Below are 57,671 nucleotides of genomic sequence, written 5' to 3'. Positions count from 1 at the left end.
TTTCCGGATGTTTATATTCTAATTGGCGAACGCACAGAGAGACAGTTTTGTCATCACCGCGATCGCCGTGACGAGTCGAAGCGATCGAATAAAGTCTGAGTTTATGGGGCTTGCCATTTTCATCTTCCCCAGGAGGGATAATCCCAATACTTTGACCTTCCAAATACCACAAATCCCCTCCCGAAAGGTCAAAGGTGAGGTGACGCACCGTCCCAATCCCACCTTCGCGAACTAACTCATAATTTTCAATGCACTTACCAACAAAAGGATTTTTAGGACGGTAAATATTTACCGGAACGTCTTTTTTTGCTTTCGCTTGAGTCATGGGCTTACTTTTCTGTTCTTGCTTTTGATTTTCAGCTTGAGTAACTTCGTTTGCCACTGGACTATCAGCGCTTAAAGGCTTAATACTGACGATTTTGCCACCCAATCGAGTAATACGTCGCATTTCTTCATTCATGCGATTATAAGGCACTGTCATAAATACACTGCCACTACGACGAATTTGGTAGTTCAAGTTGTCAGTTTGTTCGCTTTGACGCAAACCTACAACTTCGTAAACAAATAAGCGGCTTTGAAATTCTGTATTTTTTGCAGAACCCGTCAGCGTGCTAGCACTGTACACTGTATCAATATCTCCCAACTTAATTTAAAACTGCTACCATCTGCCCTCTGCTAATCAATCGCTTTGCTCGCTTTGGTGGTTAGCGATTTGGTGAGAGAGTAGCTAGGTGCATTATTTAGCCTAGCATTGCGAAGCTACCCTACTCACTACAGTTGGGAAGATATTGAAAAAAAATAGTCTAGGGTTACTCTGCTGAGGATAGTGTGAGATAGCTAAATAAACTGTCAAGAATGAATCAATTTAATTTTTTCTTTAAAAAATGCACCGACTACCTTAGCATAAATACTGGGCGAGATGATTCCAAATTCTACGATCGCCTTGTTCGAGGAATTCGGTTCTGGTAAAATCCACTAATAGTATTTAGGATTAAATACCTACTCAAGAACGCATAACGTATTCCTCAAGAACAGTTAGGCGCGTAGGCTGTACTTTGTTGCTGCTTCGCACTCGTAGCAGGGCAAAGACAAATTACCCTACCTATCGGTTGTTGGGTTTAGCTTGAATAATATTGAGAATATCGGTTTTACGTTAGAGGGAAGCTATGACGATGCAGTCAGACCGCGTGGTTGTAATAGGTGTTGCCGGAGACTCAGGATGCGGTAAGTCAACATTTTTGAAAAGATTGGCGGATTTGTTCGGTGAAGAGTTTATGACGGTTATCTGTCTGGATGACTATCATAGTCTCGACCGTAAAGGCAGAAAAAAAGCTGGGGTGACGGCGCTGAACCCAAAGGCAAATAATTTTGATTTGATGTACGAACAAATCAAAGCGCTCAAAGGAGGTAAAGCGATTGACAAACCGATTTACAATCACGAAACTGGAGAAATCGATCCTCCCGAAAGAATTGAGCCAAATAAGGTGATTGTGATCGAAGGTCTTCATCCGTTATATGATGAGCGGGTGCGATCGCTGGTAGATTTCGGTGTTTATCTCGATATCAGCGATGAAGTGAAAATTAATTGGAAAATTCAGCGCGATATGGCAGAACGCGGTCACTCTTATGAAGATGTGATTGCTTCGATTAATGCCAGACGACCAGATTTTAATGCCTACATTGAGCCACAAAAAGAATACGCTGATGTAGTTATTCAGGTACTGCCCACTCAATTAATTGAAGATAAAGAGTGTAAGTATCTTCGCGTGCGCTTGCTACAAAAGGATCATGTGGTTAACTTTGAGCCAGTATATTTGTTTGATGAAGGTTCGACGATTGACTGGAGACCTTGTGGACGTAAGTTAACTTGTGCTTTCCCAGGAATCAAACTTTTCTATGGTCCTGATAGCTACTACGGACATGATGTCTCGGTTTTGGAAGTAGATGGTCAGTTCGACAACCTGGAAGAACTAATTTATATTGAAAGCCATCTCAGCAATACTGGAGCTAAACACTACGGTGAAATGACTGAGTTGTTGCTCAAGCACAAGGATTATCCAGGCTCAAATAATGGTTCCGGTTTGTTCCAAGTGCTTGTTGGGATGAAAATGAGAGAAACTTACGAAAAATTAATTGCTGCGGAAGAAAAGGTTCCTGCGAAGGTATAGTTACTGAAAAATTTGGGTTATTAGCCCCGTCCTATAAGGACGGCTTGATGCTAAACTCAGTGAGTAAGTACCTTCGGGCAGACGGGAAAAATGCTCGTCGAGGGTAAAGAGATCGGGGTTGATACTATGTGTATCGGCTAGACTCTCCCAATGAAGCGAGAATCCACTCGCCTTTAGGCAGGGGAGTTGTCAATCTCGGTAGATACAGGCGATCGCTGTTTGCGCCGCTAGGTTTTGCCTAATCGCCTTTTCTGAGGCTTCGCTGAGGCACCTATTTTTCCACTGAAGGCATTGTTAGGTTTTTGGTTGAGTTGTTTCCAGCTAAAATCTTGGCGATGCCTTCTGTTTGTTTTCCGGGGCGATTTCTGGAGCTAAAATTGGCACAAAAACCAGACCAACGATAAAATACTCTTAAAGTACCCTAGCCTTTGCTATGAAAGTCTGGATTGTTAGTTTCTTTCTCTTGTTCGGATTAGCTGAACTGTATCAGTGGGCGAAAGATATTACCTTACCGCTACCAGTGTTTATCTTGGCTGGGGCTTTTTTGGCGATCGCTTCTAACTATGAAAAAGGGATTTGTTCTTTTCTTGGGCAAGAATCTCCCGATGATTTAACTAACTCATTACCACAAAATAATAATTTTGTCAACAGTTTAGAAGGAAATAATAGTTATCCTCAGTTGAGTGAAAGCTCTACATCTCAAGCGAAGCGCTCAATTTCCTTTAAAATCAACAGGACTAGGGATTAGGGACTGGGGACTGGGGATTGGGAGACAAGGGAGATAAACCGATCGCTGTTAATTGGTCGTTGGTCACTGCTAACGGCTAACTGCTAACGGCTAACTGCTAACGGCTAACTGCTAACTGCTAACTGCTAACTGTTCACTGCTAACTGTTAACTGAAAACCCCCAACTAGCGCCCCATATTGCGTTTCATTTGTTCTAACTCTTCATCCATTTCCCAGCGTTGAAACTGAGCTTCGAGGGGATCGGCAACTTGACGGTAACTGTTGGTGGTAGTATATCCTTGGTTCCAACCAGAAGTTTCCCAGGTAGAAGCATTCGCAGCAGTTTGAGCAGCTTGGGCTTCAGCCGCCTTAGTTTTCACTTCTTGCTGTCGTTGCTGAATTTGACGCACCAATTCCTTAGCTTGAACAATACGCTTTTTTAAGCCTTCCATTTGTCCCCAACGTTGATTTCCTTGGCGTAGGAGAGCAGCTTCTCGTTCTTGTGCAGCTTGAGCCAAATCGAGTCTACCAGCAGCTTTGGCTTTGTCAATGCGAGCGTGCCAAATTTGGATATCTTTAGCGATCGCCAAAATTTCCTCTTGCAAACTTTTTTCTTGCTTCTGTAAATCAATAATCAAGCGCAAGGTGTCTTTTTCTTGTTCTTTGAGTTGTTCCTCTAGGGCTTGTAGCTCTAAATGAGGATTATTACGCAAAAATTCCTCTAGTCTAGTTTCCAGAAACCGACTTAAATCATCAAATATTCCCATCGTTAATTGTTATTTAATTGTTATTTGCTACTAGCCACTAGGATATCTCAGAACTTTTGTCCGACATAAATCGAGCGTACCTCACCATTACGGCGAATAATTGCTTTTTGGTTAGCGACTTCTACCAAAATCCAGCCACTAGAACCGATCGCCTCACCGACGCGAAAACGTTGGGTGATGCCATTAATGTTAAATAAAGCCGCCGAGCGAGATCCTAATTCTAACAATCCGACTAAGGTATGTTGCGGCAATGCGGCAACAGTTTCTTCTGGTGTAGTTTCTACCTCAGTTGGTGATGTTGCTGAAGTTTGAGGAGAAGGAGAAGGTTGAGGAGAAGGCGATGGTGCTGTGGCTTGTACCGAAGGCGAGGGTTGAGGAGAAGGCGATGGCGCTGTGGCTTGTACCGAAGGCGAAGGTTGAGGAGAAGGCGATGGCGCTGCTGCTTGCACCGAAGGCGAAGGTTGAGGAGAAGGCGATGGCGCTGCTTGGGTTAGTGGTGGCGGAGGTGCAGGTTGCACCGCCGAAGGAGCCGGAGCGGGTGCAGGAGCCACCTCAGTTTGGGGAGGTACGACTACTACCGAAGGAGTTTGTGTCGGTGGATAGACAGGGATGTAAACTCTTTCGAGAACCGTAGGAGCGCCATTAGCACCAGGAGCCAGATTAGCTGCCGAGGGAACAGAAGTTTCTCCCGCAGAAGCAATTTTCTGTTGTTGCTCTGTTTTGCGATCGATAACTTCCAGCGATCGCAGCATATATTGAATAAACTGGGCATCTCCTGAAGAAAGAGAATCTGATGGTGTAGCTGTCGTTCCCACTTTATTAGCTAAAAATTGTGGTAATTTTAGCTTTTCTTGAGTGACTAACCAGAACACCACTGCTACTAATGATGCACAAGCAATACCAAAGAGAATTTTGTCTAGATATTTATTTGTTTTGGCTTTGCTAGTTTTGGTTTTCGACTTCCTCGCCGGAGAAGTTTCCGTAATTTCTTGAGGAGTAGATACTGCTGGAGATGGTTCTACCAACTGTCCGGATTGTCCGGGTGTAGAGGTAGGAACAAGCTTAGGTACAGAAACAGGCTGTAGAGAAACATATTCTGGTTTTGCTGGTTCTGTGGGCAACTTTGCACCGCGTACTAACATTTTTTCCAGATCCAAGAACAGATCGTCCATGAGTCGATCTGCTTCACTTTCTGCTGACCAAGGTTGGACGGGAACAGAGGTTCTTGACTGCTGTTGTGTCTGGGGGTTTTTGCTGGAGGTTTCCTGAGACATTAATCGCTTCGCTTATTGGCTACATCCCTATTTAAGATACGCCCTGGTTGCGCTTCAATGCTAACTAAAATTTAGGCTTGTTAGGAGTCGTTTGACCAGGGAAACATCCCAATTCTACAAATTTACAGGAATCTAGGGTAGTTGGAAATTTTTTCTGGGATTCGATCCTGTTTTGTCAAAAAAGTGCAAAATTTCGCTAGTATTTGTGCTGTGTTAGCTTAATTGGTCAAGCCACCATGTTGCAAATTGAAAAACAGGTTGCGATCGCGGCTGCTCGTTCGGCTGCTGCTCTTTGCGAGCAAGTTCGCGCTCAACAAGACGAGCAAACTATCCAAAAAACAGACCGCTCTCCGGTCACTATAGCCGACTTTGGTTGTCAAGCAGCGATCTGTCAAGCTTTGCAAACAAATTTTCCTGATGACCCGGTAGTAGCGGAAGAAGATGCGGCGATGTTAAAGCAGCAGTCGAATCACTCTCGCTGGCTGCAAATAACTGAATATGTCAAAACTCTGATTCCTGCTGCTACACCAGAGGATGTGGCTGTCTGGATCGATCGCGGTAATGGTCAAGTTGCTCGTCGTTACTGGACTTTAGACCCCATTGATGGTACGAAAGGATTTATTCGCGGCGATCGGTATGCGATCGCTTTAGCCTTGATTGAGGACGGTGAGGTTAGATTAGGTGTTCTTGCTTGTCCGAGTTTACCTTTCAATCCCGAACAACCAACTCAAGATCGAGGCGTTTTATTCGTTGCTGTCCGAGGTGAAGGGACAGAGATGATTTCCCTGAATAGCGATCGGTCGATTTCGATACGAGTAAATCAATGGCAAGATGGGGAAAAATTACGTTTAATTGAAAGTGTTGAATCAGCCCACAGCGATCGCTCGAAACATCACGCGCTTGCCGCTCAACTCGGGATTACTCAAACTTTTTTACAAATGGATTCTCAGGCTAAATATGGTGCAGTAGCGCGAGGACAAGCTGATTTATATTTGCGTATTCCGCGACCCGAAAAAATTTCGCGACGAGAAAATATTTGGGATCATGCGGCGGGCGCGATCGTAGTTACTGAAGCTGGGGGAAAAGTCACCGACCTTGACGGTAAAAATTTAGACTTTTCTTTAGGAGCGAAATTAAGTAATAATCGCGGAATTGTTGCTAGCAATGGCGCAATTCATAATCAAGTTTTAGGTATCTTAGCAAAAATGCAAACTTAACTTTTTTTTGTTTTTCTAACTCTTGAAAAGCAAACTTCATTCTCGAGATAGAAGTTCAGCAAGATCGAAAATATTTAAAAGAATATAAGTGGTAAATTAACTAAAAAATGAGAAGCTTTCACTCGCCACTTGAAAATTGGATTGAGCAGGCAACAGAATCAAACAAATAACCTTAAGTTATGAATTTTTTGCAAAACTTTAATCTCCCGCTCCGGTTTTGGATTGCTGCCTCAGTTGCTTTTATCAATTCAGTTACTTTTACTATTATTATTCCCATCATTTATCCCTATGCAAGAACATTTGGCTTAAATGATTTTCAGGCAAGTTTGTTAGTCAGTGTTTTCCCGATCTCTAAATTTATTGCTACACCAGTTTTAGGCAAACTATCTGACTATTTTGGGCGCAAACCAGTATTAGTAGTTAGTCTCCTCGGAACCGTAATTGCTAATATCATTGCTGCTTTCACTTCTTGGGCTTGGCTATTGTTTGTCGCCCGCATTTTTGATGGTTTGACAGGTGGAAATATATCCATCGCTCGCGCTGTAATTAGCGATACTACTAGTAAGGAAGAACGAGCCAAAGCTTTTGGCATTTTTGGCGCTTGTTTTCGCTTAGGTGTTGTTGCAGGTCCAACCTTAAGTTACATAGCTCAAAATTTACCCACAGTTCCTGGAGTTTCTTCTTTAGGAATGAGTTTTTTAGTAGCATCAGGTATTGCCTCAATCGCTACTTCTTTAGTTTTATTTTTCTTACCAGAAACCGCTCCTCCCGCCAAACAAGAAAACAATAACTTTTCTTTAAATTGGCGCGATTTGGGTTTTGGTCAACTGCTTAAATTTAATTTAACTCGGCAATTTGGCGATCTATTTTTGATAACTTTTTTAATTGGTTTTACCTTTACAATTTTCGCCTTCGCCTTTCAACCATTTTTGCTTAATGTTCTTAACCAAAAAGAACAAACTATCGCAATTTTATTTGCTCTAATTGGCTTATTTGGTGTAATCACTGAAATTTTCTTCTTAGAACCTCTCAATCAAAAATTTAAAATTATCTATATTCTTGGCGTAGCTTTGCTAGCACGAGGCATAGTTTTTCTCCTCATGCCAACTTTTCCAGAAATTGTCATCTTTTTTATTTTAGCTGCCTTCTTAGGAGTAACTAATGCTTTCCCGAGACCTCTAGTTACATCAATTTTGTCAACAAAAACAAAAGAGGCAGAACAAGGAGAAATTTTAGGAGTTAATACCTCTTATTTTAGTATTTCTCAAGCTTTAGGTCCCGCTACAGCCGGACTATTAGTAGATTATTTTGGCTATCGATCTTCTTTCTGGGTAACTGGCGTAATTACAATCCTAGCAGGATTTTTTGCTTTTACTATTAACCCGGAAAAAGGTTCAAAAAATTAAATAATTAAAGTTGGTTTCTGAGCAGTCATATTCTTCTTTTTTGCGGTTACTAACGGTTTAAGAGCAAAAGTTGTTAACTTTTTTCTTGCTAGTATTAAGAGGAATTTTAATAATAAATTTAGTTTCTTTTTCTAGTTCCGAAACACACGTTAAAATTCCTCGATGCTCGTTGTTAATAATTTGATAAGAAATTGCTAAACCTAATCCAGTTCCATAACCTACAGGTTTAGTTGTATAAAATGGATCGTAAATTTTTTGGCAAACGTCCGGACTAATACCAATACCATTATCAGTAATCTCAATTTGTACCCACGTATTTTCAACTACGTTGGTACTAATTTCAATTCGTGGAGAAAAATTTGCTTCTAACGAATTATACTCTGTATTGGCTTTCATTTTTCTTTGCTTTTCTTCTAACGCATCGATGGCATTACTAAAAATATTCATCAATACCTGATTGATTTTACTTGCATAACACTCAACTAATGGTAATTCGCCATAATTTTTAATGATTTCAATTGCTGAACAATGAGAGTTTTCTTTAATTCGATGCTGCAAAAGCATTAATGTACTGTCAATTCCCTCATGAATTTCTATTTCTTTCTTTTCTGATTCATCTAAACGAGAAAAAGTGCGTAAAGATTTAATAATTCCTCTAATTCTTTCCGAGCCAATTTTGATAGAATTAACAATTTTGCCAACGTCCTTGGCAATAAAATCTAGTTCTATTTCTTCAATTTTTTCGGCAATTTCAGCAACAGGTTGAGGATAATGTTTTTGATATAGTTCAATTAATTCTAAAAAATTTTTGGTATATTCGTTAATTGGTGGAATATTGGCATAAATAAAATTGATAGGATTGTTGATTTCGTGGGCAATACCTGCTACCATCTGCCCTAGAGATGTCATTTTTTCACTCTGCACTAATTGAGCTTCTGCTTGTTGGAGTTCTTGGAGCGTAATCGCCAGTTCTTCAGCTTTTTGCTGAAGTCTGTATTCCGATTGACGTAAAGCTTCTTCTGCTAAGGAGCGTTCTTTATTTTCCTGTTGCAAGAGTTTATTTGCTCTTTCTAATTCTGCCGTTCTTTGTTGTACTCTTTCTTCTAATTCTGAGGTTAGTTGACTCAATTTTTCCTGAATTTGTTTTCGCTCTTTAATTTCGTTTTCCAGAGCTAAATTTGCCCTTTTTAGTTGTTCGGGACTGGGAATTGCTAAAACTTTAGGAATCAATTCTACAACCACCCAAGCAGTACAAAGTGAAACAACTGCTGTGACTGCTTTGAGATAACCTGAAAGCCAATAATTAGGATGCCAAAGCGTCCAAATTTCCATGACGTGAGTAATTCCACAACAAATAATAAAAGAACTAAAGAGCATAAATACCCAATCAAAAGGTATGTCTTGGCGCTTCTTGACAATGTAAATTAACTCAAGAGGTATCAAAAAATAAGCTAAACTAATTAAAGCATCTGAGCTAGTATGTAGACCTACAAGTCCGGTTTTCCACAAATAGCAATGACCGTGAGGTATAAAATAATTTACTAAAAAAGAATTAATCATTCCTATTTTTTCCGATCTTAAATAAGTGTGTTAAGAAGTTTTAAGCGATTTTAATTATTTTTACGATAATTAAAATCGCGACAATCAATCGCTATTTTAAGCTTAATTTCACTAGTTATTCAACTATCAATAGACTGAAATATGGTAACAAAGCCGATACTTTGAGTTAAATATCTTTACCAAAAAGTAATTTTTTCTGTTTAGTTGGGTTAATCTTGGAAAATTTGTATTCTGTTAGACAGCATCATTTGACTTTTCTATTCAGATTGCTGCTGAAAAATTTACTCAAATCTCAGGAAGCTTATGGTTAGTAAAATCAGTGATTTGTCAACGAAGAAGTAAGCTATTAGTAAAATTCAAAAAGTTTATTTCAATAAAAATAAATTGCTAAGTTAGATATATAGCAGCGAATAATAAATAGCGATCGCGATAATCGCCCTCCAGAATTTTAATTACTAATATTTGTGTTTAAATGACAAACACTTTATCAATTATTTATAGCTTTTTTATAGTTAATTTTTGGTAAATAAAACAGATTGTATTTCACTTTATTAATACTTAAATCAAGTGGAATTCTTTGAGGGCAGGATAAAAGTTTTTGTTTTCGTGGGAAGGGCGAGAAAGTTTAATTAAAGCGAAGCGTTGGAGGGGAGTTAAATTTGCCCATTGTTGGGGGGCGATCGCTACTCCGAATTCTTGTGCTTTAATTTGGGTATCAGTGGGTACTGTCTCCCCATCTAACCAGGGAGGATGTTCGGCAATCGCTAGTTCTTTGGCTTCGCTACCTGTATATCTTGTGACTAAATTTTGTAAATATTCTCGATATCCTCTGGCTTCTGATTCAGTCTGACAAGGGATTTCGACTAATGTCCGTCGTTCTTCTTCGCTGAATTGATGCCAATGGTTTAGCTTCAGTTTCACGCCACAAGTATCTAGTTTATAACGCACTTGCATGGGAATGCAGCGCAGAGAATCGACAAAATCGGCTTCAAAGTCAAAAAATTTACTCATGTTTCATTCCTGCAATGTCTCAGTTTTAGCAATCTATTGGCGATCGCCTTTAGGCAAAATCTTAAGAAAATATGTAAACTCTTTTACATTTAGTTAAAACTTTCTGTAACATTCGCTACATTTGCTTAAATTTAAAATAGGGACTGGAAATCTGGGACATCAGAAGTCAAACCTCAATCCCAAGCAAAATTAGTAAATATTAGGAAGATAACGATGAACGCGCACGAACTTACTAGCGAAATAAAATTTAATTCTTCTTATTCGGAAGCAATCCGAATCCAAAAAAGAGTCTCGACAGTTTTCTTAGTAGTTTTAAGTTCATTGATTTTTGGTTCTTTACCTCTTATTGCTATTTTGCTAGCAGGAGAAAACCTAACTCAAAATTCAGCAAGACCTAGTCAAACTAATGTTTGGCAAGTTTTGGGCGAAAGAACTTAAAAATATTTTAGCAGGTAATTTTCCAACTAAATTAACTTCTTTAAGTCAGTAACTAACAAACTCAAAACCTAGCCAAAATTTAATTTAAAATTACCAATCGGATAACTATAGATCGAGCCGATTAACTTTCGCTTGCGCCCACAACTAAAGAAAGTAACTTATTAACTGGAGTTAACTTTTCCTCGGCGGGAAGAGAATCTAACTCTGCTGTAACAGGTACAATCTGTACTGCACAAGCCTTCAATTCGGGTTGCTTAGAATAGGGACAAGATTCAGGGTGAGTCAAAGCATTAGCTTCAGCATCCTGCGCCCAAAGTTCGCCCCAGTGCATCGGGACAAAAACTGTACCCGGAGCGATCGCTTTAGTTACTTTAACAGGTAAACGACTCAGACCGCGACGCGATCGCACTTCCACCAAACAACCATCTTCAACACCCAACTTACTCGCATCGCGAGGATGAACCTCTAAAAACGGATTTGGGTGCATCTTCGTAATTTTCTCAATTCTACCCGTGCGAGTTTGGGTGTGCCAGTGACCATAAAGTCGTCCCGTTGTCAAGACAAAAGGATAATCAGAATCGGGTGGTTCTGCCAATCCCCGCGAGTGGAAAGCCCCAAATCGCGCCCGTCCATCAGCAGTCTTAAACCGCCAATCAGTATACAAACGCTTACTTTCCGTTGTCGGTTCGGAACCTTCTGGAAAGGGCCACTGTTGCGGACCATATTTCGCCAAGAACTCGTGGCTAAGTCCAGTCATATCGCACAATTGTCCCCGCGTCAATTGCACAAACTCAGCATAAACATCAGCCGAACTAGCAAAAGCAAACTCTTCAGTAAAACCTAAGCGACGACCAACTTCCGCCAAAACTTCCCAATCTGCCCTCGCTTCACCTGGGGGTTGGTGAAAAGCTGGACACAAGGTAACTCGACGTTCAGAATTAGTCATAATTCCCGTCTTCTCACTCCACTGCTTCGCAGGTAGCAAAACATGAGCATAAGCAGCCGTTTCCGTGGGATAATAAGCTTCCTGATACACCGTAAAAGGCGACTTGAGCAAAGCTGCTTTGGTACGATTGATATCGGGCATACTCACCGCCGGATTAGTCGCTGCAACCCAGAGAAATTGGACATCTCCAGTTTCCAAACCAGTAATCATTTCCCAAGCATTAAGTCCATTTTCGCTCGGAATGCGACCCGAAGGTAAACCCCAAAACCGTTCAACTTCAGCGCGATGTTGAGGATTTTTCACCTGACGATAGCCTGGTAACAAATTAGCCAATCCCCCGGCTTCTCTACCACCCATTGCATTTGGTTGACCTGTGAGAGAAAAAGGTCCACACCCAGGTTTACCAATTTGAGCAGTCATCAAATGCAGATTAATTAACGTGCGTACCTTCGCCGTTCCTTCACTCGACTGATTCAAGCCCATCGACCACAGAGAGAGAACTTTATCAGCCTCAGCCCAATAACGAGCCGCTTTTTCCAAATCATCCAAACGAATACCGCAACGACGAGCAACCAGTTCCGGTGGATAATGTTGAATGATCTCAGCATAAGCAGGAAAATCCTTCGTACACTCATCAATAAAATAAGTGTCAATTGCACCCCAACGCATGAGCAAATGAGCGATACCGTTAAAAAGGTCGATATCCGTACCTGGTTTAATAGCTAAATGCAAATCCGCTTTTGCCGCCGTATCCGTGCGTCGGGGATCGACGACAACCATTTTTACCTTACGATTCTTTTTGTGATACTTAGCCAAGCGATTAAAAATAATCGGGTGACACTCAGCCGTATTTGTCCCAATCAGAAACGCACAATCAGTTTCTTCGAGGTCATCGTAGCAACAAGGAGGACCATCAGAACCGAAACTTTGAATATAACCCGCTACGGCTGAAGACATACATAAGCGAGAATTAGCATCAAAGTTATTTGTACCGAGACAACCTTTGAGCAATTTCTGAGCAACGTAGTAATCTTCAGTTTGAAATTGACCGGAACCGTACATACAAATTGCTGACGGACCGTAAGTAAAGCGAACAGTTTGCAAATGATTGACGATTCTATCTAAAGCTTCATCCCAACTAACGCGGCGAAATGGCTCATCTAAAGAATCGCGCATCATCGGATATTTCAGGCGGCTTTTGTCGAGAGATTCGCTAACAGTCGCACCCTTAACACAAACCATACCTTTACTAGAGGGATGAGCGCGATCGCCTCTCACTTGCCAAATTGGATTTCCTTGACTATCTCGATTGGTAGCTTTTCCTGGTTGGGCTGGAGGAGAAACTTCCAACCCGCAGCCGACACCACAGTAAGGACAAAGTGTTTTCGTAGAATCAGTCATGGCGATCGCACCTCTTATAATTCTGCTTTGATGGGGACTGGTGACTGGGGATTGGGGATTGGTGACTGGGGATTGGGTTCAGTTATCAGTGAACACTTAGCAGTTTATACTCTAATTCCCCCTTGTCTTCCTTGTCCCCCTTGTCCCCCTTGTCTCCGTTAGTAGGTTTGCTCGTCTGCAAGAGTTGGTACTGGTGGTACTGGCAATTCTGGTTCATCACCTTCATGATGTTCGGCGAAGGAATTTTTCGGTTCTTTGAGGAAAAACCAGCAGAGGAAAGTAATAATCAAAGCCGTAATTCCGAGAACTTGGAAAAAGACGCGGTTGCCAACATCACCTTCAGGTAACAAACTATAAATTGTGAGGTAAGCTACTGCACCGACGTTTCCATAAGCACCAACGTTACCAGCAACTTGACCAGTGACGCGCCGCTTAATTAGAGGAACGATCGCAAAGGTTGAACCTTCACCTGCTTGGACAAAGAACGAACAAGCCATTGTCAGTAATACCGCACCAGGTAGCCACCAACCACCTGTCACTGTACCCATCAGCAAATAGCCAATCCCCATGCAGCCTGTTAAAACAGTCATTGTCCATTTCCGGCTACCTAAAGTGTCGGAAATTAAACCACCACCAGGACGAGACATCAAGTTCATAAAAGCGTAGCTAGCAGCAATCATTCCGGCGGCTGGTTTGCTTAAGCCAAAGGTTAATTCAAAGAATGCTGGTAGCATCGAAACTACGGCTAATTCTGAACCAAAATTAACTAAATAAGTTAGCTCTAACATGGCAACTTGGGAGAACTTGTAGCGGTCTTCAGGAGGATAACGCTTTTTACCCATTAAGAGGTCTTTGTTGACGTCCCAGCACTTATAAGCTTGGAATAAGTACAAACCGAGCAATGCTAACAAAGTGATAGTTAGTCCGGTAGTATCGAAGAATCCAATTTTCGCTAAACGCCAAGCGAGAACAGCGAGAATACCAACTAGAGGTACATTCATCAGCATCAAAAACCAGAAGTCTTTTACAGTCGTAACTTCTAAACCGCCTTGACGGTTGGGTCTTTGATAAACTTTGCCTGGAGGAGTATCTTCGACACTAAAGTAGTAAAGCGCACCATAAACAGCCGCGACGATACCTGTTAGCGCGATCGCCATCCGCCAATTCAGTAGATTTCCTGAACCGAAAGTTAGAAATAAGGCGATCGAGGGTAAGGTAAATGCTGCTGCTGCGGAACCAAAGTTACCCCAACCACCATAAATTCCTTCAGCTAAACCAATTTCTTTGGGGGGAAACCACTCAGCAACCATGCGGATACCAATTACAAAACCCGCACCCACTATACTTAACGCCAAGCGACTAATTACTAATTGGCTGAAATTTTGGGCGGCGGCAAAGGCAAGACAAGGAATTGCCGCATACATTAGTAGTAATGAATAAGTTAGTTTCGGTCCGAAACGGTCTAACAGCATCCCAATAATAATCCGGGCTGGTACTGTTAAAGCCACATTACAAATAGCAATTGTTTTGATTTGCTCTGGTGCTAATCCTAAGTCTTCCTGAATTGCTGTGGCGAATGGGGCAAAGTTAAACCACACTACAAACGAGAGAAAGAATGCAAACCAGGTCATGTGTAAGATTTTATATCTATCGCGAAATGACCATAATTCTTTGAGCATCTGTTACCTTCCTTGATTCTTTAAACGCTTCCAAACGAACTGATAGATTATTTAATCTGTCTAATTACTGATTTTGGGCTGACTAGTTGGAAAATTTTCTTTGATGTTTAGTTAACTTCTATCGATTAGATTATTTGCTTTGATTAATTTTCAATTTGTCAATTTAAGTTTAAACGAGGATTTTTTCCAGGTTAGTTAGCTTTTGCCAATTACTCGGTATTTTTTGTAACAAACAAAAGCCTTTAACCAAATAAATCTTCCTCTCGATAGACTTAACTTTTCATCTTGCTATCAGGGTTACATTTACTTTTTTGAAAAATCGTATATTTAGTTACAATTTTTTCAATTTAATCCGTAATTTGCATAAATATTATTCTGCTGACGCATCGTAATTCTACTTACAAAAAAATAACGACTAAAAAATTTTCTAGTCGTAAAATTTCCAGCTTTTCTGAATTCAGCAAGCTGGAATTTGTAATTAAAATGATTTGCACGAGACAGCTTGAATCTAAGAGCAAGGTCAACTAATGGTACTTGCTAGCTACGCTCAATCAATTCTTGCCAATTAATAATTGCCAAATTTCGCTCTAAGTTTGCCGAGATTTAGCACCAAAATTTTCAATGAGCAAATGGCGCAAAACTGGTAAAAGATCCTCACAGACAATACCTTTTTGCACGCAAGTTCCCAGTGCAGCATCTTTACCAACTTTGCCACCCATATAAATATCTACACCTTCAACAGTTTTACCATCTTTACGCACTTTAGTTCCCATTAAACCGATATCGGCAACTTGTGGTTGACCGCAAGAATTGGGACAACCAGTCCAGTGAATGCGAACTTTTTGAGTTATTTCTAACTCTTCTTCCAAAATACGAACTATTTCTAAGGCGCGATTTTTCGTTTCGATCAAAGCAAAATTACAAAATTGAGCGCCAGTACAAGAAATTAGCGATCGCGCTAGCGGTTTCGGTGCGATGGAAAACTTATTTAATAAAGGTTCGGCTAAAAAGTCATTCAAACGAGAGTCGGGAATATGGGGAATAATGACATTTTGCTCGACTGTCAAGCGAATTTCGCCATTACCATATACTTCCGCCATTCGCGCTAAATCAAACATATCTTGCGCGTACAATCTACCGACGGGAACGTGCAAACCTACATAATTTAATCCTGGTTGCTTTTGCTGGTAAACACCCAAACAATCTCGTTTTTCCCAGTCAATTTTGTCTTCTGGGGCTGCACTTTGTAACTTTCTTCCCAACTGCTTCTCGACTTCAGCACGGAATTTTTCAATTCCCCACTCGTCAATTAACCACATCATCCGAGCTTTTTGTCGATTTGCTCGCGAACCATTGTCGCGATAAACTTCTAAAATGGCGCGGCAAAGATCGACTACTTCGCGATTTGGTGGAACCCAAACCTTAAGAGGAATTGCTGCATCGCAACGTTTAGCAGAAAAGAAACCACCAACTAGGACGTTAAAACCTAATTCTCCATCTTTATCGGCGGGAACGAAAGCAATATCGTTAATTTCAGCGTGAACGGAATTGTCTCGACCGCCTTCAATGGCAATGTTAAATTTACGTGGTAAGTTAGTAAATTCGTAGTTACCTTGACTATTTCCAGTAATCATATCCTGGACTTGTTGCACTAAATCGCGAGTGTCAATCAATTCGTCAGCATCAATTCCCGCGACAGGAGATCCGGTAATGTTACGCACATTGTCCATTCCTGACTGTACGCTGGTTAAACCAACTTCGGCAAATCGAGAGAAAATATCGGGAATGTCTTCTAAACGAATTCCTCGCAGTTGCAGGTTTTGTCTGGTGGTGATGTCAGCGTTACCATCTTCGCCATAACGTTGTACTATTTCGGCTAATACTTGCATTTGAGTGCTGCTAAGGATACCGTTAGGAGTCCGCATTCTCAGCATAAATTTGCCTGGAGTTACAGGACGATAAAATACTCCTACCCACTTGAGACGATGCTCTAAATCGTCTTTATCCATTGCTTCCCAACCGATTTTGGCAAAATAATCTAATCGATCTTTGACTGCTAAACCATCTTTTTCGGCTTTAAGTTTTTCAAATTTATTCAGCTTTTGGTTTTTTGTGGGTGGTGTAATTGCCTGTGTCACAGAATTTCCTCCTAATTTTGAGCTTTTTGATGCTTTTTCCCGTTTGCTGAGGGTAAAAATTTGGCTTGAATAAATAAATTTTTGATATGCGTGAAATTATGTTATGCAGCTAAATCGGGTAATGGCTGCGCTGACGCGTGGGTACGAATGGCGTTCTTGGCTTTCTTGTTTACTATTTATTGCGGAAATATCTGGGGTTTTTGTAACTTTTGTTACAATTTTTTCGCTAGGTTGCAGTTAGCACATTATAATTATGTAGTTTTAACATAATAACCGAGCTTCCTCACAAAAAGTGACCCTGTAGAATCTTGCTGTTAAGCAAACAAGCTTCTAGAGAAAGTTTGCTTTGAGAAAGAAAACTCGACAATTGCTATTGCAATCGAGATTTACTTCTTTTAAAATCATCTTTTAGACTTGTCCTTGGGAAAAGGTAGGCGCGATTTGGTGGCGATCGCTGGTTAGAAGATTCAATAACCCCCACCTGCTTTCTGCGAGGTGGGGGTATCCACAAGAATTTTTTGGTGAATCGATCTTGTTTGAGTGGATTCATTGTTTAGTTAAAATTTTGGTTTTCTTAATTTCTTTTCGTTGGTATTTTCTTAGATTGAGTTGACTTATAATTAGCGATTATCCGTTTTTTGAATATATTTAATGCGCGGAAAGCATAAAGTGAGAAAGCTAGCGTAAATAATGCTATTTAGCGAATAATCTAGAGAGGACAAAGAAGATAAGCAAAAGTAAAGATATTAAGTTCGTAATTTTTTGATAATTATCTAGAGAAATAATTGGTTATTGGTTAAAGATTGGTTTAAAATATTACTCATATAAATAAGAGAATAAACTCGAAATTAACTAAATATTGAAAATAAAAAATGCCCAAAAGAAAAGACCAAGAAAAATGCTTAGTCTGAACCAAAAGTAGAGCGATTAAAATTAATAGCTATGTCTCAAATACTCAAGCAAGCTAGAACAGCCGCAGAACAAGAAAATTGGTTAGAAGTGTGTAACTATTTACGACGGCTACCACTAGGGAAAAAAGAAAACTCGACCGCAGAACTTTCCGAGTTAGCGATCGCGGATGCGATTGAGTTGGCGATACAAGTTTTGCATCAAGGAGACTTTCAGCAAAGATGGGATGTAGCTAAACTGCTGCCTAAATTAGGTCAAGGTGTAGTTGCACCTTTATTAACAATTCTCGAAGACGAACAAGAAGATTCTGAAGTTCGTTGGTTTGCAGGTCGAACTTTAGGAGAATATGAGGATCCGGCGGTGGTATTATCTTTAGTGAAACTGCTACAAAATCCCGATACTGATGAAGAATTAGCAACAATGGCAGCCCAAGCTTTAGGAAATTTGGGTACTTCAGCAATTGAAGAATTAAGTAAATTATTATTACCAAAACTTGCCATCGATGCGCCTCTAGTCGAAGAACAAACTAGACTGTTAGCAGTGCAAGCATTAGCGCAAATTCGCCGTTCGGAAGCGATCGAACCTTTACTACAAGTGGTTGGCGATCGCCACCCAGAAATACGCACTGCCGCAATTGAAGCTTTGAGTAGTTTTCACGATCGCCGCATTACTTTAATCCTCATTAAAGCACTTCAAGATCCAGCCAAAGCCGTCAGAAAAGAAGCAGCAATCGGGCTTAGTTTTCGGACTGCGGATTTAGCAGAATTTGATTTAGTTAATCAGATCAAACCCTTGCTAAATGACTTATCAATCGAAGTTTGTCGTCAAGCAGCGATCGCCCTCGGACGTTTTGGTACCGATGAAGCTGCTGATGCTTTATTTCGCGTCCTCAAGTCAGCCGCAACGCCTTTAGTGTTGAAAATAGACCTTGTTCGTGCTTTAGCTTGGGCAGAAACCACCGCTAGTTTAGAATATTTACAAGAAGGACTGCGTTGGTCAGCACCAGAAGTATGTCGGCAAATTATTACACTGTTAGGGCGAGTAAAATCACCCACGCTGAAAGCAAAGGCTACTCAAATTTTAATTGAGTTTCTTTATTCTGGACAAAATGCTACCTTTGAAGCGACAATCAAACAAGCGATCGCTACTTCTTTAGGACAACTCGGAGAACCCCAAGCGATCGAGGCGTTAGAGAAATTAGCAGGCGATTCCGAACGAGTAGTAAAATTACACGCGATCGCTGCTTTGAAAAAGTTATCATTATCCGATCGAAAATCCTCACAGCCCCAAGAAAAAACTGAAAAAGTAAGTGGATAAAAGAAATTTTTGGGCTCGGATAACACAGTTTGCTTATTGAACGAGCGGTGATGAAATTTCACTTTTTCGATACAGAAAACAAAGCTTTGTTCCTCACACCACATCAATGATACTCTCTCAGCTTTAGCTTGTGAGAGTATTTTTTTAGGTGAGGCTAAATTTCGCTCGTTATATAAAATATTCATATTAAGTATAAAAAAACACCAAAAACGAAAGCTTAAGATTCTCTCACTGTCTCAATAGTCTGGTATTTTGGTAGTTAGAGTATCCCCACGACTATACAACTAAATAACGAATTTTAATCTCATTTGTGCATCAGCAAAATCCTACTTCTGCATAAAAACAAAAATTTTGTATCCAGGCATACAAAAACCTAAAGTGAAACAAGGCATTAGTCATAAAAGTAAAGACTAACTGAATTAACAAAAGTTAGTTTTGAACGGCAATTTAGGTGTGAGGAAAAAGGAAAAGATGCCACAAAAAGTTTGGCTTTCTTTAATTTACTTTCCAGCAATATTCGGAGCAATTTTTGTCAACTCAGGAAGAGTAAACGCAACTGAAGATAACTTTTCTATTTTAGCTAACTCAACCATTGAAGCGACTGTAGCAACGGAAATAACCACAACTGCATCCGAGGCAATTGAAGAAACCACAAATTCCCCCGTTTTCTACAGTCAAACGCCATTTCTCAACAACGAAGAGATAGAGCAAATTCCCCAAGTCAATCAACTTCAGGAAAATCAATTACCTCCAACTGAGGAATTTTTGAATCTTCCTGATAGTAACTCAATGGAACAGATTACGAACGTTAACCAATTACGGGACGTTTCTCCTAGCGATTGGGCTTATGAAGCACTGCGAAATTTAGTTAATAATTACGGCTGTATTCAAGGTTATCCTGATGGTACATTTCGAGGAAATCGGGCGTTAACTCGCTACGAATTTGCCGCAGGTTTAAATGCTTGTTTAGAAGTCTTAGCAGCCCGAATTCGTGAAGGTGGAGGTACGACTATTACTTCATCTGTCACCGAAGAAGATTTAGTAGTTTTGCGGCGTTTAATTCAAGAATTTGAAGCAGAATTAGCTACTTTAGGAACTAGAGTAGACGACTTAGAAGCAAGAGTAGCTTTTCTCGAAGACAATCAGTTTTCAACTACTACTAAATTAGCCGGAGAAGTTATCGTTGGTGTGGCTGATGCTTTCGGTGAGGATGTAGGCGATGATGTTAATACAGTCTTACACGATCGCGTCCGTCTCAATTTCCTAACCAGTTTTACTGGGAGAGACTTACTGCAAACTCGTTTACAAGCTGGTAATGCAGAGTTGTTGCTTCCAGGAACAGTTTTTGACGATGGTTCCAGTGCTACTCAAGAAGGACGCTTTACTTATGATGGTAGTAACGGTAATGATGTCATTATCGACATTTTACGCTATCGTTTTCCGTTAGGCGATCGCGCTTCAGTCGAACTAATCGCTAATAATGGACTCCACCACTATTATGTCGATACTGTCAACCCCTTTTTTGAAGGTCGTGCAGGTGGTGAAAATGCGATTTCTCGTTTCGCCGAACGTAACCCAATATATCGTATTGGACCGTTTGGTGCAGGTGCAGCTTTAGCATACCGACCCAGCAACAGTATTCGCCTAGACTTAGGATATATTTCCAACGAAGCCGAAGATCCTTCCGAAGGTGCAGGTTTATTCAACGGAAACTATTCCGCGATCGCCCAACTTGTTTTTGGTACTCGTTACAAACTAGGATTAACTTACGTCCACGCTTACGACGGTACTAGCGCTAGCGATTTCCCCAACCGCTTCGTCCTCGGCGGTACCGGAACCGCCTATGCTAATCTTAACCCCGCTCAACTCTCCAATGTTACCGAACTGAGCGCCGCACAACTGAATACCCCCGTTGTCTCCAACTCCTACGGTATCGAAGCTTCTCTCGGCTTGAGCCCCAACTTTATCATCAACGGTTGGGTAGGTTTAACTGATGCTCGTTTAGTTGGTTTAGGTGACGCAAGAATCTTGAACTTCGCTGTTAACGTTGGTTTCCCCAACTTCGGTGGTGAAGGTAATCTCTTAGGTTTTGTTGGTGGTGCTGCACCTACTTTAATCGATCTTGAAATCCCTGGTGATGAAGATTTTGAAGATGACTTAGCTTTTCACGTTGAAGCTTTCTACAAAATGCGAGTCTCGGATAATATTTCCATTACTCCCGGCGTAATTTGGCTACCTTCTCCTAACCAAAATGCTAGTAATAGCGACATATTTATCGGTACGCTACGAACTACATTCCGATTCTAAATACTTGAATCAAATTCGCTAAATTCACCTTCTAGCCCGCATCGACGGGCTTTTTTGTTATCTTTCATCTTCGTCTTACTTTACTTGAAATCAGCGATAATCTCGATCGCCTAACTCAAACATCTTACTCGCTGGGGTTTTTGCCTAAGTCCGAATCGATTAATTTGCAAGTAGGGGCGATCGCGGGGGGATTGCCCCTACTTGACCAAAGGAGAAGAATATGAGATAAATATGAAAAATGAGACAAATATGAAACCAAGCTCAACCATAGCTCAATGACAAAAACTTTCTTTCCACGGGGCATTGTTCTTACCTTCAGTTTAGCGCTAGGAGTCTGGCTAGCTGGCTGTAGCGGGACAGAAGTAAATTCACCTTCTGCAACCTCAGAAGAGACAACTGAGATTACTAGCAACCAACCAGCGAACACAGAAGGTAAAAAGAAAGTCCTCACCACCTTTACCGTCTTAGCTGACATTGCTCAAAACGTAGCAGGTGACAAACTAGTCGTGGAATCAATTACTCGTATCGGCGCAGAAATCCACGGTTACGAACCCACACCAAGCGACATTACCAAAGCTCAAGATGCCGACCTAGTTCTTTATAATGGAATGGGTTTAGAGCGTTGGTTTGAACAGTTTTTAGGTAATGTAGAAGATGTTCCCTCAGTGCTGCTAACTGAAGGAATTGAGCCAATTCCCATTGCTGAAGGACCCTATACTGACAAACCTAATCCTCACGCTTGGATGTCACCAAGAAATGCGCTAGTTTACGTCGAGAATATTCGCCAAGCTTTTGTGGAATTAGACCCCGAAAATGCCGACACCTACAACGCAAATGCGGCAGCTTACAGCGAAAAACTCAAAGAAATCGACGCTCAACTTCAGGCAGATTTAGCAAAGGTACCTGAAAAGCAGCGCTATCTAGTTAGTTGTGAAGGTGCATTTTCCTACCTAGCTCGCGACTATAACCTCAAAGAAATTTATATGTGGCCGATTAATGCCGAACAGCAGTTTACACCTAAACAGGTAAAATCTGTCATCGATAAGGTAGAAAACAACGATGTGCCAACAATTTTTTGTGAAAGCACCGTCAGCGACGAAGGACAAAAGCAAGTAGCAAAAACGACAGGAGCGCGGTTCGGTGGCAACCTTTATGTAGATTCACTTTCTACTGAAGAAGGACCAGTGCCGACTTTTATCGATTTGCTGGAATACGATGCTCGCACGATTACTAACGGTTTGTTAGCAGGTAGCAATTCTCGGTAGTTCCAGAAAATATTTAGCAAGCTTATGAAAACTATGACTCAACCTTTTAGCATTACAGTGGATAACCTGAGCGTCACTTACAGCAATGCTCGATTAGCTCTTTATAACGCTAACTGCATTGTAGAACCTGGCACGATTACTGGTTTAGTGGGACCAAACGGCGGCGGTAAGTCTACTTTATTTAAATCAATTATGGGCTTTTTACAGCCCAGCCAGGGAAAGATTCGGATTGGTAGTTTTTCTGTCCAAAAAGCGCAAAAGCAGCAGTTGATGGCGTACGTACCTCAATCAGACGAAGTGGACTGGAATTTCCCAGTGAGTGTCTTTGATGTGGTGATGATGGGGCGTTATGGCTACATGAACTTACTGCGAATTCCGAGTGCGAAAGATCGTCGGCTGGTGATGGAAAGCTTGGAAAGAGTGGGAATGAGCAATTTTCGCCATCATCAAATTGGCGAACTTTCCGGAGGTCAGAAAAAACGGGCTTTTTTAGCGCGGGCGCTTGCTCAAGAAGGTAAGGTGATTTTGTTAGATGAGCCTTTTACTGGGGTAGATGTTAAGACTGAAAAGCGAATTATCGATCTGTTGATCCAGTTGCGAGCAGAAGGACATACGATTTTGGTATCTACTCACGATCTTGCCTCGATTTCCACATTTTGCGATCGCACGATTCTCCTCAATCAAACTATCCTGGCTTCGGGAACTACTGAGGAAACTTTTACTGAAGAGAATCTGACAATGACTTTCGGCGGTTTACCTGTGACTAGCTTACGCCAGATGTTTCACAAGTCTGAGGTGGATGCGTGAGCGATTTAATGATGGTAATTCCTCTGTGGAATTGGCTGGTTGAACCTTTGCAGTATGGGTTTCTCGTTCAAGCTATTTGGGTTAGTGCTTTTGTTGGGGTCGTCTGTGCGGTACTTTCCTGCTACATTACGCTCAAAGGTTGGTCTTTGATGGGTGATGCTGTTTCCCATGCCGTGGTACCGGGAGTTGTAGTAGCCTATGCTCTGAATATTCCTTTTGCTGTCGGAGCTTTCTTGTTTGGCTTTGGGGCTACAGTAGCGATTGGTTATATCAAATCAAAAACCCGTCTGAAAGAAGATGCAGTAATTGGGGTGGTGTTTACGGGTTTTTTTGCCTTTGGGATTGTTTTGGTGACGAAAATTCCTAGTAATATTGACCTGTTTCATATTCTCTTTGGCAATGTGTTGGGTATTTCTCAGGAAGATATTATTCAAACTTTGATTGCAGGTTCGATAACTTTGCTGGTGATTTTGTTGCGACGTAAGGACTTGTTACTATTTTGTTTTGACCCTAATCATGCTAAAGCAATTGGGTTAAATACTCAATTTATGTATTATACGTTGCTCTCGGTGCTTGCTCTAACGATTGTCACGGCTTTGCAAACCGCAGGGATTATTTTGGTGATTGCGATGCTGGTGACACCTGGGGCGACGGCGTACTTGTTAAGCGATCGCTTTGATTATATGCTCTTAATTTCCCTGGCAACCAGTGTTTTATCTTGTGTGTTGGGAACTTACCTCAGCTATCATTTGGATATCTCCACAGGTGGCGCAATTGTCGTACTTTTAACGATTTTCTTTGTAGTGGCGATGGTATTTGCACCGAAGTACGGTGTTTTGGCGCAAAATTTTCGACGACACTCTCAGCCTGGTTTAGATGAAGCTGAAGAGCGAGATTTAGTTGGCGATCGCTCGTAATCTCAACTTTTTCTCACTTAAAATATCGACAATTTTTCCATTTGGTACGCAATTTCGGAGGTAAAGTTAAGTGCATCCCGATATGCCAAACAAGCCCGACGTAGCATTTCTTTTTGAAAAGGAAGTGACTTCTAGTTTTAGTTTGGCGGTTAGGGTTTGCAACATTCCTGGTTCTTACGACTTTTGTTTATCCTAGCGTAGTCGTAAGTCTTTGGGGGGTCTTGTCTGACTCCATATTTTATCCATCTCGCCATACCTCCCTCCACCTGCGCTTTGTGAGCTAAAAAAAGCAAAGCTTCGAGGTGGGGGAATCCTGGCGAATTATGTTGAAAGCACTGGCATTTTTGTTATTTGTCTGATTCGGCGCATTTGTCAACCTCAATTATGCAGATCGCGCATAAAAAATTCTTTTTACTGTATCAAGCTCTACCGAACTACAAAAAAAAATAGGCTATCTTCAAAAAAATTACAAAATGTAATCAAATTACCAATCATCATGCGTATTGAGCAGTTGCAAGCATTCTTAGCGATCGCTGAAACAGGAAACTTTGGACAGGCAGCACAAAAGTGTGGCGTAACCCAGTCTACCATCAGTCGTCAGATTCAGTCTTTAGAAAGCGACCTCGGTTTGCAGCTATTTCATCGCACTTCCCAAGCCAAGTTGACTTTAGGAGGAGAAACTTTATTTCCTCGCGCTCGCAAAATTTGTTTAGAATGGCAAAATGCGATCGCCGAAATCCAGGATTTAGTTGCGGGAAAACAGCCAGAACTTTGTGTCGCAGCAATTCATTCGGTTTGCGCTTATTACTTACCGCCAGTATTACAGCAATTTTGCGGCGATTACGCTGAGGTACAATTACGAGTAACCGCATTAGGCAGCGATCGCGCTTTGAAAGTGTTGCGTGATGGTTTGGTAGATGTAGCTATTGTCATGAATAATCGCTTTCTCACGGCTAGTCAAGAAATGGTCATCGAGGTATTATTTAATGAAGCGATCGAAGTGTTAATGTCAGCTAATCATCCTTTAGCAGAATATCAAGAAATACCTTGGGAAAAACTGGTGGAATATCCCCAAGTCGTATTTAAAGATGGTTATGGAATGCAGCGCCTCGTGCAAGAGTGGTTTGCACGTCAAGGTGTTACTCTCAAAGCAGTGATGGAGTTAAACACTTTAGATGCTTTCCGAGGAGTAGTACGTCAAGGAAAAGCGATCGCCTTATTACCTCAATCAGCTTTAATTGAAGCAGGTCAAGATTCAACTTTAGCCGTTCGTCCTATTGTCACCAATAATAGCAAATCTGGTCATAGTTCTACCAATTTTGAGCCTAATTTTAGTCGCGAAGTGGCTTTGGTGACAACCCGCGATCGCCTCGATATTCCTCCCATTAAACATTTCTGCGACCTAGTTCGAGATATGATGATTCCACAAGCCAACTTTCTCAGTAATCTTTCTCTATCTTCTTTGACTGCTTTAGTTGGTTAAATCACCAGAGGAAAAACTGCGATTACAGTTTCAATCCTAAAATCGTGCGTCTCTACTACTCAGGGAATAATCGATTGAGTCATTCCTCTAAAATGAAACCATCAGCAACAAACCATGAGCAATCAATTTCGAGAATTGTTGAAAAAAATCGGTAGTGGCGCTCATACAAGTAAAGATTTAAGTCGCACAGAAGCTAAGGAAGCAATGCAAATGATGTTGCACTCACAAGCAACACCAGCCCAAATTGGCGCTTATATGATTGCTCATCGGATCAAACGCCCCACGGCTGAAGAATTAGCAGGAATGCTCGACGCTTATCACGAAATTGGACCGAAACTTAAGCCCTTTGAGGGGCAATCTTCACATCTAGTAACTGTCTTGGGAACGCCTTATGATGGACGAAATCGTACTTCACCTGTTACGCCCATAACTGCTTTAATGTTAGCGATCGCTGGAGTACCAATTATCATGCACGGTGGCGATTGTATGCCAACTAAATTTGGGATTCCGATGAGCGAAATTTGGCAAAACTTAGGTGTAGATTTCACTAATTTATCACTGATTCAAGCTCAAAAATTATTAGAAAAAACTGGCTTAACTTTTGTTTATCTTCCTCAACATTTTCCTCAAGCTAATCAATTAGTTCCCTATCGAGAGCAAATCGGCAAACGTCCGCCCATCGCAACTTTAGAATTAATTTGGTCGCCTTACGCTGGCGATGCCCGCATCATTGCAGGTTTTGTTCATCCACCCACTGAAGAACGTTTCTGTAAGACTGCCCAATTAACCAATAATATTACTCAACTGACAACTATTAAAGGTTTAGAAGGTAGTTGCGATTTAGCCCGAAGTCGTACCGGAATTATCGGAGTATGTAAACCAGATGGGGAACCAGATTTTGAACGTATTTTCTTACATCCCCACGAATACGGTTTTGCAGGTAAAGATGTACCTTTAGAATCTATCATTCAATTAGCAAAAGATTTACAAAATATTATTCAAGGCAAACCGATCGCCCTCATGCAAGATGCAATTTGGAACGGTGGATTTTATCTTTGGCATTGTGGGATTTGTGCAGATATTAACACAGGTTTTGCTCAAGCGGAAGGAATGTTAATAAAAGGTAAGGTAGCAGCTAAATTAAAAGAAATAACCCAAGCAATAGAAGTCATTAAAAGCAGCGATCGCCTCAGTAGAAAAAATCGCACGGCAAATTGTTGAAGAAAAACACAATGGAAAGATTGAATGTCACTCAAAACTCGGACGGGGAACGACCTTCGCGATCCGGATTCCTTGGGGAGAATAGCTTTTCTTTGTTGCTACTCCTACCCCAATTTCTACTATTAATAACTCATTTTAACGTTTGTACCAATTACCGCTAGTTATTCTCGGTAAATCTCGAACCAAACTTTTTTTACCTAGATAAACCCATGCTTGCTTACCACTAGTTAAAGTTAAAATTTCACGGCAATAGTAATTAGGATGTTCTTCAAGTTTATCTAAAGCTTCCATATTTTTTAAAGGTACTTGATAGTGTTTGCCATGAACGACGCCTTTACCAATAATTAGAATTGGATATTTGCTGGCATTATAAAGTTCGGCATTTGCCAGACTATCATCTGCTAAAAATACCGAACCTGCCATCAGATAATGATTAATTTCTCCTGGAAGGAGCGTCCCGTAAACAAATACATTTACGCGATAATCATTGAAAATATTTGCTATTTTTTGCACGATGGCGGTTAAGAGATTTTTGGCTGATGAATTAGGATCGTTATTAATAACTGCTGTCGCTAGACTTTGATAAAATTCCTCAGTATTTATAAAGTCAAAAATCCAATTTAGTCTTTCAGTTAGTTGGGCAAATATAGAACTAATAATTGAAGCATGAGGTGTTAAAATAACGGTTTTAGATGTCTTATTTGATAAGGGTTTGTCAGTGACAACTAGCTTTTCTGTCTCCAAAAAAATAGTTTGTTCCTCTGGAGATAAAAACTGATTATTGTTAATTTGCTCTTGAAGAAAATTCAAAAATTCAGCAGAATTGGACATAGTTAAATTTCACCTTAATTCATAAGAAAGAAGTCGCTCGACATCAAGCAAAAATTATTATTCAGTTAGTTACACTTCTCGCATCGATTAGTTTTTGCTTTAATTTCACTGAATAACAATTCAACTTTTGCCGAACTATCGCTCGCTTTTCAATTAGTTAAATTAGCGAACTAAACCTCTGATTGCGAACAGAAGATTTATTCTTGATGACTTAATTTCCACATAAAGCTAGAAATCATATTCGTAATAATATGAGCAATAATTGGGACTAGCAAATTACCTGTTAGTAAAGCACTTGAACCTAACAAAAATCCGACTATTGTTGCCCAAATTACATAAGCCCATTGCTGGGAACCGCTATAGTGAAGAACGCCAAAAAGAATACTAGAAACAATTACCGCAAACCAATCTAAACCTAATGCGGGTAACATTACACCCCGAAATAGTAATTCTTCGCTCAAACCAGGTAAAAGCCCTAACCAGATTAAATCTGGCAATACCAAAGGCTTAATTACCAATTCTAAATAGTAATCTGCACTGCGACGGTATGCAGCCCAAAAACGATAAACTGTGCTACTAGCAGCACTAATTCCTAGTGCCATACCTATACCTAATATGAAAGCTTGAGGTTCAAACTGTAAAGGTAAAAGGGCGATCGCGCCAAATTGTTGCCAGAGTTTGGCGATCGCTAGTAAAATTACTGCTGTTACCCCCATGACGACTAAAATTTGTATTCGAGTGAGGGGTTCGATTTCGGAGTTATTAGAGTTTGTCACTGGTTTGAGATAAACAATGCAAAGACGACATATATGGGCGTAGGGCATTCTCGTCGATCCCTGCGCGATCGGCTACAATTACGCCTAACGCCTCTAAATACGAGTTTACCCGAATCGCTTTGATTCCTAATTTTTCTGGGGGAACTTGCATCTGGGTTTGATTTTCTTCTACGGCGATAATTTTGGCTTTTAGGTTACTAAAGCTGAGAATTGCGCTACTACCGCAAGCGGTTGCCGGAATAACTACGGCATTTACTTCTTCTGCCCAAATATCGCCCGGTAATGCCCGATTTTGTCCTACAATAAATTGAGGGGCGCGGGCTAGTCCGACGAGGACGCAAGGTAGGAATGTATAACCTAATTCTTCGGCTGCGGCGCGAGGTGAGATATCAGGATCAACTGGTAAAGGCTTTAAAGCTGGTGCGTGGGCGCAGGGTATGCGAAAATGACGCACAATCAGGTGAGAAACGATCGCTTCTGCACCCGCGAGATGGTCTACTCCGGAGCCGTGGCGATAGTCTTGTAAGGCTTGGGTTTCCATGTCGTCAGGAAAACGGGCGACTACGGCGATCGCTTCTGCTCCAGCTTGCTTAATTAATCTTTCTGCTGCCCGTAATAAGCTGTCCGGATTCCCTATTGTACCCCAACTGGCTCCCGATCGCGCTGTCCGCAGTTGAACATTTAAGGGTGCATCTGTCAAGACATAATCGGTCAAATTTAAGCCTAAAGTTGCTCTCGCTGCGTCTGCGACTTGTAAATGTCGCCAACGTAATTCTGGTTCGATCGCCGAATCGAGAATTAAACCCACCCGGTTTCGATTTACCGGACGCAATCCCCAGCATAAATTGGCAAATTTGTCAAGCCCAAATCCTTCAACATAATAAGTATTGGGCAGATTCCAGTATAATTGTGCGCCGTTGAGGACATTAGGATGAGTAATGAGACGAGCGGAGATTGACGCGATCGCCTTAGCCACCGGGAGCGCATCTCCAGCATAACCGCCAATCGACGCTCCTACCCCAGTAGGAACGATTAAAACCACATTATAAGGACGTTGCTTCACTCGGAATCTTGAGTAACTATCGCTTCAACAGTAACTTTTTGCTTCTCGTCATCAACGCTTGTAACCGCCCAGCGCAAAGGTTCGCCACGTTTTTGCAATTCTGCTTCAATTTCCTTATTTAACTCGGTTGGCGTTGCTTGCAGGTCAATTTCAGCCGTAATAAAGTGAGTAGTCATCTCGGTATAGTTTCCGATTACGAGTAACTTAATCAGTTTATCACTATAGCAATGGTAAATCATTCGTGAAATTTGTAGAAACTAAAATGCAACATTTCTACATCAGACAATTAACAATTTTCACAAATCATCTACTATTGCTATATCATCTACATCTGTTAAGAATTTCAAGCTTTACTCCTACTTTAAAAAAGGATATTGCCAACTAGCTTTAACATCTTCTGGTTCCAAGTAATATTTGCTACACATCATTACTATGTAGAGACGTTGCAGGCAACGTCTCTACATAAAATCCGTAGCATTTTATTTTCCATTTCGTATATTTTTCGCCAAACAAACTACAAAAATAAAGGGCATTACGCCCTTTACTTTCATTAAGGCTGTCCGAATTGTCTTTGATAAATATCCTCTTCTTTTTCCGATTCTATCTTCAAATCCGAACGCGGATGAGCCACGCACAACAATACATATCCTTCCTCTTGCAACTCTGGAGAAACCCCCATAGCATCATTTTGCTCGACCTCACCTGCTAAAATTTTAGCAGCGCAAGTCGTACAAACTCCCGCCTGACAAGAACTTGGTAACTCTATTCCCGCATCCAAAGCAACTTGTAAAATCGTTTCTGTGTCCTTGACTTGAATTGAGTGAGTTTCGCCTTGGTGATTGATTTCAACAGTATAAGTTTGAGACATAAACGACTGTATTATCTAAAATTTAAGTGACCCCGATCTAATTTATCGCTAAATCGTCATCAAGTTACAGAAAAGATAAAAAAAATTTAAGCCCAGACGAGCTTTGTCGATTAACCAATAAAAGAAATTAGGCAGCAAGATGCTGCCACTACATAAGCGAAAGATTTTAGCAACGCTAAAAACACTTTTCTTAAAGTGCTTCAGCACCAGCAACAACTTCAAGAATTTCCTGAGTAATTGACGCTTGTCGAGCTTTGTTATAAGACAAAGTAAGCGTACCAATTAACTCACTAGCATTGTCACTAGCGTTATTCATTGCTGTCATTCGCGCTGCGAGTTCGCTAGCGGCTGACTCTTGCAATGCTCGCAGCAATTGATTATTGAGATATAAAGGCAAGAGTGCGTCGAGAATTTGCACTGGATCTTGCTCAAAAATCATATCTCTAGGAAAGCTGCGAGTTTCGGTACTTACCTTTTCTCGTTCGACTTGAAAATCACCGCCACGAGTAGTCAAGCGGAAGATTTCATCATCAGTAGTTTCTAACCCTTGGGCTGTCAAAGGTAGCAGAGTTTGAATTACTGGGCGAGAACTAATTAAAGAAACAAATCGAGTGTAAACTAATTCTACTCGGTCTACAGTTTCCGAAAGAAACAAAGACAATAACTCATCCGCAATATTAGAAGCTTCTGCGGCGGTAGGAATTTGTTCTAAACCAGTATAACTGGCTTCAATGGGAGCTTCACGACGGCGGAAATACTGCGTAGCTTTGCGTCCCACGATAATGTATTTGTAATCAATTCCTTGGGCTTCTAATTCTCTAGCGCGGCTCTCTGTACGCTTGATAATATTGCTATTGTAAGCGCCACAAAGACCACGATCGCCGGACACTACCAGTAACCCTACAGTTTTAACTTCTCTTTGCTTAAGCAAAGGCAAATCGGCATCTTCAAATTGAAGACGATTTTGCAAACCATAGAGAACTTGCGCCAAGCGATCGGCAAAAGGACGAGTAGATGTAACCTGTTCTTGGGCGCGACGTACTTTCGCTGCGGCTACCAGGCGCATCGCCTCGGTAATTTTCTTAGTATTTTTAACTGACTGAATGCGATCGCGGATTGCTTTGAGATTTGCCATAACTTTATCCTTTGTTAGTTATTCTTTGCTAGTAATTAGTAGTTAGTTTTTTTGGTAACTCCACCCCTAACTACTAACCACTAACTACTAACCACTTACGCTGAAGCTGCGAAGGTTTGTTTGTATTCCTTAATTGCTTCTTTGAGCAGATTTTCGGCTTCGTCAGTCAGCTTCTTCTCGGTATTGATAATCTCGACAAAGCGCTGCTTGCTGTTTTTCAAGTAGTCCCGCATTCCTTTAGTAAAAGCAGTTACTTTTTCCAACGGAATCTCATCCAGATAACCGTTAATTCCGGCATAAACGATCGCTACTTGCTCTGGTACAGACAAAGGCGAATATTGCGGCTGTTTCAATACTTCCCGTAAGCGCTGACCTCGCGCCAACTGGTCTTGGGTAGCTTTATCCAAATCCGAAGCAAACTGAGAAAATGCTTCTAATTCCGCAAACTGAGCCAATTCTAGCTTCAATTTACCAGCTACTTGTTTCATTGCCTTGGTTTGTGCTGCCGAACCTACGCGAGATACGGAAATACCAGCGTTAATTGCGGGACGGAAACCTGCGTTAAACAAGTCAGAAGACAAGAAAATCTGACCGTCAGTAATTGAAATTACGTTCGTCGGAATATAAGCGGAAACGTCACCTGCTTGAGTTTCAATAATCGGCAGGGCAGTCATACTACCTTCACCCAACTCGTTACTCAATTTCGCTGCCCGCTCTAACAAGCGAGAGTGGAGATAAAATACATCTCCAGGATAAGCTTCGCGTCCGGGAGGACGACGCAGCAACAACGACATTTGGCGATAAGCTTGGGCTTGCTTAGACAAGTCATCATAAATTACCAACGTCGCCTTACCCTTGTACATAAAATATTCTGCCAAGGTTGCGCCCGTGTAAGGAGCGAGGTATTGCAGAGTTGCGGGATCGTTAGCATTTGCCGCAACCACAATCGTGTAATCCATCGCGCCTCTTTCTTCGAGGACGCCAACAATCTGAGCCACAGTCGAAGCTTTTTGACCGATCGCCACGTAGACGCAAATTACATCTCCGCCTTTTTGGTTGAGGATCGTATCCACAGCTACCGCCGTTTTTCCAGTTTGGCGATCGCCAATAATCAACTCCCGTTGACCCCGCCCAATGGGGATCATCGCGTCAATCGCAGTAATACCCGTTTGCAGTGGTTCGTATACCGAACGGCGCTCGATAATTCCCGGTGCGCCCGATTCAAGCAAACGACTGTCGCTAGTATGAATATCGCCTTTACCATCAATCGGACGAGCCAGAGCATCTACCACTCTCCCGATCGTCGCATCCCCTACAGGAATCTGAGCGATTTTACCCGTAGCTTTTACAGTACTACCTTCTTGGATATCGCGACCCGTACCCATCAATACGGCACCGACGTTATCTTCTTCTAAGTTCAAAGCGATACCCACAGTACCATCTTCAAACTCCACCAGTTCGCTTGCCATTACTTTGTCCAGACCATAAATCCGGGCAATACCATCTCCTACTTGGAGAACCGTACCCACATTAGAAACCTGAACTTCTTGGTCGTAGGATTCAATTTGCTGGCGAATAATGCTGCTAATTTCGTCTGGTCTAATGCTAATCATCTTTACTAGTTGTTAGACGTTAGTTAATAGTTGGTTAATGGGCTAACTGAGAATCGGTAATTGCCACCCAGACAATTACCCTATTTTAAGCTGCACTTTTCAAGCTCAAGCTAATACGACGCAGTTGTCCTCGGATACTAGCATCTAGCACCTGAGAACCGACACGAATAATTACCCCACCGATTAAATCGGGGTCAATTTTTGTCTTCAGTTCCACAGCGCTAGCACCTGTCATCGCCTTAACTTTGTTGGAAACTGCCTGTTTTTGTTCGTCGTTCAATTCTGCGGCAGAGCTTACTTCTGCTAAAACCGCATTATTCAACTTCCGCAGTAATTCTAAGTATTGCTGACAAATTTCTTCTATGAAAATAATGCGCCGTTTATCAACCAGCAGCATTAAAAAGTTCATCAGCAAAGGGTCAAATTCTTCCCCGCCAATACGTCGAAGTACAGCTTTTTTGTCTTCATCTTTGACCACTGGATTACTCAAAAACTCGTTTAGTTCGCTCGAATTTTCCAGTAGTTCCAGCAAAGAGCGGAGTTGTTCGCCAAAAGGTTCTGTCAAATCTCTTTGCTGTGCCAAAGACATCAAAGCTTCAGCATAAGGTTCGACGATTTCGGCACTTACTAAACTTTTCTTCATCAGCTACCTCCGAGCCGTGCAATGCTGCGGTCAATTAATTGTTGTTGAGTTGATTCGTCTAAAATCTCCTTCATCCGAGACTCAACACGATCGATCGCCAATGTCGCCACTCGCTGTTTCAATTCCGCGATCGCCCGTTCTTTTTCGGTATTGACATCAGCGACTGCATCTGCTTTAATTCGCTCTACTTCTGTGTTTGCCTGAGCTAAAATTGATTCTTTCGCTTTCTGGGCTGTTTGTTCAGCCGTCGTCCGAATTTTTTCTACTTCTGCCTGAGCCTGAGCCAACTTCTGCTGGGCATCGGCTAAAGCCGCAGCCGCTTCTTTCGCTTGAACTTCAGCTTCCTTAATTTCTGACTGGATTTTTGAGCGTCTTTCTTCGAGAATTTTCCCTAAGAATCTCCGCCCAAACACGAACAAGACCCCGATAATAATTACCAGGTTAATCAGATTAGTTTCTAAAATGTCAAAATTCAAACCAAAACCACCCTCTTCGGCTGCTTCTGCCGCTTCGGTGGCTAGGTAGAGAAAATTTATCACTATCCCCAACTCCCCGGCGCTACTCCAACTTCTTTACTCTGATTAATTCTTCGTGAAGGCGAGCGACTGTTTCGCTCTAGTGAGGAGTGCAGAGACGTACCTTCGCACATCTCTACTTATTTACTAACTCAGCTCCCAAAAGCTTATTTAAAATTTGGTTGCTAAGTGCCTCCACTTCTCCTTCGAGGGAACCGAATGCTTCTGCTTTTTGAGCTTCTATTTCTTGAGCCGCTTTTTCGCGCTCTGCTTGTACTTCTTGCTGTGCTTCCTTAATTTTTGCATCAGCAACTTTCTGAGCTTCTGCTTGGGCTGCGGCAATTACATCTTGAGACTTCCGACGCGCATCTCTTAACTCTAATTCCAGTTGTTGAGCTAGATTTTGAGTTTTCTGTTTGCGTTCGCGAGCATCAGCGATATTTTTCCGAATATAATCTGCTCGCTCGTCTATTGCTTTGCCTAATGGTTTATAAAAAACCGCATTTAGCAGCGCCACCAAAATGACAAACTGCACTGCCATTAAGGGCAAAGTAGCATCAAAATCAAACAGCCCTCCCTCTTTTACAGTTGTCTCAACTGCCTCTGTTGCTAAAATAAATGTCCAGTGCATCATAATTTTTTCGACCCCACTGAGCCTATCTTCGGGTCAGTTTGTCAACTCAATTCAATTTGCTTTGCTTATTTCGATGCGATCTAGAGTTTTGATGGCTGGAAGAGATTTCTGTTTTTACTTGAGTAATCTCTTTCCAACCATCACCCTAAAATTTACGAGAAAGGATTAGCAAACAGTAGCACGAGAGCAACTACTAAACCGTAAATTGTCAGTGCTTCCATGAATGCCAAAGACAGCAACAAAGTACCGCGAATTTTACCTTCAGCTTCGGGTTGACGTGCAATACCTTCTACAGCTTGACCAGCCGCATTACCTTGACCGATTCCAGGACCGATCGCTGCTAAACCAACAGCCAAAGATGCAGCAACAACGGAAGCAGCAGCAATTAATGGATCCATGATTTTTTTCTCCTTCGATTTACCTAATTTACTACAACAACAAAAACGACTTACTCACAAATAGCGCTAATCTGCTTGGATTTGCTAAATTATTGGCTATAGAGAGATCGTTCACCCTTCGCTCGACTGAGTTTTCGTTTCTTAACTGCACGTCTACTGTTTAGTTATTTTCCGATTCTGACTTAACTAAAACAGCTTTTAACCTGCGGTTAAAAACGAAGATTACTCATGCTCTTCTCCACCATGCCCCTCAATCGCCTCTCCAATGTAAGCGGCTGCTAAGGTGGCAAAAATTAGTGCTTGAATTGCACTGGTAAATAACCCCAAAGCCATCACTGGCAAAGGTATAAACAGGGGAACCAGTAACACTAATACTGCTACGACTAATTCGTCCGCTAAGATATTACCAAAGAGACGGAAACTTAGGGAGAGGGGCTTGGTAAAATCTTCCAAAATATTAATCGGTAACAAGATTGGGGTTGGCTCGATGTACTTTTTCAAGTAACCTAAACCGCGCTTGCTAAATCCTGCATAAAAATATGCCAATGATGTTAATAGCGCCAAGGCGACAGTAGTATTAATGTCATTCGTTGGTGCTGCTAGTTCACTGTTAGGAATCTCAAACAGTTTCCACGGTACAAGCGCCCCTGACCAGTTGGAGACGAAGATAAACAAAAATAATGTACCGACAAATGGTACCCAAGGTCGATACTCTTTGTCCCCAATTTGGTTTCTTGCTAGCTCTCGAACAAATTCTAGAGCATATTCCATAAAATTTTGGATTCCACTGGGAATTCTCTTGATGTTTCTCGTTGCCAGGATGGAAGCAATCAAGAGAATGACAATTACAATCCAAGAGGTAAGAAATACCTGTCCGTGGAGTTTGATATTGCCAATTTCCCAATAAAAGTGTTTACCAACTTCTAATTCTGCGAGAGGCAAACTAATTATTGCATTTAAACCATCGATAATTTCCATGCGGCTCTATTTACCTGGAGAGCGAGACAACGTGAAGCAAAAATTTCTTAAGTACAGTTTATCAAGCTACTTTTGCGCTGGGACAATTGTGGTTTGCAGTACATAGACGAGAATGGCGGCTTTATAAGTCATAAATCCGAGAAATATGGGCAAAATTTGCAACTTTTGCAATTGAGTTGCTAATACTATTAGCCCGATGAATGGTGCTAAGCGACCGGAACCGAGTCTCTTTTTTTGTACCCCCAGCCTTTGCACATCTCTGGCTAACATTTTTAAGTAAACCATACCCGCGCACGCACCGATCGCATAATTTAAGCCAGTGTTTAGGGAGTAAAAAAACCAAACTGAGATAAAAATAACTACGCTCATTCCTAAAGTCACCAAATACAAGGTTTTTTGCAGTTGGTAAAACTCTTCCATTGAATTATTGACTGTGGATGAGGATGAACTTTCTGAGCTAAGTTCGTCTGTTTGGAGTGTGGTTTCACTAGATGGGTTTGACGGATTCACGGCTAATCGGTTATTGGTCAGTTTTACTGGTTGGAGATTTTCTTGTCGTTCTGGGTAAGTTTACCCTGAATACAAATGTTTTTCTCCATCACCAGTCAACGATAGCAGTAAGTTGACTGCGATCGCCCCACTCTAAACACTAAGTTAGTGTCTAGATTTCCAGATCTCTAGTTTGACTTATCAGTCCGCTACTCACGTTGCGTCCTGCTTTTACTCAGGTTATGACTAGACCCTTACGGCGAAGAGTCATAACACAAGCCAGAAGCAATATTATCACGGCACGGTGACAATACTTAACATTTTCTAAATTTTTCTGAGATTGATTGGGGAGGAGGGGATTGGGGATTGGGGGGAGACAAGGAAGAGGGGGAGGATAAACTGATAACTGCTCACTGATAACTGAAACCCCAATCACTAATTACTGCTCATTGGTAAGAATAATTAATTGATTTTTCAGTAAAGATCGCACTTTCTCGATCTCTAAAGGATTTTCAGCTAAAATCTCGCCTATACTTCGTTTTGACTCAGTATTACGAGCGCAAGCTTTCATAAATTCAAATTCTGCTTCGGATAAGTTGATAATCTGATAGTCGTAATTAAACAAACACTGACTCTCCCAACCGTCGATACAAGGATGTAGTTCGGGAGTTGCTGCTTTTAACTTTTCCTCACTCGACCAATCTACCGAACTTAAGGGTTCTCGTCCTAGGAAAAATTCGTAGTGAGTAATATTATCGGGGTCGAGTAACTCAATGAGTCGATAACGCTCTTTTTCACTTAATTGTGATGCTCTAGCGATCAACTCTGGTGCTTTGTCTAAAAGTCGCTCTAGTTTCCAAATTTGGGGATTAGAAAAGCCAATAAATTTTAACCCACTTGCCTCGATTAACTCAAATAAAGTCTCGATATTGTAATCAATTTCTTGGGGATGGACGTACATATCCGCAAAACACTCATCTCGTTGATTTTCCAATGACCAACGTTCTTTTTCGCGCTTGACAATTCGATTATTTTCTGGTAGTGAAGCAAAAATTTTTCTGCCAATTTGTACCCCATCTTGATAATCGCCTCGCTGGTTATTTTGCAAAAGGGCGATCGCCTGTTGCATCAAACGAATTTCCCAACGTCCCAACTCAGCATAGACAAAAACGTGCATCAAGCCACCGTTCGCTAACTTTTTCGCTAAAGCTTGAATTCCGGCGATCGGATCGGGTAAATGATGCAAAACGCCCACACAGTTAATTAAATCAAACTCTCCCGGTAATTGGTCAGCCTCCACCAAATTAAGCTGGTGAAACTGAACTCGATTTGCTCCAGAACGACGACAGCGCTCTTTCGCTACCTCTAAAGCACCCGAACTCAAATCAATTCCGACCACTTCCGCTTCCGGGTTCAAATGAACTAAATACTCTGTCCCCACACCAGTACCGCAGCCCGCATCCAAAATCCGAATCTTTTCTGTTGGCGGTTTTTGACCGAGACAGAAATTATAAGCAGCTACCCAATTCCAGCGCCAATTGTATCCCGGAGGTGGTTCATCTAAAAGAGGTTCTGGGGGAAACGGATAAGTATCATAAAGCCGTTGCACAGCCGTACTAATTTCCCGATTCCCTGATTCTGGTTTAGTTTTATTCACGATCGCTCGCCCAGTGGTTACAAATTAGCAAAAATTAATTTTTTCTTAGTCATAGGTCAGGAACAGCCTGGTAAAATAATATCCGCTTCCTAGGCGTTGCCTTCCCTAACTAAGCTGGTTTAGCTTAATTTAATCAGTAAATCTCACCTTTGTTTCCTACACACTTCTTAACAAAGCCGCTCAGGAAGCCCGAAACGTTTTAATGTAAAAGCTGACCGAGATTTTTTTTAAGATTCGTTTTAGTACATGGCTTTCAGGTCTGAGAGTGCAGATTGTCTGGCAAACTGCAATGTTCAAAAATTGGCAAAGACAGCCTATTTTAGCAAAACTCCAGAAGCTGAAAGCTTCTCTTCAGTAACAAATGTTGGATGGGAGATAAAAATGAGTGTTACGGCAAGTGGTGGAAGTTCATTAGCGCGTCCGCAACTATATCAAACTGTACCAGTCTCGACAATTTCGGTAGCGGAACAACAAGACCGTTTTCCGGAAAATGCCGAGTTAAAAGAACTAGAGACGTATTTTCGTTCTGGTAGTAAGCGGATTGAGATTGCTCAAACAATCAGCAACAATTCTGACTTGATTGTTTCGCGTGCAGCCAACCGAATTTTTGTGGGTGGTTCGCCCATGTCTTACCTGGAAAAACCCCAGGAAGATGTAGGTCAAGAATTGGTCAAAGCAGGTGCAGAAAGTAGTGCCAATGCTTTAGGTAACGTCACCTACGTCGAAAGCGGTGGCGGTGGCTTTTTAGAAGGTTTGCGATCGCTGTTTAGTTCTCCAGGTGGAGGTGGCGGTCCAATCCCGGCAGGTTTTCGACCGATTAACGTTTCCCGCTACGGCGCAAGAAATATGCAAAAGTCGCTGCGGGACTTAGCTTGGATGCTGCGCTACCTGAGTTACGCGATCGTCGCAGGCGACCCCAATATCATTGTCGTCAACGTTCGCGGCTTGCGGGAAATCATCGAAAATGCTTGCTCTGGTGCAGCGACGATTGTCGCTTTGCAAGAAATGCGCGTAGCCACAATAGGTTACTTCCGGAAAGACCAAGAAGCCCAGGCGATCGTTGCTCAGTATTTTGAAGTGCTGGTTAACGAATTCAAAGCCCCGACTCCTTCCGACAAACTACGTCAGAGTCCCAGCCCCGACAAACAAGGGCTACAACTGCCTCAAAGTTACTACAATGCGGCAGAAAAACGGCAAAAGTTCGTCATGAAACCCGGACTTTCAGCCCTAGAGAAAAAAGCGACTGTAAAAGCGGCTTATCGTCAAATCTTTGAGCGAGACATCACTCGCGCTTACAGTCAATCGAACTCCTACCTAGAGTCCCAGGTCAAAAATGGCGACATCTCGATGAAAGAATTCGTCCGTCGTCTCGGTAAATCGCCTTTATACCGCAAACAATTCTACGAACCTTTCATCAACTCTCGCGCACTCGAACTCGCTTTCCGTCATTTCCTCGGACGCGGTCCCTCTTCGCGCGAAGAACTGCAAGAGTATTTTTCAATTGTTTCTAATGGTGGACTAGGAGCTTTAGTTGATGCACTGGTTGACTCTCAGGAATATTCCGACTACTTCGGCGAAGAAACAGTACCTTACCTACGGGGATTGGGATTAGAAGCCCAAGAATGCCGTAACTGGGGAATGCAGCAAGATTTGTATAACTACAGCGCCCCATTCCGCAAAATCCCCCAATTTATTACTACTTTTGCCGAATATACCAATCCCTTACCAGACCAACATCCTTACGGTTCTGGTAACGACCCTCTAGAAATTCAGTTTGGGGCAATTTTCCCGAAAGAAACCCGCAACCCCAGCAGCAGTCCGGCACCGTTTAACAAAGATACCAAGCGGATTTTAATTCACCGAGGTCCGGGAATTAACAACCAAGTCAGCAATCCTAAAGCGCGAGGAGAGTTTCCTGGTTCTTTGGGTGCAAAAGTATTCCGTTTCGATCGGCGTCCCTTCTCTGGTTTAAATGCTAAACGCAATAACAGCGATAGCGTCAAATTTAGCGAAAATACTAGCCAAGCAGTCATCCGCGCAGCATATCGTCAGGTATTCGGACGAGATGTTTATGATGGTCAGCGTCAGAAAGTAGCAGAAATTAAGCTGGAAAACGGCGAGATTACTTTGCGCGAGTTTATCCGCATTTTGGCGAAATCAGATGTCTTCCGCAATCTTTACTGGTCTTCGTTATACGTTTGTAAAGCGATCGAGTATATTCATCGTCGTTTGTTAGGTCGTCCTACCTATGGACGGCAGGAAATGAATAAATACTTCGATATTTCTGGCAAAAAAGGTTTTTATGCCTTGATCGACGAGATGATTGATTCTCTCGAATATAACGAGGCTTTCGGGGAAGATACGGTTCCTTACGAACGTTATTTGACTCCTGGTGGTTATCAGTTGCGGAAAGCTCGTCCGGGTAGCATTGGTAAGGATACGGGAGTTCGCGTGGAGAAAAAAGCGGCTCCTCGCTTTGTAGAGTTGGGTCAAGTTCAAGAACGAGCAGAGGTTGAGGTTGAGTCTCGGATTAAGCAAGGTGTTACCGTCGAACGTCAACAAACCAAGATATTTAAGTTGACTAACCTCAATGACAAGGTGGCGCTAGAAAATGCGATTCGAGCAGCATATCGTCAGATTTTCGAGCGTGATGTCGAGCCTTACATCATTAAGAACGAGTTTACCGTTCTCGAAAGTAAGCTTCGCAATGGCGAAATTAGTGTCAAGGAGTTTATTGAAGGTTTAGGTTGTTCGGATCTTTACATCAAGGAGTTTTATACCCCCTATCCCAACACGAAGGTGATTGAGTTAGGAACTAAGCATTTCTTGGGTCGCGCTCCTTTGACTCAGAAGGAAATCCAAACTTATAATCAGATTCTTGCTGGTCAAGGTATTCGCGCTTTTGTCAGTGCGATGGTGAATAGCATGGAGTATCTGGAAGTGTTTAACGAGGATACGGTTCCTTATCGTCGCTTCCCGACTTTACCAGCCGCGAACTTCCCGAATACTGAGAAGCTTTATAACAAGCTGACCAAGCAAGACCGTAATTTGGTGGTTCCCAGCTTTGAGCCTGTAAAATCCCGCGTGGATAGTGCGAAAATGCCTTTAACTGGAAAGGCGATCGCCGATATGCAGGCGCAACAACCGAAGCCAGAGGTGGCAGAGGTGGGTCGCTCTTTCAGTAACGATGGCTCTGCTGACCTGGCGGTACGCGCGGCGGTGACTCCTTCACGTCCCAAGGTAGCACGGATTTTCCGCTTGCAACCCCAAGCAACTGAGGCACAGGTAGAACAAGTGTTAAAGGCGATTTACTGCCAAGTTTTGGATATTTGGAGTCTAGAAGTTCCTTGTGAGTTACGCAGTCCCAAACTAGATAGCCAATTGCGTGAAGGCAAAATTTCGGTACGTCAGTTTGTCAAAGAACTGGTAAATCAACCGATTTATCGCCGTCGTTTCTATGCTCCTTATCCGAACCAAAAAGTGGTTGAGTTGTTATTCCGTCATTTGTTGGGACGCACTCCAATTACCTCTGAACTTGGAGAGTACGAACGCTTGTTGACTGAACAAGGGCTAGAAGCCGCAGCAACGGCGTTGATTAATAGCTCGGAGTACAATCGCTTCTTTGGCGAAAATGTTGTGCCTTACCAGCGTTTTGCCTCTAAGTTAGTTTAGGGTCTTTCAAGAGTAAGGTTAAAGCGCGATCGCACTTTGCCTTTTACTCGCTCGCTGCCGTTTCTGGGTCAGATAAGCGCGATCGCCGCCGTTTCTGTGGCGATCGCGATCCCTAACCTTGGTTACAAAAATGAGGAAAATTGTTAAAAGATATTAAGTAATAAGAGCGAAGGTGAAATAAATGCCGCAAAATTATTTCGGAAGGTTGCTTAGTAACTGCGGCAAGTGTCCAGAGATAATTATTCGCTCAGAGTGCAAGCAGGTAAGTAAATAATCCCAATCAGCTTCTGCCGCAGCCGGGATACTACCTGTCAAAGGTGTAAACTAACAACACGCCTACTCAAAAAGTACGACAACCAAATCTCTAGGTCACTAACTTTACATACCTACGGGAGGAATCCAAAACATGAGTATCGTCACGAAATCAATCGTGAATGCAGATGCCGAGGCTCGCTATCTCAGCCCTGGCGAATTAGATAGAATCAAAGGCTTCGTCACCAGTGGCGAACGTCGCTTGCGTATTGCTCAAACTCTAACTGAGTCTCGCGAGCGCATCGTTAAGCAAGCAGGCGACAAATTATTCCAAAAGCGCCCTGACGTTGTTTCCCCTGGCGGAAATGCTTATGGCGAAGAAATGACTGCTACTTGCTTGCGTGATATGGACTACTACCTCCGTCTCGTCACCTACGGTGTAGTAGCTGGTGACACCACTCCAATTGAAGAAATTGGTTTGGTTGGTGTAGCCGAAATGTACAAGTCTTTAGGAACCCCAATTGATGCGGTTGCTGAAAGCGTCCGTGCAATGAAAGAAGTTGCTACTTCGATGATGTCTGCTGAAGACGCTGGCGAAGCAGGTTCTTACTTCGATTATGTAATTGGTGCAATGCAGTAGGTATCTACCTACTCAAAACAAGCAACAGCTATTCTGCTGTTCAAAGCTCGTTAACAAAACTAGGTGAAATCAGCGCCTTTGGCGTGCAGAAAAAAGGAAAAAAATCATGCAAGACGCAATTACCTCAGTAATCAACTCGGCTGACGTTCAAGGTAAATACCTTGACTCTAGCGCAATGGATAAGCTCAAGGGCTATTTCCAAACTGGCGAACTACGCGTTCGTGCAGCTAGTGTAATCAGTGCTAATGCAGCAGCAATTGTTAAGGAAGCTGTTGCTAAGTCCTTGTTGTATTCTGATATCACTCGTCCCGGTGGTAATATGTACACCACCCGTCGCTATGCAGCTTGTATTCGCGACTTAGACTACTATCTACGCTACGCTACCTACGCAATGTTAGCAGGCGATCCTTCCATTCTTGACGAGCGCGTACTCAACGGTTTAAAAGAAACCTACAACTCCCTCGGAGTACCCATCGGCGCTACTGTTAATGCTATTCAAGCTATGAAAGAAGTAACCGCTAGCTTAGTAGGTGCTGATGCAGGTAAAGAAATGGGCGTCTACTTCGACTACATCTGCTCTGGCTTGAGCTAAAATTCGCTCTGGTGTTCTGAGCTTGCTGGTAGAGATCGCTTAAAGGTTCGGGAAGTCCAGAGTGAGTGCTAGCTGTTTCAAGGCTTGTCTAAGTGAAGATTTGTTTTGACGAGCTAGTATTGACTCTTGACCCCCGAACTTTGCTATATGTGTTAAGTTTTGTATACCAAGCACTAGACTAGAGTAAGCAAGCTCATCGGAATTCTTTGAGAAACTAAAGATAAGAAAATTTTTCCCACTAAAAACAGAAGGAGAAAGTAGTACCATGCGAATGTTTAAAGTGACTGCTTGCGTTCCCAGTCAAACTCGGATTCGGACTCAGCGAGAATTACAGAATACTTACTTTACAAAATTGGTTCCTTATGATAACTGGTTCCGCGAGCAACAGCGAATCATGAAAATGGGCGGCAAAATTATGAAGGTAGAGTTAGCTACCGGAAAAAGAGGCACGAATACCGGATTGCTATAAAATAATTAAACTCTTGAAATCATCTGGGGAGGTCGTTATAGACCTCTTTTTTGCGTGTAAGAAAAGGTTGAAGCTATAGCAGTGAGCGAACAGTAAACAGTTAACAGTTAACAACGATCGAAGCATAAGCTAGCAAGGTTTTCCGAAAATGAGGATGTCTTGAGCAAATTCGTTCTCTACTATAGCTGAATTCAAAAATCTTGCTTGTTTTTCAGAGCAGAGAAGATAAGATGACAATAGCGAAACGGTGTAAGTAATTGTTGGTAGTTCTACGCTATTTAATTCCCTTTTTCGACCCCGAAGTCCGTTCTTGGGCTATGGAAGCACGTTTGCTGCGTTGGTTGACTTTTATTTGGCTGTCGATCGGCTTAGTAACTTTGTTTTCAGCCTCTTATCCGATCGCTGATGCCGAGTATGGAGATGGGCTGTATTATTTCAAAAGACAACTACTGTGGGTCTTAATCGGCTTAGTGGCATTTAATATCCTCGTGCGATCGCCACTGCAATATTTGCTCAAAACAGCCCGTTGGATGGTTTTAGTCTTACTGGGTTTGCTAATCTTTACCTTAGTTCCAGGAGTAGGAACGACGATCAACGGTGCAACTCGTTGGATACCAGTTGGCTCGTTAGTAATGCAGCCGTCTGAATTACTCAAACCCTTCTTAGTAATTCAAGGTGCTTGCTTATTCGGACAGTGGGAACGCCATAGTTGGCTAGTTCGCGGTTGGTGGCTGTTAGTTTTCGCCCTCATTTTAGGGGGAATTTTGTTACAGCCAAATTTAAGTACTACCGCGTTGTGTGGGATGACATTATGGCTAATCGCCCTCGCAGCCGGATTGCCTTATTTCCAACTCTCAGGAGTCGCGATCGCCGGATTTATTTCCGCTTTAATTAGTATTAGTCTCCAAGATTACCAGCGCCGTCGAGTAATGTCTTTTCTCAATCCTTGGAACGATCCGATGGGTGATGGCTATCAATTAGTACAAAGCTTGTTAGCAGTAGGATCTGGCGGTACTTGGGGATCTGGTTTTGGACTCTCTCAACAAAAGCTGTTTTATTTACCCATTCAACATACAGACTTTATTTTTGCCGTCTTTGCTGAAGAATTTGGCTTTGTCGGTAGCTTGGTTTTGCTTTTGCTACTGATGACTTATGCGACAATGGCTCTCGTAGTTGCTTCCAAATCACGGCATCCGGTACAAAGATTAGTAGCGATCGGCGTAATGATTTTGATTGTCGGACAATCTTTAATTAATATTGGTGTCGCTACTGGGGCTTTACCTACCACTGGTTTACCTTTACCGTTGTTTAGTTACGGCGGTAATTCGATTATTGCTAGTTTAATTAGCATGGCTTTACTGATTCGGGTTGCTAGAGAAAGCAATGAAGCCGAAGTAGTTCCTCTGCAAAAACCTCGTCCTTCTAGAGGTGGAACCCAACGTCGAGGAGTCCCTACGAGGTGATTGGGGACTGGGGGTTTTCAGTTATCAGTTTTCAGTAGAGATTGGAGAAAAGAAGCAATTAGCGAATAAACTGTTCACTGATAACTGAACCTAGTCCCCAGTCACCAATCACCAATCACCAATCTCTATTGACCTCGATTAATATAAGTAGAAACGTTTCTAATTGCTTGGAGTGCGTAGGGATCTTGAGGACGTTCTTCGAGCGCTCGTCTAAAATTAATCAAAGCGGTTTGATAGTCTTCTTGCTGAGTAGCATCGTAACCGATTCTCATGTAGCGATCGTAATCGCTTTCAATCTCAGAATTATTCGTTGCTGCTTGCTGCTGGGTTTGGTTGTTGATAATATCATAGACATTCCAGTAAGCAAGGGTCGCATTGCGATCGCGCGGACGTTCTGCTAGCGCACTCGCAAAATACCTCAATGCGTCAGTGTAATCTCCTCTCTGAGAAGCAGCGTAGCCTAATCTCATATAGCGATTGTAAGGAGGTTCGTTGTAATTTGTACCAGCAGGTTCGTCACTGGTAACTGAATTGCTCGCTGGAGTTTCTACTGATTGCGCTGATGCTCCTAAAGGGAAAAACAAACCAATAGTTAAAATCGCAGGTAAGCACTTAATAAAATTAGTAATTTTCATGGTAATTTTCTCTTTTTTAGACAATTATTATTTCGCTCGTTATACTTAAATAATGAACAGAAATAATTTTTCTTGCCTCTGTCAGAGGTTGGTATTTACACCAAGTATTTACTATTAAAGGGATAGCTCTATCGATAGATCTTACTGGTTATAAGTGCGAATTAAGTAGAATTAAGTAACAATAAAAAAGCCAAATTGACAGTTAGTGAAAAATAATTAAAATTTAGCTTTTTCCAGAAAAATTTAGATGATAATAGTTAAAAAATAAAAGAAAGATGGAAATTTCACTCGATTTTTATACCTATGCTAAATGGTCGGGAATTTTAACCTTAGTTGGTTTAGTTATTGCTGGTTTAGGGTTTATTTTCAAATGGGGTATTCGCTTCCGTTTAGTAGGCGTTACCGGCTTTATGGGAGTGTTGACGGTGGGTTTATTTGCCCTAGAATTGGGTTTATTTAGTCATACAGTAATTCCCGGTTCAGTGCGCTTTTCGGTGGTTTATGATAATGGTGCAAATCAAGCAGTAATTGCTGTACCTCCAGAGATAACGAAATCGGAATTAGAAGCAACTTTACGCCAAGCTGCGGCTGATTTATATTCTTCGGGAAGATTGGGAGGAAGTAGCGATCGCTTAACGATCCGCGCGAGAACGATCGTTCACCCCGAACCAGGGCTTTCTCAGCCGTTATACTTAGGTCAAGTAAGGCGATCGCTGTCCGATCGCAATGACGATGAACTAGCTTTAGAAATTTTCTCAGAAAGTTTCGCGCAGCTAGCTGAATCAACCTCTTAGCGATCGCGCCAGCGCATTTACCAGTTATAAATAATTAGTTATTGACTTCTAAGCTTAGAAAATATGGTCAAAAAAACTGCTGCTGAATTGTCAAGTAATCCTAAGACAAAAACTAACGTTTTCACATCTTTATCTATAGCGCCAAATCAAGTTTTCCGAGGTGCTGGGATAATCGAACAAGCAATGAAAAATATGGCTAGTTTGGGCGAGCGTCCTTTAGTAGTGGGCGGATCTCGCACTCTCGATTTTGTAAAAAATCAGCTACAACCACTCTTTAACAAACATCAACTAACAGTATCTTCCGCAACTTATAATCCTGATTGTTCCGAAGTTTCTCTCGCGGAACTGAAAAATAAAGTTGCCCAAGATCGAGCAGATTTAATAATTGGTGTGGGTGGCGGAAAAGCGATGGATACAGCTAAATTACTGGGCTATAAATCTCAGTTACCTGTAGTGACGATACCGACTTCCGCCGCCACTTGTGCAGCTTGGACGGCACTTTCTAATATTTATTCAGATGAGGGTGCATTTCAATATGATGTTGCCCTCGATCGCTGTCCGGATTTACTGATTCTCGATTACAATCTGATTGAAACAGCGCCAAAACGAACTTTAGTAGCAGGAATTGGCGACGCGATCGCTAAATGGTACGAAGCTTCTGTGAGTAGCGGTAGTTCTACTTCTACTCTGATTATTGCCGCAGTTCAACAAGCAAGAGTTTTGCGCGATCTTCTCTTCCAAAAATCGGCGGCTGCTTTAGAATCTCCTGGTGGTGAAGATTGGCGGGAAGTGGTTGATGCGACTGTCTTGTTAGCGGGAGTGATTGGTGGATTGGGTGGCGCTGCTTGTCGAACCGTCGCTGCACACGCCGTCCATAACGGCTTGACGCATATAGCCGCCGCCCACGATGCTTTACATGGGGAAAAAGTAGCTTACGGTATTCTCGTTCAGCTACGCCTCGAAGAAATGGTCCAAAATAATCAATTAGCCGCTTCAGCCAGACAACAGTTATTAAAGTTCTACGCTGAGATTGGTTTACCTACTAGTTTAGAAGCTTTAGGACTAGAAAATGTGACCTTAGCTGAATTACGACAAGCTGCCGAAATTGCTTGTCATCCTGATTCAGATATTCATCGACTGCCGTTTTCTGTGTCACCGGAACAACTAATGGCGGCAATGGTTTCCACTACTTTACCTGGAGAAGCGAGTCGCAGTGTCTCTTCGGTAGTTAGTGAGGATTGAGATTGTTTGGATGATGCGATGATGAGATGATGGGATGATTAGTAACTAATAACTGGTAACTGATAACTGTTAACTGATGAAACTAGATTGGATCGCCCCTGCAAAACGCCTTAGCGCTTTACCGCCTTATGTATTTGCCCGTCTCGATGAGTTAAAAGCGCGTGCGAGAGAACAAGGATTAGATTTAATAGATTTAGGGATGGGCAACCCGGATGGATCTGCGCCTCAACCTGTAATTGAAGCAGCGATCGCGGCTTTTGCCCATGCCCAAAATCACGGTTATCCTCCTTTTGAAGGCACGGCGAGTTTTCGCAGTGCGATCGCCAAGTGGTATCATCGTCGCTACGGTGTTAATCTTGATTCGGATAGCGAAGCTTTGCCATTGTTGGGTTCTAAGGAAGGATTGACTCACCTGGCTTTGGCTTATGTGAATCCGGGAGATGTGGTTTTAGTTCCTTCCCCAGCCTATCCCGCTCATTTTCGCGGTCCGGCGATCGCGGGTGGCGAAATTTACAATTTGCATCTCCAGGCTGAACAAGATTGGTTGATCGATCTCACAGCGATTCCCGATCGAGTAGCTGAAAGAGCAAAAATTCTTTATTTTAACTATCCTAATAATCCCACAACTGCCACTGCACCCAGGGAATTTTTTGAGGAAATTGTTGCTTTTGCCCGTCGCTACCAAATTTTGTTGGTTCACGATCTTTGTTATGCTGAATTAGCTTTTGATGGCTATCAACCAACGAGTTTATTAGAAATTCCAGGGGCAAAAGAAATTGGTGTTGAGTTTCACACGCTTTCTAAGACTTACAATATGGCTGGTTGGCGCGTTGGTTTTGTGGTTGGTAATTCGCAAATTATTCAAGGTTTGCGGACTTTGAAAACTAACTTGGATTATGGCATTTTTTCGGCGATTCAATCGGCGGCGGAAACTGCTTTACAATTACCAGATAGCTACGTTCAACAAGTACAAGATCGCTATCGAACTCGACGCGATTTCCTGATTCAAGGTTTAGGAAAATTAGGTTGGAATGTGCCAAAATCGAAAGCAACAATGTATCTCTGGGTTCCTTGTCCGCCGTCAATGAGTTCCACAGATTTTGCTTTAGATACTTTACAAAAAACCGGAGTTGTGGTAACACCAGGAAATGCTTTTGGTGCGGCTGGAGAAGGATACGTGAGAGTTAGTTTAATTGCCGATCGCGATCGCTTGGGTGAAGCTTTACGGCGTTTTCAGCAAGCAGGTATTCGCTATCAATCTGAAGCTTTGGTTTAATAGCTAGAGACGTTGCGTGCAACGTCTCTACATAACATTTTTTTCTCCTGAAAGTTTCTCTAATAACTGGAGTGTTTTGAAATCTTTTTCTCCCTGAAAATATTTATCCAGTACGCGCAAAAATACTGAATTAGGACTTGTTAAATGAGCAAACAAAGTCATGGAAGATTTTAGCTTGAGGTCGTCAGGATAACCAAATATTTCCGAAATTGTACGTCCCTCGATCGCTAAAACTGTTTCGGTACATTCTAATAATCTTTTTCCCAAAATAGGATGATTGAGATATGCTTCTGCTTCTTCTCTGCTTTTGATTGCATAATGTTTTGAAGTTGCACTTTGGGCTAATCCATCTATCTGTGGCAAGATATACCACATCCAATGAGTTCGCTTTCGACCATTTCTTAACTCGGTAATTACAGGATCGTAGACTCTTGCTTGGGCTTTGAGGAAGCGATTTAAGTCAAATTGGTCATCATCGCTTGTAGTATGATTTTGGGGAATCATGTTTAACTCCTGCGCTGAATTGTCAAACTGAGTAAATATCTCTACTCCACGATAGACAAAAAATATCTTAATAATTTTTATCATGAGCGACAGGATTCGCACAAAATGCTTTTATTTACCATCAATAGGCTAATTAATTTTAAGTGTTGAATCTGGCTAAATTATCGGAGATATTATTCAGATGGATTTTGGAATCAAAGGAAAAGTAGCTGTAATTACTGGAGGAGATTCGGGTATCGGTCAAGAAACTGCGAAATTACTTGCTTCCGAAGGTGCGAAAATTGCTTTAGTGGATAAAACTGCGGACAAACTCGAACAAGCAGTGGAGGAAGTTAAAAAAGTTGGTGAAACTTTTCCGGTACAAGCAGATTTAACTAATTTAGAAGATGTAGAATCAGCCCAAAAGCAGATTCTCGATCGCTTTGGTGAAGTTAATATTCTGGTTAATGCGGCAGGAATTACCGGGGCTACGAAAGAATTTCTCGAACTCAGCGATCGCGATTGGTTTGATACTCTTGATGTAGACTTGATGGCAGCAGTCCGAGTTTGTCGCGCTTTTATTCCTTCGATGCGCGAAGCAGGTTGGGGAAGAATCGTTTTAGTTAGTTCCGAAGATGCGCTTCAGCCTTATCCTGATGAAATGCCTTACTGTGCCGCCAAAGCGGCAATTATCAATCTGGCGAAAAATTTATCGAAAGCTTATGCACAAGATGGGATTTTAGTCAATAGTGTGGCTCCAGCATTTATCGAGACACCAATGACCGACAAAATGATGGAGAAGCGATCGCAAAAGTTAGGAGTAAGCTTCGATAAAGCGATCGCTACTTTTCTGGAAGAGAAACGTCCTCATTTGGAACTGAAACGACGAGGAAAACCTCAAGAAGTAGCCGCAGTCATTGCTTTCCTTTGCTCAGAATTAGCTAGTTTTGTAGTCGGTTCTAATTATCGAGTCGATGGTGGTTCAGTCGCTAGCGTGTAAACTTATACTTTGATTTTGCAGATTCTTAAAATCTCTCATTTATCAATGAGAGATTATTGATAGTTAAGCTAGTATGGTAGTAACAACACCAATGTTGAATTACAGGAGAAATTGTTATCGCATTTAAGTCTAAGCAACAGATTAACCGTCATATCAAAGCTGACCAAGTTTTGTTGATCGACAAAGAAAACAACAATCGTGGTTTAACTGACACTTCAGAAGCTTTACGAGAAGCGAAACAAGCCGGACTAGATTTAGTGGTCGTTTCGCAGAGAAAAAATGACGCTCCCGTAGCAAAAATTCTCGACTACGGTAAACATAAGTACCAACAACAAAAGCGTCAGCGTCAAAATCAGAGTGCGAAACCAACTCTCAAAGAAGTTAAACTTCGTCCTAACGTGGGTGACTCTGATTATGGCATCCGCATCGACAGAGCAGTACAATGGTTGGACAAAGGCAATTTAGTTAAGTTTCAAGTTCGCTTACGAGGTCGGGAACGTCAACACCGCGATCGCGCAATTGAATTACTAGAAAGAGTAATTTCGGATCTCGGTGAAGCCGCAAAAGTACAAACCTTCGATCGGCGATCGCTGATCGTCCAAGTGGTTCCGGCTTCTTAAATTAATTTTCTCTTCATTCAATTAAAAAAATACCTCCCACTAGGGAGGTAATTTTTTTTGGGCGATCGTTGAGGAAAAGAGCGAAAAATCTCCCAAAAACACATTTGTTAGTAGTTTAAATTCGAGGAAAGGACTGGGAATTTATTGCTCTGGCGTTGATTGGCGAAGAAAGTATAATCGAGGTACTCGTTTTTCCGTGCAAACTGAGTTTACCAATCAACTCCTCTAGATGAGAAATCGAAGAAGAAATTACTTTGAGGAACAAAGAGTAATTTCCCGTTACATGATGACATTCTAACACTTCTGGCAACTCATGAAGTAAGGCAATAATTTGCGGATACTTTTCTGGAGAAGTAGTTAGTTGAATTATGGCACTTAGAGGTAAACCAATTTCTTTTGCATTCAATTGCGCTTGATATCCCAGAATCACTCCCGCTTCTTCTAAACGCCTGATTCTTTCGGCGGCGGCTGGTGAGGATAGTTTTACCATCCGCCCTAATTCAGAAAAAGAAAGCCGTGCGTTAGTTTGTAAAGCCTCTAACAGTTGCCAGCTTGTTTCGTCTAATAATTTTAATTTGTCATTATTTAAAGCCATAATCACTTTTTACCTTGATTTTTTATGTATTTTGACAAAAATACTTAGAAATTACTGTTCAAAATGAGCAATAAATTATCTAAATTAATTTAAGGTAAACCTTAATAGTAGAGTTTAAAACTATGGAAATTAGTTTTTTTGGGCAAGGGGTAGCGATTGGTTTCGCGATCGCTGCGCCAGTGGGAGTTATTGGCTTATTGTGCATTAATCGCACCCTAACTCAGGGATATCTAGTTGGTTTTGTTTCCGGGCTAGGTGCGGCTACTGCGGATGCTATTTATGGTAGTATCGCAGGATTTGGCTTAAGTTTGATCTCTAATTTCTTGATTCAACAAGAATTTTGGTTGCGGTTACTCGGTGGTGTTTTCCTGTGTTACTTGGGAGTGAAGACTTTTCGCCAACCACCAGCAAAACAAACAACTTCCTCAAACAGTCAAGGCTGGCTGAATGCTTATTTTTCAACGTTTCTCCTCACTTTGAGCAACCCGACGACAATTATCTCTTTTGCGGGAGTGTTTGCTAGTGTAGGCTTAGGTAGCGATCGCCGCAGCCTCGCGGAAGCAATGGCATTAGTTGTCGGAGTTTTTGCAGGTTCAACTTTCTGGTGGCTGTTACTATGCAGTGGCATCTCTCTGTTTCGCCAACAAGCAATTTTGCGAAGAATGCACCTGCTTAACCGCATTTCTGGGGTAGCGATCGTCAGCTTGGGACTACTAGCAATTTTCAGTTTAAAAATTTAAAATGCTAGTTAAACGCTCATTTCTTTCCAAGATAGCGATTTACAACTTTTTAATTATCCTGAATTGAAAAAAAACGCGATTCTCTTGGAAAATTGCCTTACACTTATTATCTAGCGATCGCATCACAATGAGCTACTGTCTTAATCCTAATTGCCCAAAACCACAAAATCCGCACCAAAATAAGTTTTGCCAAAATTGCGGAACTAAACTCTTGCTAGCCGAACGCTATCGTGCTATAAAACCTCTTGGTGGTGGTGGTTTTGGCAGAACTTTTTTAGCTAGAGATGAGTATAAACCCTCTCAACCTCACTGCGCGATTAAACAGTTTTATCCTCAATCTCAAGGTACTAGTAATCCTCAGAAAGCAGCAATTTTATTTCATCAAGAAGCAGAGCGTTTAGAAGCTTTAGGAAAACATCCGCAAATCCCCGAACTTTTAGCTCATTTTGAGCAAGAGCAACGCCTCTATATTATTCAAGAATTTATTGAAGGACAAAATTTAGCTCAAGAATTAACAGAAACCGGAGCCTTTAACGAAAGTAAAATCAAAAATTTGCTTAGAGATTTATTACCAGTTTTGCAATTTATTCATTCCGAAAAAATAATTCACCGCGATATTAAACCAGAAAACATTATCCGTCGTCAAGTTTATTCTCACTCTAGTTTAGCAGAAGAAAAAGGCAATTTAGTATTAGTAGATTTTGGTGCGGCTAAATATCTGAATCCGGTAAATTTTGCCAAAACAGGAACGCAAATTGGCTCAGCAAGTTATGTCGCACCGGAACAAAGTTTTGGCAAAGCTATCTTTGCTAGCGATATTTTTAGCTTGGGTGTTACTTGTATTCATTTACTCACTAATGTTGAGCCGTTTGACCTTTACGACGCGCTCGAAAGTGAGTTAATATGGCGACATTATTTAGTAGCTAATCCAGTAAGTAAAGAATTAGCAAATTTGCTTGACAAAATGATTAAAATGAATATCAAGCAGCGCTATAAATTTGTTGGGGAAGTAATGAAAGATTTAGAAAACTTAGACAAGCAAAATGACATTCAAATAGAAGGAAATAAGCCTAAAGTTCGTGTAGCTTTAGGTAATAAAATCAAAGCATTTTCTAGTACCGTATCAAGTAAAGTGTCTGAGGCGATCGCCTTGGACTGGACTCGATTTCACCTATATTATGAAGATTCTATCAAACTATACGCCCCAAAAGCACGAGTAGCTGAATATCTTACTCAGCATAACAGTTGGTTTCCTCGCTGCGCTACACCAATGCAAGTCTCGCCAATGGGTGCTAATGCCTACGATTTATTAATCGGGCGTTATGGTGCTTTTAACTACGAACAAGAAGTTAGAATTGGTTTAGAATTAGTACCGCCAGACGATCGAGGAATTTATCGGATTAGCACTATTCCTTTAGCGGATTATACTCCTCCTGGTTATGAGGTAGATTTTCAAGGGAGCTTTTATTTACAAGAAGTTCCTTTTGAAGGAACAAAATTTACATTTCCAGAATCTTCAAATGCAGCAATACCTGCGGTTTTTACTCAATGGATCTGGCAGCTAAATTTAGAAGTTGCCGTGCAATTTCCTGGCTTTATTCGTAATATGCCAGCTACAATTGTAGAAAGCACTGGGGATCGTTTGTTAAGACAAATTGTCCGTCAAGTTTCGCGCCGACTTGCCCGTAAAGTACAAAAAGATTTTCATACTAGCGTCGGCATACCATTACCAAAAGAAATTACTTAAACTAACAAGATTACTGGTAATTTAGGACTATTTTGAGGTTTTTTGCTAGTAAAGTAAGATGAAAACTAATTTTAGGATTTTGGGAATATCGACAATAGTTAGTTTCTTGGCGATCGCAACTTCGGTGGTGAGTAATTTCCAAGTTAGACTGCTAGCACAAGAAATCGCACAACCAGAGAATAACTTTGAATACTGGGCGCAATCTTGTAGCGAATCTAATAACCCCACAGAAGCGATCGCCGCTTGCGATCGCGCCCTTTCTTTTGAAAATATCGATGATGAATCTTTGGCTTTAACTTGGTATAATCGGGCTGTAATTCTCAGCAGTCTCGGACGCTTTAACGAAGCCGTCGAATCTTATCACCAAGTAATAAAAATTAATCCCGATCGCGCCGATCTAATGTCGAGAACTTGGTATAATAACGGTATCATGTTTATGCAATTGGGACGTTACCAAGAAGCAGTATCTTCTTTCGACGAAGCTTTAAAAATTTTTCCAGATTTTGATTTAGCAAGGCAAAAGCGTAACTCCGCCCTAATTTATCTCAGAAACTAATTTAACTCTCAAGCGAGGAGAATTTTATGGGTAAACAAGCTAAACTTAAACAACAACGAAGAGAAGCCAAAGCCAAGCCATCTTCCGAATCTCCTAAACCGAAATATGACTCAACTCAATTTGTCAAACAGTTAGAAAGACAAGGCTATCAATTGAAAAAAGGAAAACCTTCTCCAGAATTACCTGATTCTAAACCAAAACCTAGCTTATAACTCCGTCAGACATTTTCTCTTGTTAGTAATTGTGATAGTTAAATTATCATTCTGTAAGATGAAATTGAAAAGAGAATGTTAAATATATTGTGTAGAGACGTTATGTATAACGCCTCTACAAAGTAACAATGTTCAGAAAACATCATTGTATTTGAAACAAGTTTAGGCGATCGCGTAATCAGCACTAAACGTCAGATCGTTGAAGTCAAAGTCGCCACCGCCAAACATATCCTCAAAACCAAAAGTATTGTTTCCTAGCGCACGAAGGTGATTTTGTCGATCTGGGTTAGCATTGGCGAAAGCAAAGTAAACCGCAGGATCGTTAGCAGAATTAGCATCCAAAAGCTTTTCGGGTGTGCCATCAGCAATCAGAAATGGTGCGTATAGAGAACTTTCGAGAAAAATGGTTGCTGCATCAATACCGTCGCGATTGAAACTGACTCCTTTACCGGGAAGCTGACTTTGGCGAATCGCTGCACCAATATAACCTGCTTCTCCAGGATCGAAACGTTGACCAGTTAAAGGATCGATAACCGTTCCGCGCGAGTTTTCCACAGCGTACAAACCTGCAAAATTCTCAAAAGCTGCATCGCTTTCAACTACTGGAATAGTAACTGGTACTGATTGATTTGTCGATGAAGTTAAATCAATTAATTCTGGTGAGTTGGTAGTTGACGATTGTGTTAGAGATGACTGAGAATTAACGAAATCGGAGATTGGTTCATTGACACCATTGCCCAGCCCTGTCTCGGATTGATTACTCGTGGTTACTGAAGTAACATCAGTTAGTGGTGACGATTCACTGGTTGATAATTTTGTTACAGATGAGTGAGAATTAGCGCGCGGCGAGATTAGTTCATTAGCATCATTGCTCAATACTGTCTCAGATTGATTGCTAAGTTTAACTTTGGAAGTATTCGAGACAATTTTTAAGTTATCAATTAGTAATGCCGAATTAACCGCAGGATCTTCTGCATCTGCTACTCCAATACCAATTGTGTAAGTACCTCCCTGAGTAAATTCATAACTAAAACTACCGTAACCAGTCTGGGAACGAAATTGACTATTGAAAGAATCAAAAGAACTATTTGTATCCACTAACTCGAACAAAGAATTAGAAATTGAGACAAAGCCAAAATCATTAAACGAACTACTAGGAGTAGATTCATTAGTTAAGAAATTCCAATCAAAACTTAAAACATCTCCAGCTTTGACTGTTATCGGCATTAATTGTAAAGCTGAAGCCTCAGCAACATTGCCATTACCCAAACTACTAATCTGAGCAGAATTTAATCCTAGAAAACTAGCAATTTCCTCACCGCTAACAGCATTATCGTTAGTAGTAATCAAAGCCTGAAACGTCCCTTCAGTTGGATTAAGACCAAATTCAGCAGTGTGGATACTAGCATCACCGATAACTTGCCAATCAGTAAAATCACCAGTTTCAAAACCAAATACTTGAGCAGATTCTAATCTCAAATTATCAATCAGCAATGCTGAATCAACAGCTTGGTTGCCAGTGTCTACTACCGCAATTCCTACCGTAAAAGTACCAGCCGTTGTAAACTCGTAACTGAACGTTCCATAATTTGTTTCTAGACCAAAAGAGTTGCTAGAGCGGAACAAGTTACTATTAGTATCGGCTAACTTGGCTAAATCTGAGGAAATAGAAACCAAACCCAAGTCGTTATAAACAGTGCCAGGAATAGACTCATTAGTCAGGAAATTCCAATCAAAACTAAGAATCTCGCCAGCTTCGACAGTTATCGGAATAAATTGCAAGGCAGACCCTTCAATCGCATTTCCGTTACCCAGATTATCTAATATTCCCCCATTTAATCCGAGAAAACTTTCTAATTCAAAATCGCTGACTGAATTATTACCAGTAGTAATTAAAGCTTGAAACTGTCCTTCAGTCGGAGAGTTACCAAAGTCGGCGGTTTGAATACTAGCATTACCAATTGTATTCCAGTCATTGACTGCTCCCCTCCCTCCGCGTTGCTAAAGGGAGGGGATTCTTAAGCCATCCAAAAATGGACTCTATTTGGCGTAGTCAAAGCGCCCCTACTGACTCCTTTGAGAGAAAATTTCAAAGTCGCCGCTACTTTTTTGAGAATATTAGCCG

At 41.6% G+C, this 57,671-nt stretch carries 52 protein-coding genes (1 of these 52 running past the window's edge); 26 read left to right on the top strand and 26 right to left on the bottom strand.

Features of this window, described 5'->3' with window-relative positions; genetic code table 11:
* A protein-coding gene (petH, locus tag G3T18_RS04650; RefSeq protein WP_224409361.1) for a ferredoxin--NADP reductase crosses the window boundary here: on the bottom strand, window positions 1-625 show its 5' portion. 575 nt of this gene lie to the left of the window's left edge; the window shows 625 of its 1,200 coding nt (coding positions 1-625); the start codon lies at window positions 623-625; the stop codon falls past the left edge of the window.
* 541 nt (window positions 626-1,166) lie between these two features.
* On the opposite strand from petH, the gene G3T18_RS04645 reads away from it, so the two are divergent.
* Entirely contained in the window at window positions 1,167-2,168 is a 1,002-nt protein-coding gene (locus G3T18_RS04645) for a phosphoribulokinase (protein ID WP_224409360.1), read from the top strand.
* A gap of 433 nt (window positions 2,169-2,601) precedes the next feature.
* Entirely contained in the window at window positions 2,602-2,916 is a 315-nt protein-coding gene (locus G3T18_RS04640) for a hypothetical protein (protein WP_224409359.1), read from the top strand.
* A gap of 164 nt (window positions 2,917-3,080) precedes the next feature.
* On the opposite strand, the gene G3T18_RS04635 is transcribed toward G3T18_RS04640, so the two are convergent.
* Window positions 3,081-3,662 carry a TIGR04376 family protein gene (locus tag G3T18_RS04635; RefSeq protein ID WP_224409358.1) on the bottom strand — a complete coding sequence of 194 codons (582 nt, stop codon included), beginning with the start codon at window positions 3,660-3,662 and terminating at the stop codon, window positions 3,081-3,083.
* 47 nt (window positions 3,663-3,709) lie between these two features.
* Window positions 3,710-4,936 carry a hypothetical protein gene (locus G3T18_RS04630; protein ID WP_224409357.1) on the bottom strand — a complete coding sequence of 409 codons (1,227 nt, stop codon included), beginning with the start codon at window positions 4,934-4,936 and terminating at the stop codon, window positions 3,710-3,712.
* 236 nt (window positions 4,937-5,172) lie between these two features.
* Between G3T18_RS04630 and G3T18_RS04625 the strand changes: the two genes are divergently transcribed.
* Complete coding sequence (locus G3T18_RS04625; RefSeq protein WP_224409356.1) at window positions 5,173-6,153, top strand: 3'(2'),5'-bisphosphate nucleotidase; 981 nt, start codon at window positions 5,173-5,175, stop codon at window positions 6,151-6,153.
* A 179-nt stretch (window positions 6,154-6,332) separates the two neighbouring features.
* Window positions 6,333-7,559: an MFS transporter gene (locus G3T18_RS04620; protein ID WP_224409355.1), complete on the top strand. Its 1,227-nt coding sequence runs from the start codon at window positions 6,333-6,335 to the stop codon at window positions 7,557-7,559.
* Between the two features lie 57 nt (window positions 7,560-7,616).
* On the opposite strand, the gene G3T18_RS04615 is transcribed toward G3T18_RS04620, so the two are convergent.
* Together G3T18_RS04615 and G3T18_RS04610 are read right to left on the bottom strand one after the other, a co-directional pair.
* Window positions 7,617-9,119: a sensor histidine kinase gene (locus tag G3T18_RS04615; protein WP_224409354.1), complete on the bottom strand. Its 1,503-nt coding sequence runs from the start codon at window positions 9,117-9,119 to the stop codon at window positions 7,617-7,619.
* Window positions 9,120-9,677: 558 nt separating this feature from the next.
* Window positions 9,678-10,130, bottom strand: coding sequence for a nitrate reductase associated protein (locus G3T18_RS04610; protein WP_224409353.1), 453 nt, complete (start codon window positions 10,128-10,130; stop codon window positions 9,678-9,680).
* A 213-nt stretch (window positions 10,131-10,343) separates the two neighbouring features.
* Between G3T18_RS04610 and G3T18_RS04605 the strand changes: the two genes are divergently transcribed.
* On the top strand, window positions 10,344-10,568 hold the full coding sequence (locus G3T18_RS04605; RefSeq protein ID WP_224409352.1) for a hypothetical protein: 225 nt from the start codon (window positions 10,344-10,346) through the stop codon (window positions 10,566-10,568).
* A gap of 121 nt (window positions 10,569-10,689) precedes the next feature.
* Here G3T18_RS04605 and G3T18_RS04600 read toward each other — a convergent pair whose 3' ends face one another.
* From G3T18_RS04600 to G3T18_RS04590, 3 genes are all read right to left on the bottom strand, one after another.
* Window positions 10,690-12,915, bottom strand: a complete 2,226-nt coding sequence (locus G3T18_RS04600; protein WP_224409351.1) for a molybdopterin oxidoreductase family protein — start codon at window positions 12,913-12,915, stop codon at window positions 10,690-10,692.
* Between the two features lie 158 nt (window positions 12,916-13,073).
* Window positions 13,074-14,594: an MFS transporter gene (locus G3T18_RS04595; protein WP_224409350.1), complete on the bottom strand. Its 1,521-nt coding sequence runs from the start codon at window positions 14,592-14,594 to the stop codon at window positions 13,074-13,076.
* Window positions 14,595-15,181: 587 nt separating this feature from the next.
* Window positions 15,182-16,732 (bottom strand): ferredoxin--nitrite reductase, encoded by a 1,551-nt coding sequence (locus tag G3T18_RS04590; protein WP_224409349.1) that lies wholly within the window; start codon window positions 16,730-16,732, stop codon window positions 15,182-15,184.
* A 942-nt stretch (window positions 16,733-17,674) separates the two neighbouring features.
* Between G3T18_RS04590 and G3T18_RS04585 the strand changes: the two genes are divergently transcribed.
* From G3T18_RS04585 to G3T18_RS04555, 7 genes are all read left to right on the top strand, one after another.
* On the top strand, window positions 17,675-18,958 hold the full coding sequence (locus G3T18_RS04585; RefSeq protein WP_224409348.1) for a HEAT repeat domain-containing protein: 1,284 nt from the start codon (window positions 17,675-17,677) through the stop codon (window positions 18,956-18,958).
* A gap of 471 nt (window positions 18,959-19,429) precedes the next feature.
* Complete coding sequence (locus tag G3T18_RS04580; RefSeq protein WP_224409347.1) at window positions 19,430-21,265, top strand: iron uptake porin; 1,836 nt, start codon at window positions 19,430-19,432, stop codon at window positions 21,263-21,265.
* Between the two features lie 275 nt (window positions 21,266-21,540).
* Entirely contained in the window at window positions 21,541-22,530 is a 990-nt protein-coding gene (locus tag G3T18_RS04575; protein ID WP_224409346.1) for a metal ABC transporter substrate-binding protein, read from the top strand.
* A gap of 24 nt (window positions 22,531-22,554) precedes the next feature.
* The gene (locus G3T18_RS04570; protein ID WP_318013927.1) at window positions 22,555-23,337 is read left to right on the top strand and encodes a metal ABC transporter ATP-binding protein; all 783 of its coding nucleotides are present in this window, start codon (window positions 22,555-22,557) and stop codon (window positions 23,335-23,337) included.
* The gene (locus tag G3T18_RS04565) at window positions 23,334-24,254 is read left to right on the top strand and encodes a metal ABC transporter permease (RefSeq protein WP_318013926.1); all 921 of its coding nucleotides are present in this window, start codon (window positions 23,334-23,336) and stop codon (window positions 24,252-24,254) included. Before G3T18_RS04570 ends, G3T18_RS04565 begins: the two co-directional genes overlap by 4 nt.
* A gap of 496 nt (window positions 24,255-24,750) precedes the next feature.
* The gene (locus G3T18_RS04560; RefSeq protein ID WP_224409345.1) at window positions 24,751-25,737 is read left to right on the top strand and encodes a LysR family transcriptional regulator; all 987 of its coding nucleotides are present in this window, start codon (window positions 24,751-24,753) and stop codon (window positions 25,735-25,737) included.
* A gap of 114 nt (window positions 25,738-25,851) precedes the next feature.
* A complete protein-coding gene (locus G3T18_RS04555; RefSeq protein ID WP_224409344.1) occupies window positions 25,852-26,958 on the top strand; it encodes an anthranilate phosphoribosyltransferase family protein in 1,107 nt (368 codons plus the stop codon).
* Between the two features lie 135 nt (window positions 26,959-27,093).
* Here the strand turns inward: G3T18_RS04555 and G3T18_RS04550 are convergent, their stop codons facing one another.
* From G3T18_RS04550 to G3T18_RS04485, 14 genes are all read right to left on the bottom strand, one after another.
* On the bottom strand, window positions 27,094-27,789 hold the full coding sequence (locus G3T18_RS04550) for a gamma-glutamylcyclotransferase family protein (protein ID WP_224409343.1): 696 nt from the start codon (window positions 27,787-27,789) through the stop codon (window positions 27,094-27,096).
* A gap of 197 nt (window positions 27,790-27,986) precedes the next feature.
* Window positions 27,987-28,505, bottom strand: a complete 519-nt coding sequence (locus G3T18_RS04545) for a CPBP family intramembrane glutamic endopeptidase (RefSeq protein WP_224409400.1) — start codon at window positions 28,503-28,505, stop codon at window positions 27,987-27,989.
* A 46-nt stretch (window positions 28,506-28,551) separates the two neighbouring features.
* Entirely contained in the window at window positions 28,552-29,628 is a 1,077-nt protein-coding gene (locus G3T18_RS04540) for a DUF3326 domain-containing protein (protein WP_224409342.1), read from the bottom strand.
* Window positions 29,625-29,804 carry a hypothetical protein gene (locus tag G3T18_RS04535; protein ID WP_224409341.1) on the bottom strand — a complete coding sequence of 60 codons (180 nt, stop codon included), beginning with the start codon at window positions 29,802-29,804 and terminating at the stop codon, window positions 29,625-29,627. The genes G3T18_RS04540 and G3T18_RS04535 overlap by 4 nt, the downstream gene beginning before the upstream one ends.
* Before the next feature lie 374 nt (window positions 29,805-30,178).
* Window positions 30,179-30,496, bottom strand: a complete 318-nt coding sequence (locus G3T18_RS04530) for a 2Fe-2S iron-sulfur cluster-binding protein (RefSeq protein WP_224409340.1) — start codon at window positions 30,494-30,496, stop codon at window positions 30,179-30,181.
* A gap of 190 nt (window positions 30,497-30,686) precedes the next feature.
* On the bottom strand, window positions 30,687-31,631 hold the full coding sequence (locus tag G3T18_RS04525) for a F0F1 ATP synthase subunit gamma (RefSeq protein ID WP_224409339.1): 945 nt from the start codon (window positions 31,629-31,631) through the stop codon (window positions 30,687-30,689).
* A 95-nt stretch (window positions 31,632-31,726) separates the two neighbouring features.
* On the bottom strand, window positions 31,727-33,244 hold the full coding sequence (atpA, locus tag G3T18_RS04520) for a F0F1 ATP synthase subunit alpha (protein ID WP_224409338.1): 1,518 nt from the start codon (window positions 33,242-33,244) through the stop codon (window positions 31,727-31,729).
* Between the two features lie 85 nt (window positions 33,245-33,329).
* Entirely contained in the window at window positions 33,330-33,887 is a 558-nt protein-coding gene (atpH, locus tag G3T18_RS04515; RefSeq protein WP_224409337.1) for an ATP synthase F1 subunit delta, read from the bottom strand.
* The gene (locus tag G3T18_RS04510) at window positions 33,887-34,429 is read right to left on the bottom strand and encodes a F0F1 ATP synthase subunit B (RefSeq protein WP_449867678.1); all 543 of its coding nucleotides are present in this window, start codon (window positions 34,427-34,429) and stop codon (window positions 33,887-33,889) included. Before G3T18_RS04510 ends, atpH begins: the two co-directional genes overlap by 1 nt.
* A gap of 109 nt (window positions 34,430-34,538) precedes the next feature.
* Window positions 34,539-35,036, bottom strand: coding sequence for a F0F1 ATP synthase subunit B' (locus G3T18_RS04505; protein ID WP_224409335.1), 498 nt, complete (start codon window positions 35,034-35,036; stop codon window positions 34,539-34,541).
* Window positions 35,037-35,188: 152 nt separating this feature from the next.
* Window positions 35,189-35,434, bottom strand: a complete 246-nt coding sequence (atpE, locus tag G3T18_RS04500) for an ATP synthase F0 subunit C (protein WP_224409334.1) — start codon at window positions 35,432-35,434, stop codon at window positions 35,189-35,191.
* A gap of 222 nt (window positions 35,435-35,656) precedes the next feature.
* The gene (atpB, locus tag G3T18_RS04495; protein ID WP_224409333.1) at window positions 35,657-36,412 is read right to left on the bottom strand and encodes a F0F1 ATP synthase subunit A; all 756 of its coding nucleotides are present in this window, start codon (window positions 36,410-36,412) and stop codon (window positions 35,657-35,659) included.
* Between the two features lie 66 nt (window positions 36,413-36,478).
* On the bottom strand, window positions 36,479-36,922 hold the full coding sequence (locus tag G3T18_RS04490; protein ID WP_224409332.1) for an ATP synthase subunit I: 444 nt from the start codon (window positions 36,920-36,922) through the stop codon (window positions 36,479-36,481).
* Window positions 36,923-37,340: 418 nt separating this feature from the next.
* Entirely contained in the window at window positions 37,341-38,558 is a 1,218-nt protein-coding gene (locus G3T18_RS04485) for a class I SAM-dependent methyltransferase (RefSeq protein ID WP_224409331.1), read from the bottom strand.
* Window positions 38,559-38,939: 381 nt separating this feature from the next.
* Between G3T18_RS04485 and G3T18_RS04480 the strand changes: the two genes are divergently transcribed.
* The 5 genes from G3T18_RS04480 (at window position 38,940) to G3T18_RS04460 (ending at window position 45,646) form a co-directional block, all read left to right on the top strand.
* Window positions 38,940-42,230 (top strand): phycobilisome rod-core linker polypeptide, encoded by a 3,291-nt coding sequence (locus G3T18_RS04480; RefSeq protein WP_224409330.1) that lies wholly within the window; start codon window positions 38,940-38,942, stop codon window positions 42,228-42,230.
* A gap of 406 nt (window positions 42,231-42,636) precedes the next feature.
* Window positions 42,637-43,122 carry a globin family protein gene (gene apcA, locus G3T18_RS04475; RefSeq protein WP_224409329.1) on the top strand — a complete coding sequence of 162 codons (486 nt, stop codon included), beginning with the start codon at window positions 42,637-42,639 and terminating at the stop codon, window positions 43,120-43,122.
* A 106-nt stretch (window positions 43,123-43,228) separates the two neighbouring features.
* On the top strand, window positions 43,229-43,714 hold the full coding sequence (gene apcB / locus G3T18_RS04470; RefSeq protein WP_224409328.1) for an allophycocyanin subunit beta: 486 nt from the start codon (window positions 43,229-43,231) through the stop codon (window positions 43,712-43,714).
* Between the two features lie 265 nt (window positions 43,715-43,979).
* Window positions 43,980-44,183: a phycobilisome linker polypeptide gene (locus G3T18_RS04465; RefSeq protein WP_224409327.1), complete on the top strand. Its 204-nt coding sequence runs from the start codon at window positions 43,980-43,982 to the stop codon at window positions 44,181-44,183.
* Window positions 44,184-44,500: 317 nt separating this feature from the next.
* Entirely contained in the window at window positions 44,501-45,646 is a 1,146-nt protein-coding gene (locus G3T18_RS04460) for an FtsW/RodA/SpoVE family cell cycle protein (RefSeq protein ID WP_224409399.1), read from the top strand.
* A gap of 125 nt (window positions 45,647-45,771) precedes the next feature.
* Here the strand turns inward: G3T18_RS04460 and G3T18_RS04455 are convergent, their stop codons facing one another.
* Window positions 45,772-46,281 carry a tetratricopeptide repeat protein gene (locus G3T18_RS04455; RefSeq protein ID WP_224409326.1) on the bottom strand — a complete coding sequence of 170 codons (510 nt, stop codon included), beginning with the start codon at window positions 46,279-46,281 and terminating at the stop codon, window positions 45,772-45,774.
* Window positions 46,282-46,556: 275 nt separating this feature from the next.
* Here G3T18_RS04455 and G3T18_RS04450 point away from each other — a divergent pair, with 275 nt between their 5' ends.
* The 3 genes from G3T18_RS04450 to G3T18_RS04440 all read left to right on the top strand — a co-directional run bounded on the left by G3T18_RS04450 (window position 46,557) and on the right by G3T18_RS04440 (window position 49,593).
* The gene (locus G3T18_RS04450) at window positions 46,557-47,075 is read left to right on the top strand and encodes a Ycf51 family protein (protein ID WP_224409325.1); all 519 of its coding nucleotides are present in this window, start codon (window positions 46,557-46,559) and stop codon (window positions 47,073-47,075) included.
* 63 nt (window positions 47,076-47,138) lie between these two features.
* Window positions 47,139-48,317: an iron-containing alcohol dehydrogenase family protein gene (locus G3T18_RS04445; protein ID WP_224409324.1), complete on the top strand. Its 1,179-nt coding sequence runs from the start codon at window positions 47,139-47,141 to the stop codon at window positions 48,315-48,317.
* Window positions 48,318-48,393: 76 nt separating this feature from the next.
* The gene (locus G3T18_RS04440) at window positions 48,394-49,593 is read left to right on the top strand and encodes an aspartate aminotransferase (protein ID WP_224409323.1); all 1,200 of its coding nucleotides are present in this window, start codon (window positions 48,394-48,396) and stop codon (window positions 49,591-49,593) included.
* Between the two features lie 27 nt (window positions 49,594-49,620).
* Here the strand turns inward: G3T18_RS04440 and G3T18_RS04435 are convergent, their stop codons facing one another.
* Window positions 49,621-50,181: a DUF1810 domain-containing protein gene (locus G3T18_RS04435; RefSeq protein WP_224409322.1), complete on the bottom strand. Its 561-nt coding sequence runs from the start codon at window positions 50,179-50,181 to the stop codon at window positions 49,621-49,623.
* A 97-nt stretch (window positions 50,182-50,278) separates the two neighbouring features.
* Between G3T18_RS04435 and G3T18_RS04430 the strand changes: the two genes are divergently transcribed.
* Together G3T18_RS04430 and infC are read left to right on the top strand one after the other, a co-directional pair.
* Entirely contained in the window at window positions 50,279-51,076 is a 798-nt protein-coding gene (locus tag G3T18_RS04430) for an SDR family NAD(P)-dependent oxidoreductase (protein ID WP_224409321.1), read from the top strand.
* A 98-nt stretch (window positions 51,077-51,174) separates the two neighbouring features.
* Complete coding sequence (gene infC, locus G3T18_RS04425) at window positions 51,175-51,696, top strand: translation initiation factor IF-3 (protein ID WP_318013930.1); 522 nt, start codon at window positions 51,175-51,177, stop codon at window positions 51,694-51,696.
* Window positions 51,697-51,811: 115 nt separating this feature from the next.
* Here the strand turns inward: infC and G3T18_RS04420 are convergent, their stop codons facing one another.
* Complete coding sequence (locus tag G3T18_RS04420) at window positions 51,812-52,291, bottom strand: Lrp/AsnC family transcriptional regulator (RefSeq protein ID WP_224409320.1); 480 nt, start codon at window positions 52,289-52,291, stop codon at window positions 51,812-51,814.
* A 122-nt stretch (window positions 52,292-52,413) separates the two neighbouring features.
* Between G3T18_RS04420 and G3T18_RS04415 the strand changes: the two genes are divergently transcribed.
* The 4 genes from G3T18_RS04415 (at window position 52,414) to G3T18_RS04400 (ending at window position 55,546) form a co-directional block, all read left to right on the top strand.
* On the top strand, window positions 52,414-53,031 hold the full coding sequence (locus tag G3T18_RS04415) for a LysE family translocator (protein ID WP_224409319.1): 618 nt from the start codon (window positions 52,414-52,416) through the stop codon (window positions 53,029-53,031).
* Window positions 53,032-53,158: 127 nt separating this feature from the next.
* Window positions 53,159-54,778 carry a protein kinase domain-containing protein gene (locus G3T18_RS04410; protein ID WP_224409318.1) on the top strand — a complete coding sequence of 540 codons (1,620 nt, stop codon included), beginning with the start codon at window positions 53,159-53,161 and terminating at the stop codon, window positions 54,776-54,778.
* Window positions 54,779-54,836: 58 nt separating this feature from the next.
* Window positions 54,837-55,334, top strand: a complete 498-nt coding sequence (locus G3T18_RS04405) for a tetratricopeptide repeat protein (protein WP_224409317.1) — start codon at window positions 54,837-54,839, stop codon at window positions 55,332-55,334.
* A 26-nt stretch (window positions 55,335-55,360) separates the two neighbouring features.
* Window positions 55,361-55,546, top strand: a complete 186-nt coding sequence (locus G3T18_RS04400; RefSeq protein WP_224409316.1) for a hypothetical protein — start codon at window positions 55,361-55,363, stop codon at window positions 55,544-55,546.
* A gap of 162 nt (window positions 55,547-55,708) precedes the next feature.
* On the opposite strand, the gene G3T18_RS04395 is transcribed toward G3T18_RS04400, so the two are convergent.
* Entirely contained in the window at window positions 55,709-57,328 is a 1,620-nt protein-coding gene (locus tag G3T18_RS04395; protein WP_224409315.1) for a DUF4114 domain-containing protein, read from the bottom strand.
* Between the last annotated feature and the right edge of the window lie 343 nt (window positions 57,329-57,671).

It is taken from the genome of Oscillatoria salina IIICB1 (assembly GCF_020144665.1).
GTDB lineage: Bacteria > Cyanobacteriota > Cyanobacteriia > Cyanobacteriales > SIO1D9 > IIICB1.
The sequence above is the reverse complement of the archived record's forward strand: the minus strand, read 5'-3'. Positions and strand labels throughout refer to the sequence as shown.

Bases quoted from the DNA above. Each gene is read 5' to 3' on its own strand.
- atpA (WP_224409338.1), bottom strand. From the start codon at position 33,244: ATGATTAGCATTAGACCAGACGAAATTAGCAGCATTATTCGCCAGCAA.
- G3T18_RS04480 (WP_224409330.1), top strand. From the start codon at position 38,940: ATGAGTGTTACGGCAAGTGGTGGAAGTTCATTAGCGCGTCCGCAACTA.
- G3T18_RS04580 (WP_224409347.1), top strand. From the start codon at position 19,430: ATGCCACAAAAAGTTTGGCTTTCTTTAATTTACTTTCCAGCAATATTC.
- apcB (WP_224409328.1), top strand. From the start codon at position 43,229: ATGCAAGACGCAATTACCTCAGTAATCAACTCGGCTGACGTTCAAGGT.
- G3T18_RS04595 (WP_224409350.1), bottom strand. From the start codon at position 14,594: ATGCTCAAAGAATTATGGTCATTTCGCGATAGATATAAAATCTTACAC.
- G3T18_RS04445 (WP_224409324.1), top strand. From the start codon at position 47,139: ATGGTCAAAAAAACTGCTGCTGAATTGTCAAGTAATCCTAAGACAAAA.
- apcA (WP_224409329.1), top strand. From the start codon at position 42,637: ATGAGTATCGTCACGAAATCAATCGTGAATGCAGATGCCGAGGCTCGC.
- G3T18_RS04405 (WP_224409317.1), top strand. From the start codon at position 54,837: ATGAAAACTAATTTTAGGATTTTGGGAATATCGACAATAGTTAGTTTC.
- G3T18_RS04530 (WP_224409340.1), bottom strand. From the start codon at position 30,496: ATGTCTCAAACTTATACTGTTGAAATCAATCACCAAGGCGAAACTCAC.
- G3T18_RS04410 (WP_224409318.1), top strand. From the start codon at position 53,159: ATGAGCTACTGTCTTAATCCTAATTGCCCAAAACCACAAAATCCGCAC.
- G3T18_RS04610 (WP_224409353.1), bottom strand. From the start codon at position 10,130: ATGAGTAAATTTTTTGACTTTGAAGCCGATTTTGTCGATTCTCTGCGC.
- G3T18_RS04505 (WP_224409335.1), bottom strand. From the start codon at position 35,036: ATGATGCACTGGACATTTATTTTAGCAACAGAGGCAGTTGAGACAACT.
- G3T18_RS04550 (WP_224409343.1), bottom strand. From the start codon at position 27,789: ATGTCCAATTCTGCTGAATTTTTGAATTTTCTTCAAGAGCAAATTAAC.
- G3T18_RS04455 (WP_224409326.1), bottom strand. From the start codon at position 46,281: ATGAAAATTACTAATTTTATTAAGTGCTTACCTGCGATTTTAACTATT.
- G3T18_RS04430 (WP_224409321.1), top strand. From the start codon at position 50,279: ATGGATTTTGGAATCAAAGGAAAAGTAGCTGTAATTACTGGAGGAGAT.
- G3T18_RS04615 (WP_224409354.1), bottom strand. From the start codon at position 9,119: ATGATTAATTCTTTTTTAGTAAATTATTTTATACCTCACGGTCATTGC.
- G3T18_RS04585 (WP_224409348.1), top strand. From the start codon at position 17,675: ATGTCTCAAATACTCAAGCAAGCTAGAACAGCCGCAGAACAAGAAAAT.
- G3T18_RS04460 (WP_224409399.1), top strand. From the start codon at position 44,501: ATGGAAGCACGTTTGCTGCGTTGGTTGACTTTTATTTGGCTGTCGATC.
- G3T18_RS04450 (WP_224409325.1), top strand. From the start codon at position 46,557: ATGGAAATTTCACTCGATTTTTATACCTATGCTAAATGGTCGGGAATT.
- atpE (WP_224409334.1), bottom strand. From the start codon at position 35,434: ATGGATCCATTAATTGCTGCTGCTTCCGTTGTTGCTGCATCTTTGGCT.
- G3T18_RS04435 (WP_224409322.1), bottom strand. From the start codon at position 50,181: ATGATAAAAATTATTAAGATATTTTTTGTCTATCGTGGAGTAGAGATA.
- G3T18_RS04525 (WP_224409339.1), bottom strand. From the start codon at position 31,631: ATGGCAAATCTCAAAGCAATCCGCGATCGCATTCAGTCAGTTAAAAAT.
- G3T18_RS04620 (WP_224409355.1), top strand. From the start codon at position 6,333: ATGAATTTTTTGCAAAACTTTAATCTCCCGCTCCGGTTTTGGATTGCT.
- G3T18_RS04560 (WP_224409345.1), top strand. From the start codon at position 24,751: ATGCGTATTGAGCAGTTGCAAGCATTCTTAGCGATCGCTGAAACAGGA.
- G3T18_RS04605 (WP_224409352.1), top strand. From the start codon at position 10,344: ATGAACGCGCACGAACTTACTAGCGAAATAAAATTTAATTCTTCTTAT.
- G3T18_RS04440 (WP_224409323.1), top strand. From the start codon at position 48,394: ATGAAACTAGATTGGATCGCCCCTGCAAAACGCCTTAGCGCTTTACCG.
- G3T18_RS04555 (WP_224409344.1), top strand. From the start codon at position 25,852: ATGAGCAATCAATTTCGAGAATTGTTGAAAAAAATCGGTAGTGGCGCT.
- G3T18_RS04420 (WP_224409320.1), bottom strand. From the start codon at position 52,291: ATGGCTTTAAATAATGACAAATTAAAATTATTAGACGAAACAAGCTGG.
- G3T18_RS04630 (WP_224409357.1), bottom strand. From the start codon at position 4,936: ATGTCTCAGGAAACCTCCAGCAAAAACCCCCAGACACAACAGCAGTCA.
- G3T18_RS04400 (WP_224409316.1), top strand. From the start codon at position 55,361: ATGGGTAAACAAGCTAAACTTAAACAACAACGAAGAGAAGCCAAAGCC.
- atpH (WP_224409337.1), bottom strand. From the start codon at position 33,887: ATGAAGAAAAGTTTAGTAAGTGCCGAAATCGTCGAACCTTATGCTGAA.
- G3T18_RS04640 (WP_224409359.1), top strand. From the start codon at position 2,602: ATGAAAGTCTGGATTGTTAGTTTCTTTCTCTTGTTCGGATTAGCTGAA.
- G3T18_RS04535 (WP_224409341.1), bottom strand. From the start codon at position 29,804: ATGACTACTCACTTTATTACGGCTGAAATTGACCTGCAAGCAACGCCA.
- G3T18_RS04635 (WP_224409358.1), bottom strand. From the start codon at position 3,662: ATGGGAATATTTGATGATTTAAGTCGGTTTCTGGAAACTAGACTAGAG.
- G3T18_RS04645 (WP_224409360.1), top strand. From the start codon at position 1,167: ATGACGATGCAGTCAGACCGCGTGGTTGTAATAGGTGTTGCCGGAGAC.
- atpB (WP_224409333.1), bottom strand. From the start codon at position 36,412: ATGGAAATTATCGATGGTTTAAATGCAATAATTAGTTTGCCTCTCGCA.
- G3T18_RS04600 (WP_224409351.1), bottom strand. From the start codon at position 12,915: ATGACTGATTCTACGAAAACACTTTGTCCTTACTGTGGTGTCGGCTGC.
- G3T18_RS04570 (WP_318013927.1), top strand. From the start codon at position 22,555: ATGAAAACTATGACTCAACCTTTTAGCATTACAGTGGATAACCTGAGC.
- G3T18_RS04625 (WP_224409356.1), top strand. From the start codon at position 5,173: ATGTTGCAAATTGAAAAACAGGTTGCGATCGCGGCTGCTCGTTCGGCT.
- G3T18_RS04545 (WP_224409400.1), bottom strand. From the start codon at position 28,505: ATGGGGGTAACAGCAGTAATTTTACTAGCGATCGCCAAACTCTGGCAA.
- G3T18_RS04415 (WP_224409319.1), top strand. From the start codon at position 52,414: ATGGAAATTAGTTTTTTTGGGCAAGGGGTAGCGATTGGTTTCGCGATC.
- G3T18_RS04575 (WP_224409346.1), top strand. From the start codon at position 21,541: ATGACAAAAACTTTCTTTCCACGGGGCATTGTTCTTACCTTCAGTTTA.
- G3T18_RS04465 (WP_224409327.1), top strand. From the start codon at position 43,980: ATGCGAATGTTTAAAGTGACTGCTTGCGTTCCCAGTCAAACTCGGATT.